The organism is Micromonospora sp. NPDC049374 (assembly GCF_040677165.1).
Taxonomy (GTDB): domain Bacteria; phylum Actinomycetota; class Actinomycetes; order Mycobacteriales; family Micromonosporaceae; genus Micromonospora.
Genome location: NZ_JBFAQH010000001.1, coordinates 455,390 through 511,870 on the forward strand (window position 1 = coordinate 455,390; position 56,481 = coordinate 511,870).

Genomic DNA, 56,481 nt, shown 5'->3' on the forward strand with positions numbered 1-56,481 from the left:
ACTCGGGGCGACCGCCGCCAAAGCGCTGCTCGGCCCGAATTTCCGGGTCACCCGTCAGCGCGGCGAACTGCTGCCCTGGCCGGCCGCCGCCCAACACCCGGCGGACTTTCAGCGGGTACCGGTGGACAACGCCGGCGGGACCACCGACGCGCCCCCGGCTCAACTGCTGGCCACCATCCACCCGTCCGCCGTGCTCCGTGCCGACAACCAGGACGTGGCGTACGACGGGCTGGTCGCCGACCTCACCGTCGCGGCCCGCGCCCTCGCCGGCTGACCTCCGCACCTCAAGCGCTGCCGCACTCGCCGCTCTCGCCGGCCCACCTGCGGCCCCCGGCCGCGGCACCGACCACCCGCCGGGGTCGCGGGCGGTGCCACACTTGCCGCCATGCAGCAGCACCTCTACGAGCCCGACCACGACGAATTCCGTGACCTGTGCCGGCGGTTCCTGGACCGCGAGGCCGTGCCGCACCACGATCGCTGGGAGGCCGACGGCATCGTCGACCGCGAGGTGTGGCGGAAGGCCGGCGCCGCCGGACTGCTCGGGCCGGACGTCGACGAGGCGTACGGCGGCGGCGGACAGCGGGACTTCCGGTACAACGCCGTCCTCGTCGAGGAGATCGTCAACTCGGGCTGCTCCGGGCTCGGCTTCGGCCTGCACAACGACGTGGTCGCGCCGTACCTCACCGAACTGACCACCGAGGAGCAGCGCCGGCGCTGGCTGCCCCGGTTCTGCTCCGGCGACCTCGTCACCGCCATCGCGATGAGCGAACCCGGTGCCGGCTCCGACCTGGCCGGCGTACGCACCACCGCCGTCCGTGACGGGGACAGCCTCGTGCTCAACGGGCAGAAGACGTTCATCACCAACGGCGAGCTGGCCGACCTGGTGATCGTGGTGGCCCGGACCGCCGACGAGGGTGCCCACGGGGTCAGCCTGATCGTCGTGGAGACCGGAACCGACGGCTTCACCCGGGGCCGTCGACTGGCCAAGGTCGGATTGAAGGCCAACGACACCGCCGAACTCTTCTTCGACGACTGCCGGGTGCCGGCCGCCAACCTCATCGGCACCGAGAACCACGGCTTCTACCACCTGATGGCCAACCTGCCCCGGGAACGGCTCAGCATCGCCGTCGCCGCGGTCGCCGCCGCGGAACGGCTGCTCGCCCTCACCCTCGACTACGCGCGTACCCGGGAGGCGTTCGGCCGGCCGATCGGGAAGTTCCAGCACAACCGGTTCCTCCTCGCCGAACTGGACACCGAGGTCACCATCGCGCGGACCTTCGTCAACCACTGCGTGGCCGAGTTCAACGCCGGCCGACTGTCGGTGACCGACGCGGCCAAGGCCAAGTGGTGGACCACGGAGCTGCAGAACCGGGTGGCCGACCGGTGCGTGCAGTTGCACGGCGGCTACGGCTTCATGGCGGAGTACCCGGTGGCGCGGGCCTGGTTGGACAGCCGGGTGCAGACCATCTACGGCGGCACCACCGAGATCATGAAGGAGATCATCGGTCGCGGCCTGGGGCTGTGACGAAAACCGGGCTGCCGGCTGTCGGTCGGGTGCGAAAGGATGGTCACCCCTTACCAAGGAGCCTCCCGTTGGCCACTGACCTGACCACACCGGCGTACCCGGATGTCGCGCCCATCCAGCGGCGCACCCTGCGGCTGCTCTTCACCACCCAGGTCGTCGGCGGCATCGGGGTGACCATCGGCATCGCCGTCGGCGCCCTGCTCGCCGCCGAGATCGCCGGCACCGCCGTGGCCGGCCTGGCGCAGAGCGCCGCCGTGATCGGTGCCGCCCTGCTCGCCGTACCGGTCACCCGGATCATCACCGGGTACGGTCGCCGCCCCGGCCTGGCCTTCGCGTACGTGATCGGGGCGCTGGGCGGGGCACTGGTCGTGCTCGCCGCGGCGACCAGGTCGGTCCCGCTGCTCTTCCTCGGCATGCTCCTCTTCGGCGGCGGCTCCGCCGCCAACCTCCAGGCCCGCTACGCCGCGGTCGACCTCGCCAAACCGGACCGGCGCGCCCGGCAACTGTCGCTGATCGTCTGGGCCACCACCATCGGCGCGGTGGCTGCCCCGAACTTCGCCGCCCTCGCCGACCGCACCACAAGCGGCTGGGGGCTGCCGGCGCTGTCCGGCCCGTTCGCGTTCAGCGCCGTCGCGTTCGTGCTCGCCGCCGGCGTACTGCTGCTGTGGTTGCGGCCCGACCCACTGCTCACCGCGCGCCGGCTCGCGGCGGCCCGCGCCGGCGAGTCCGAGCCGATCCCGTCTGGTCCACCACCGATCCCGCCCGAGGCGACCCCGGCCGCGTCCGCGCTCGCCCCGGCCGGCACGGTTCCGGCGGCGGCCGAGCCCGTCGCGGCACCGGCACCGCCGGCCCGGCCCGGCGGCGGCATGCGCGCCGCCTGGTCGGTGGTACGCGCCCGACCGGCCGCCCGACTCGGCGTGGCCGCCGTGGCCGTGGGCCACCTGGTGATGGTGGCGGTGATGGCGATGACCCCGGTGCACCTGCGGGAGTACTACGCCGTCGACGAGGTGCTGCCGGTGGTCGGGCTGGTGCTGAGCCTGCACATCGCCGGCATGTACGCGCTGGCACCGGTGGTCGGTTGGCTCGCCGACCGGTTCGGCCGGCGCCCGGTCATCCTCGGTGGCATCGGGACGCTGCTGGCCGCCTGCGCGGTCGCCGGTACCGCCGGGCACCACACGCCCCGGCTCACCGTCGGGCTCATCCTGCTCGGGCTCGGCTGGTCGGCGACCATGGTGGCCGGTTCCACCCTGCTGTCGGAGTCGGTACCGGACGAGGTGCGCCCCAGCGCCCAGGGGCTGTCCGACCTGCTCATGGGGCTCGCCGGAGCGTTGGCCGGAGCGCTGAGCGGGTTTGTCATGCAACTTGCGGGCTATCCGGTGCTGACCCTGCTCGCCGCAGTCGCGGTGGCGCCCCTGCTGGCGCTAGCGTTGCGTCCGGTGCCGGTGGGTGCACCGGACAGGAAGGACTGATCACGTGCGGCTGACCGACTTCTGGGCGCGCCTGGCCGAGGCGTTCGGGCCGGCGTACGCGGCCAGCATCGCCAGCGACCAGGTGTTGTCGGAACTCGGCGGGCGAACCATCGAGCAGGCCCTCAAGGCCGGCGTGGAGACGCACGTGGTGTGGCGCGCCGTGGTCGCCGCCTATCCGGACCGGGTACCCACCCGGCTACGCTGAGCAGTCGATTCGTTACTTCCGCGTGTCTCTTGCCGAGTCGTACACCTGTTCGGCTATTGTCCACAGCGGGGTGCTCGTCCACAGGCCACGGCCAGTCGGCTGGTTTTCTGTCGGACCCAGCGCCTAGCGTGTCCCGCGTGACGCGAAGCTCAGGAAAGACGCCGGCGAAGGCAGGGGTGGCAACGATGGCGGCAGGACCTGACCGGGAGAAGGCGCTCGACCTTGCTCTCGCTCAGATCGACAAGCAATTCGGCAAGGGCTCGGTGATGCGGCTGGGGGAGCGACCGGTCATCCAGACCTCGGTCATTCCGACCGGTTCCATCGCGCTCGACGTGGCGCTCGGCGTGGGTGGTCTGCCTCGCGGCCGGGTCGTCGAGGTGTACGGCCCGGAGAGCAGCGGTAAGACCACGGTCGCCCTGCACGCGGTGGCCAACGCCCAGCGGGCCGGCGGCATCGCCGCCTTCATCGACGCCGAGCACGCGCTCGATCCGGAGTACGCCAAGGCCCTCGGCGTCGACACCGACGCCCTGCTGGTCTCCCAGCCGGACACCGGCGAGCAGGCGCTGGAGATCGTGGACATGCTGGTCCGCTCCGGCGCGATCGACATCATCGTGATCGACTCGGTGGCCGCGCTGGTGCCGCGCGCCGAGATCGAGGGCGAGATGGGCGACAGTCACGTGGGTCTCCAGGCCCGGCTGATGAGCCAGGCGCTGCGGAAGATCACCGGCGTGCTCAACAACACCGGCACCACCGCGATCTTCATCAACCAGCTCCGCGAGAAGATCGGCGTCATGTTCGGATCACCCGAGACGACGACGGGTGGGCGGGCGTTGAAGTTCTACGCCTCGGTCCGGCTCGACGTGCGGCGCATCGAGAGCCTGAAGGACGGCACCGACGTGGTCGGTAACCGCACTCGGGTGAAGGTCGTGAAGAACAAGTGCCTCGCCGAGGGCACCATGGTGTTCGACCCGGTCACCGGCCGCGCCAACCGGATCGAGGACATCGTCGACGGGCGGATGCCTGTCTCCGTGGTGGCGGCGGCGAAGGACGGCATGCTGCACGCCCGCCCTGTCGTCTCCTGGTTCGACCAGGGAGAACAGGATGTCATCGGGGTACGTCTGCGTGGCGGTGCCACGGTCTGGGCCACCCCCGATCACAAGGTCTTGACCGATCGGGGCTGGAAGGTGGCCGGCGAGTTGGGTGCCGGAGACCGGGTTGCGCAGCCTCGACAGTTCCTGGGTTTCGGCGAGCATGAGCCCTACTCGCCCGAGCAGGCACGAATGCTCGGCTACCTGATTGGTGACGGATATGTCGGTGGGAAGACCCCGCTGCAGTTCATCAACATCCAGGAGTCGCTGAAGGCCGACGCGGCGCGCATCGCCGCAGGGCTCGGCTGCGACACACACGAGCATGACGGCAAGTTGGCCATCTCGTTCTCCCACCGTCGGGGTGAGCGCAACGAGTTGCTGGCGTTGTGCCGACAAGCGGGGATCTACGGCAAGCTGGCCTGGGAGAAGACCATCCCCGCCGAGTTCTTCGATCCGGGTCTTTCCCGCGAGGTGGCAGGCAACCTGCTTTTCGGTCTACTCGAAAGCGACGGCTGGGTGAGCATCGAGCAGACCGGTGCCATCCGGGTCGGCTACACGACTACCTCGGAGCAGTTGGCCCACCAACTCCACTGGTTGTTGCTGCGATACGGCATCACGAGTTCGGTTCGTCGCTACGACCCGACGGGTCAGCGCCCCAGTCTTATCAAGGGGCGTCGCATCCAGGCAAAGCGGTTGTGCTACGAGGTCCGGGTGGCCGGTAGCGACAACGTGGAGGCGTTCGCCGAAGCGGTTCCGCTGTGGGGACCGCGCGGGGTCATCCTTCGCGAGGCGCTCAACAGCCAGGAAGGGCGTCGGCGGGGCTCGCAGGCCGGCTACCTGTCGCCTGCGGTCACCGAGTCGGTGCTGGCACACCTGGCGGGTAAGGGCGTCACAGCTGTGCTCGCTGCTCAACTGATCGGCGCGACGGCCGGCAATTCGCGTGGTGGCATGAAACAGGTTCTAGGGCTGCACCAGATCCGGCGGGATCGGTTGCAACTGCTGGCGGACGCGCTTGACGACGCTTTTCTGCGTGAACTGCTCGCCGAGCAGGTGCGCTATTCGACCGTCAAGGAGATCCTGCCCGCGCGGCGTACGAGGACCTTTGATGTCGAGGTCGATGAGCTGCACACGCTGGTCGCTGACGACATCGTCGTACACAACTGCGCCGCCCCGTTCAAGCAGGCCGAGTTCGACATCATGTACGGCAAGGGCATTTCCCGCGAAGGCTCGCTGATCGACGTCGGCGTCGAGCAGTCGATCATTCGCAAGTCCGGTGCCTGGTACACCTACGAGGGCGACCAGCTGGGCCAGGGCAAGGAGAAGGCCCGCGAGTTCCTCCGGGAGAACCCCGACGTGGCCGCCGAGATCGAGAAGAAGATCCTGGAGAAGCTCGGCGTCGGGGTCGGCGCGGGCGACGCCGCCGGTGGCCCGGAGCTGCCGCCGGTCGACTTCTGATCCTGAGTCGTGGCAGGACGACGTGCCCGCTCGGGGCGGGGCTGGGATGCCAGTCCGCCCCGCGCGGGCGACGCCACACCGCGTCCCCGCCGGGGCCGCCGCGCCGGCGGGGACTCCTCCGACCCGGGTGACCCGTCGACCCCGGACGTGTCGGCTTCAAGTTCCCCAGCCTCGGCCCCGGGCCGGTTCGGTTCCACCCGACGGGCCGGCGGTTCGGCACCCGGGGACGTGGCATCCGCGCCTCGTGACGAGGCCGAGGTGGCCCGGGAGATCTGTCTGCGGCAGCTCGCGGTGCGCCCGCGTACCCGCGCCGAATTGGCCACCGCGTTGGCCCGGCGGGGCATCTCCGAGGAGACCGCCAACCAGGTGCTCGACCGGTACGACGAGGTCGGCATCATCGACGACGCCGCGTTCGCCCGGGCCTGGGTGAACAGCCGGCACGCCGGCCGAGGGCTGGCCCGCCGGGCACTCGCCAACGAGCTGCGCCAACGCGGCGTGGATGGCGACACGGCCAGTGAGGCGCTGGACGAGCTGGACGAGACCACCGAGGCGGAGACCGCCCGCGCCCTGGTGGAGCGGAAACTGCGTACCGCCCGAGGCGAGCCGGACGCGGTGTTCCGGCGGCTGGTCGGCATGCTGGCCCGCAAGGGCTACCCGGCCGGCGTCGCGATCCGGGCGGTGAAGGACGCGATCGCCGCGCAGAGCGCCGAGGCAGCCGAGTTCGCCGAGCAGATCGACGCCGACGCCCTCGCCGACGCAGAGGGCGAGATCGACCGCTGAACGCGCGCTCCCGCTGTCACGCCGTCCGCCAGACGTGACTTCGGCCAGCCCCCGGGGCTGGGGGCGATGCGTGTGGCGCGGCTGCGACGACCACCTCCGCAACGTGACCAGCCCGGATGAGTCAACCCGGCGTTGGTTGTTCGTCTTTTTTGCCCGCTGGCGTCCGAGTATTCATCGGCGGAGGGTGACGAGTTAACTTCTCTCCGTCCGGGTGGTTTGATCATCCGTTCTTGACCGGAGCCCGGTTGAGACCTAGCCTCGCCATAAAGGCTCACATTGCCCGACCAAGCGCAGGCTAAGCGCACAACATAGATCCCGTAACAGAACAGCATCACTTTGGCCGGCACGATCGGCCGCGTACGTCAGCTCCGGACAGGCCGGTCCGGGCTCACGTGACAGTGCACCCGGCCCGCCGACGGCCGTCACCGACGTCGGCGGAGGAAGCCAACCCACGGCCATGCGCTCCGGTCGGGCGTCCAGAGTCGCAGGAGCGTGCCCACCCGGCAGGCTGTTGCGGCGCGACGGTTCAGGGGAGGCGCGCCATGGCGAGGCGGCACAGGTTCACCGGAGTCCCGGCATGAGCGAGCGGAGCGGGTCGACCTTGAGGCTTCGTTCGGCGCTGCCCGCCAGGGGCACGCAGCGGAACGGAGTGCCGGCATGAGCGCGGGGGCGGGCGCTCCCGGTGCGGCGGAGTCCGGGGCCAGCGACGACGGTGAGCAGAGTTCCGGTCCACCTGCCGTCGCGTTGGTGGTCGGCGACGGGCCGGACGGAGCTGGCCGATGAGCGCCTTCGATGTCGTGATCCTGACTGCCGTGCTGGTGTTGACCCTCGTGGTGCTCGGCGCCGTCCTGTTCGGGGTGCGGCTGATGCGGGGTCTGCTGACGCGTCCGGCACCGGAGGATCCCGCGTACGTCGCGGAGAAGGACCGGCAGGAGCAGTCGCTGGCCGCGCTGCGCACCGCCGCTGACGAAGTCAACAGCACCATCGACGTGGCGAAGTCCGCGGCGGCGGCGGCGCGCGCCGAGGCGGCGGCGGCCAAGGCCGAGGCGAAGGCCGCTCGGGCGGAGGCGCGTCGAGTGCTCGACGGCGCCCGCGCCGAGGCGGACACGGTGCTGGAACGGGCGCACAAGCAGGCCGAGGCGGACGCCGAGCAGTTGCGCACGGCAGCCCGGCGCAGCGGTGAGCGGGAGGTGGCGGTGCTGGCCGCGACCACCCGGGAGCAGGCCGCCGAGGTGGAGCGGCGGGCGACCCGGATGGACGAGCGGGAGCGGCTGCACACCGAGGAGGTGGAGCGGCTCGCGGAGCGGGAGCGCCAGCTTACGGCGGCCAACGCCGCGCTGGCGGCCCGCGAGGCGGCGCTGGCCGAGCGGGAGGTCGAGCTCGCCGAGGTGGAGAACCAGCGGCGACGTGAGTTGGAGCGGGTCGCCGGTTTGACCGCCGACGCCGCGCGGGCCGAGTTGGTCGAGGCGATCGAGGGGCAGGCCAAGCGGGAGGCCGCGCTGCTGGTCCGGGACATCGAGTCCGACGCGAGGTCGACCGCCGAGCAGCGGGCCCGGCACATCGTGGTCGACGCCATCCAGCGGGTGGCCAGCGAGCAGACCGCCGAGAGTGTGGTCAGTGTGCTGCACCTGCCGGGCGACGAGATGAAGGGTCGGATCATCGGTCGGGAGGGCCGCAACATCCGGGCCTTCGAGTCGGTCACCGGGGTCAACCTGATCATCGACGACACTCCCGAGGCGGTGTTGCTGTCCTGCTTCGACCCGGTACGCCGGGAGGTCGGCCGGTTGACGCTGGAGAAGCTGGTGCTGGACGGCCGGATCCATCCGCACCGTATCGAGGAGGTGCACGAGCTGGCCCGGCAGGAGGTGGATCAGCTCTGCCACCGGGCCGCCGAGGACGCTCTGGTGGAGGTCGGCATCACCGAGATCCACCCGGAGCTGGTCACCCTGCTGGGCCGGTTGCGCTACCGCACGTCGTACGGGCAGAACGTGCTCAAGCACCTGGTGGAGACGGCGCACATCGCCGGCATGATGGCCGCCGAACTGCGTCTGGACGTTCCGTTGATCAAGCGGTCGGCGTTCCTGCACGACATCGGCAAGGCGCTCACCCACGAGGTGGAGGGGAGTCACGCGATCGTCGGCGCTGACGTTGCTCGTAAGTTCGGCGAGAGCGAGGACGTGGTGCACGCCATCGAGGCGCACCACAACGAGGTGCCGCCGCAGACCGTGGAGGCGGTGCTCACCCAGGCGTCCGACGCCTGTTCCGGTGGTCGGCCGGGGGCCCGGCGGGAGAGCCTGGAGGCCTACGTCAAGCGGCTGGAACGCATCGAGGAGATCGCCGCCGGCAAGGTCGGGGTGGAGAAGGTCTTCGCCATGCAGGCGGGCCGGGAGATCCGGGTGATGGTCAAGCCCGACGACGTCGACGACATCGGCGCGGCGGTGCTGGCCCGGGACGTGGCCAAGCAGGTCGAGGAGGAGCTGACCTATCCGGGTCAGATCCGGGTGACCGTGGTCCGCGAGTCCCGGGTCACCGAGATCGCCCGCTGAGGTGTGAGGAAGGGCCCCTCCTCGACGCCTCACGGCGAGCAGTAACCCTTTCTTGCCACCGCTCAGAGCGCGCTTGCAGCGGTGCGCCGACGGCCGCCGCTGTCGACGGCGATGCCGCCGGCAGCGGTGCGGCGCGCGGCGAGTTTCGCCCGCGCCGCACCGGAGCGGTGCCTGCTCAGCCCTGCGGCTCGGAGACGGTGGCGCCGCCCTCCGGGGTGGAGTCCGCCGCTCCGACCGGTGCGGTCTGCCTGGGTACCCGGAAGGCCCGGACACCGGTGCGTCGGTCCAACCAGCCGGCGAACCAGGTGAGCAGTGAGTTGATCACGATGTAGATGACGGCGGCGACGATCGCGCAGGCGATGATGTTGCCGTAGTTGGCGGCGAGGTCGTTGACGCCCCGCTGGAGCAGCTCCGGGTAGGCCACGATGTAGCCGAGCGCGGTGTCCTTGAGCAGCACCACCAGCTGACTGACGATGATCGGCAGCATGGCTCGGGCCGCCTGCGGGAGCAGGATCAGCCGCATCACCTGGTTTTTGCGCATGCCGACCGCGTAGGCCGCCTCGGACTGCCCGCCGGGTACGGCCCGGATACCGGCCCGGAACGCCTCGGCCAGTACCGAGCCGTTGTAGAGGGTCAGGCCGATCACCACGGCCCAGAAGGCGGTGACCGGCCCCTTGATGAGGAACGGCACACCGTAGAAGATGAAGAAGATCATCAGCAGCAGTGGTACGGCGCGGAAGAACTCCACCACCATGCCCGCCGGCACGCTGATCCACCAGCGGTCGGAGAGCCGGCCGAAGGCGAAGACGATACCGAAGGCGAGCGAGAGCAGCATGCCGACGCCGGCTGCCTTCAGGGTCGCCCACAGGCCCGGCAGGATGAACTGGGTCCAGGTGGCCGACCGGGTGAACGGCTCCCACAGTCGGGGCTCCCACTGGTTGGCCTGGTCGAACCGGGTGTAGATCCAGTACAGCAGGCCGAGCAGCGCGACGCCGAAGACGACGCTCAGTACCGCGTTGCGTACCTTGGCCCGGGGACCGGGGTGGTCGTAGAGGACGTTGCTGGTGCTCATCAGCGCTTCACCGCCAGGCGGTTGGCCAGCCAGCCGAAGAAGTAGCCGGTGGGGATGAGCAGTGCGGCGAACGTGCCGGCGAAGACCAGGAAGATCATGATGACGGCGTCACCGTTGAAGTTGATTAGGTCCTTCATGACGTTCGAGGACTCCAGCAGCCCGATGGTGCCGACGATTGTGGCGTTCTTGCAGAGCGCGATCAGGATGCTGCCGAAGGGCGCGATCACCGAGCGGGCCGCCTGCGGCAGCACCACGATCCGCAGGGTCTGGGCGAAGGAGAGCCCGATCGCCCGGGCGGCCTCGGCCTGCCCGGTGGGTACGGTGTTGATGCCCGAGCGCACCGCCTCGCAGACGAAGGCGGCGGTGTAGACCGACAGGCCGATCACCCCGAGCCAGTAGATGTTCAGGTCCAGATCCTGCGCGAGGCTCAGGCCGAGGGTGGCGTAGAGGCCGAAGTAGCAGAAGAAGATGACAAGCGTCAGCGGGGTATTGCGAAAGATGTTGACCCAGGCCGCGCCGAAGACGCGCAGCACCGGGACAGGGGAGACCCGCATCGCGGCCAGCAGCACGCCGATCACCAGCGCGCAGACCGCGGACGCGCCGGTCAGCTTGAGGATCCAGAGGAACCCCGACAGGTACGCGTCGAAGTTCTCCGGATCAGTGAATACGTGCATGCGTCGGCTCCCGGGGCACGTGGCGGCGGCCGGTGACAGGCCGGAGCCGGCACCCGCACGGGATGCCGGCTCCGGTACCGGTCAGACTGCGCCGCAGTGGGTCAGCTTGGTGGTGTCCAGCTCGGGCGCGGGGGTGCCGCTCTTGCCCAGGGTGGCATCCCAGGCGGCCTTGTAGCTGCCGTCCTCGGCGGCGGCCTTGAGGATCTCGTTGACCTTCTCGCAGCCGTCGGTGTCGTCCTTCTTCAGACCGATGCCGTAGGGCTCGTCGGAGAAGGTGCTGCCGACCACCTTGAACTTGCCGGCGTACTGGTCCTGCGCGGCGTAGCCGGCGAGGATGATGTCGTCGGTGGTCACCGCGTCGACCTGGCCGTTCTCCAGCAGCGGCAGGCACTTGGAGTACGCGTCGAACTGCTGCAGCCGGGCGTCCGGGTAGTTTTCGGTGATCCGCTTGGCCGGGGTCGAGCCGGTCGCCGAGCAGACCGTCTTACCGGCCAGCTGGTCCGGGCCGGTGATGGTGGAGTCCGACTTGACCAGCAGGTCCTGGCCGGCGATGTAGTACGGGCCGGCGAAGTTGACCTTCTGCTTGCGCTCGTCGTTGATGGTGTAGGTGGCGACCACCAGGTCGACGGTGCCCTGCTCGATGAAGGGCTCCCGGTTGTTCGACACGGTGGTCTTCCACTCGATGCCGCTCTCCTCGACACCGAGGCCCTTGGCGATGATCTTCCCGATCTCGATGTCGAAGCCCTCGTACTGGCTGCCGGTCTGCAGACCCAGGCCGGGCTGGTCGGCCTTGACGCCGATGACCAGCTTCTTCTGGCTCTCGGCCTTGCCGACGATGCCGCCGGCGCCGGTGCCGGAGCCGCCCTCGTCGCTGTCCCCGCCGCAGGCGGTCATCGCGACCGCGAGGCCGGCAACGGCGGCGAGCGCCGCCATCCGCTTCATTCGCATACCTGTTCTCCTTCTTCGACTGGAGCCGGCCGGGTCACGGCCCGCCCCACTACCGGACGCCTAGTGAGTGAGGATCTTGGAGAGGAAGTCCTTGGCGCGCTCGCTGCGCGGGTTCGCGAAGAACTCCGTCGGAGCGGCGTCCTCGACGAGCTTGCCGTCGGCCATGAAGATGACCCGGTTTGCCGCGTGCCGCGCGAAGCCCATCTCGTGGGTGACCACGACCATGGTCATGCCGTCGCGGGCCAGGGAGGTCATCACGTCCAGCACCTCGCCGACCATCTCCGGGTCCAGCGCGCTGGTGGGCTCGTCGAAGAGCATCGCCTTGGGCTGCATGGCCAGCGCGCGGGCGATCGCGGCGCGCTGCTGCTGGCCGCCGGAGAGCTGGGCCGGGTACTTGTCGGCCTGGTTGGCGATGCCGACCCGGTCGAGCAGGGCCAGCCCCCGCTCCCGGGCCGCCGCCGGCTTCTCCTTGCGGACCTTGACCGGGCCGAGGGTGACGTTCTCCAGGATCGTCTTGTGCGCGAAGAGGTTGAACGACTGGAACACCATGCCGACCTCGCTGCGCAGCTTGGCCAGGGCCTTGCCTTCGGCCGGCAGCGCCTGCCCGTCGAAGGTGATGGTGCCGGAGTTGATCGGCTCCAGCCGGTTGATGGTGCGGCACAGGGTCGACTTGCCGGAGCCGGACGGGCCGATTACCACGACCACCTGGCCCCGCCCCACCGACAGCGAGACGTCGTCCAGTACGTGCAACGGCCCGAACCATTTGTTGACCGAGTCCAGCACGATGAGCGGTTCGCCCGTCGCCACGTCGTCTGTCCTCCTCGTCGCTGTCGGGAGTCGGTCGACCCCCGGTAGCGGCCACTGTAGGCGGGGTGAAGTGGCGGAACACAACCCAGATGGTCACGGAGCGGTAACACCCTGGATGATCCGACTGCGGCGTCCGAATTTGACCCGCCCGGCTGGTGTCCCGCCCGGGTGACGGAGATCATGAGGGGATGACCGAGCCTGTGCGGCTGACCCGGTACGCCCGTGGCGGCGGGTGCGCTTGCAAGATCCCGCCCGGTGAGCTGGAGGCGATGGTCGCCGATCTCGGGCCCGCCGCCGGCACCGCCGAGCTGCTGGTCGGGCTCGACCATGGCGACGACGCCGCGGTGGTCCGGCTGGACGAGCGCACCGGCCTGGTCACCACTGCGGACTTCTTCACGCCGGTGGTCGACGACGCGTACGACTGGGGTCGGATCGCCGCCACGAACGCCCTGTCCGACGTGTACGCGATGGGCGGCACTCCGCTTGTCGCGCTCAACCTGCTCTGCTGGCCGCGCGAGGTGCTGCCGCTGGACCTGGCCCGGGAGGTGCTGCGGGGCGGCCTGAACGTGGCCCGGGCGGCCGGCTGCCACCTGGCCGGCGGGCACAGCGTCGACGACGACGGCCCGAAGTACGGTCTGGCCGTCACCGGGCTGGTCCGGCCGGAAGAGTTGATCACCTTGGACGCCGGGCGGGCCGGATTGCCGCTGTCGCTTACCAAACCGCTCGGCGTCGGGGTGCTCAACACGCGCCACAAGAGCACCGGCGAGAGTTTCCCGGCGGCGGTGGCGGCGATGACCACGCTGAACCGGGACGCCGCGCGGGCGGCGGTGGCGGCGGGCGTGCGTTGCGGCACCGACGTGACCGGGTTCGGTCTGCTCGGGCACGCCTCGAAGCTGGCCCGGGCGAGCCGGGTCACGGTGGCGATCGACACCTCCCGGGTGCCGTACCTGGCTGGTGCCCGCGAGGCGGTCCGCGACGGGTACGTCAGCGGTGGTTCCCGCCGCAACCTGGAGTGGGTGATCCCGTGGACGGACTTCGGCGCGGCGACCGAGGAGGACCGGCTGTTGCTGGCCGACGCGCAGACCTCCGGAGGGCTGCTGATCGCCGGGGAGATACCGGGCGCTCCGGTGATCGGTGAGCTGCTGCCCCCCGGCGAGCACCGGATCGTCCTGCGCTGAACGCGGGTTTTCGGTACGCGTGCCGCTGCGTGGGAACGCGCACCATACCCGATAAACTGTCATCTTCCCGCTACCTGGAGCGATGAAGCTCGGGGAAATTTGGGCCAGAATGGTCACAGACCGGTAACTTGCCCACGGCTGGGGGCAAATGCCCCCCACCATCGTCGGTAAGGCCCGATCCGGAGGCCGGTGGGGACGAGCACAGCGAGGAGACGGCATGACCGAGCTGTGGAACTGGAGAATCGACCAGGTACGACCGGTGGAGGTCTACCCGGCGCTGGCCGACGCGCTCGGTCGGGTGGTGATGCCACTGGCGGTGGCGGACCCGCTGCGGCTGCCGACGTACGCCGTGGTCTGCGACGTCTGGCAGGCACCGGGGGAGTTCGCCACGATCGTGGACTGCTACGGCGTGCCGGACGAGTTGCCCGAACTGCCCAGCATCGCGGCGCTGGCCCGGCTGCTGGGCCGCAACTGCCTACTGCGGGACGACACGCTCGACGACACCCGGCACCTGCTGGTGGCCCCGGACGGCAGCATCCGCCCGGTCCACTTCGACGTGCGGGAGACCGACGACGGCGAAGTGCTCAGCGACCGCCGCCTGTGCACCGAGGCGGACCCGCGGTGCCGGGGCTGGTCGCGCTGCCACCGCTCCCGCTGGGCGCCCGACTCGGTCAACCCGGCCCTGGCCGCCGCCTGACGACCGGCTGGCGACTGGCCGACACCGTCTGGCTGCCGCCGTCACCGACCGCAGCAGGCCCGGCAGTCGCGGCGACTCAGTTGCCGGCCGGGGTGGCCGGCCGGGTGCCGCCGCGTACCACCAGCTCGTCGAGCAGGGTGCGGGTGGCGGCGGCGATCGTGGCCACCGCCGCGTCGAACGCCTCGGCGTTGTGGGCCGCTGGCGCCCGGAAGCCCGAGATCTTTCGGACGTACTGCAACGCCGCGGCCCGCACGTCCGCGTCGGTGACCTCCGGGGTGTACGGCTCACGCAGGGTCTTGATGCTGCGGCACATGGCTTCTCCTCGTTTGCGTCCGATTCCTCGGACCCGGCTACGCTGTGCACGTCATGACTACCGCAGCGGCGGGCGGCCCGCGCACCTACCAGGTGCGCACCTACGGCTGCCAGATGAACGTGCACGACTCCGAGCGCATTTCCGGCCTGCTGGAGCAGGCGGGGTATGTCCGCGCGGGCGAGGCCGAGGACACCCCCGACGTGGTGGTGTTCAACACCTGCGCGGTCCGCGAGAACGCGGACAACCGACTGTACGGCAACCTCGGTCACCTGCGTCCGGTCAAGAACCGGCACCCGGGGATGCAGATCGCCGTCGGTGGCTGCCTCGCCCAGAAGGACCGTGGCGACATCGTCCGCCGGGCACCCTGGGTGGACGTGGTCTTCGGCACCCACAACATCGGCTCGTTGCCGGTGCTGCTGGAGCGCGCCCGGCACAACGCCGCCGCCGAGGTGGAGATCCTCGAAGCCCTAGACGTCTTCCCGTCGACGCTGCCGACCCGCCGCGAGTCGACGTACGCCGGCTGGGTGTCGATCTCGGTGGGCTGCAACAACACCTGCACCTTCTGCATCGTGCCGTCGCTGCGCGGCCGGGAGAAGGACCGCCGCCCCGGCGACATCCTCAGCGAGGTGCGGGCACTTGTCGACGAGGGCGTGCTGGAGGTGACGCTGCTCGGGCAGAACGTCAACTCCTACGGCGTCGAGTTCGGTGACCGGTACGCGTTCGGCAAGCTGCTGCGCGCCTGCGGCGAGATCGACGGTCTGGAGCGGGTGCGATTCACCAGCCCACACCCGAAGGACTTCACCGACGACGTGATCGCGGCGATGGCCGAGACGCCGAACGTCTGCCCGTCGCTGCACATGCCGTTGCAGTCCGGCTCCGACGACGTGCTGCGCGCGATGCGCCGGTCGTACCGGTCGGAGAAGTACCTGGGGATCATCGAGAAGGTCCGCGCCGCCATGCCGGACGCGGCGATCACCACGGACATCATCGTCGGCTTCCCCGGGGAGACCGAGGCGGACTTCGAGCGCACCCTGGACGTGGTCCGGGCGGCGAGGTTCTCCTCCGCCTTCACGTTCCAGTACTCCAAGCGCCCCGGCACCCCGGCCGCGAGCATGGACGGTCAGCTGCCCAAGCAGGTCGTGCAAGAGCGGTACGAGCGGCTGATTGCCTGCGTGGAGGAGATCACCTGGGCGGAGAACAAGAAGCTGGTCGGCGAGACGGTCGAGGTGCTGGTCGCCGTCGGCGAGGGCCGCAAGGACGAGCGGACCGGCCGGATGTCGGGCCGGGCCCGCGACGGCCGCCTGGTGCACTTCGCGACGGGCCCGGTCGAGGCGGGTGCGATCCGTCCCGGCGACATCGTGCAGACCACGGTCACCTACGCCGCGCCGCACCACCTCAACGCCGACGGTGCGCCGCTGTCGCACCGCCGCACCCGGGCCGGTGACGCGGCCGAGGCGGGGCGCTCACCGCGTACCCCCGGAGTGCTGTTGGGGCTGCCCACGCTCGGCGCTCCGGCTGCGGCGCCCGCGCCGACGACCGGCTGCGCCGTCTCGCCCTGAGCTAGGTCGGCCTTTCTCCAGGCGGAGTACATGAAGCGTCGGTCGTCGGATCGCAGCAATCCGGCGGGCGACCTCGTGTGTCAGGGCAAGTCGGTCACCTCTTCTGGCGACCAGGGGTCGATGGGTATCTCGTAGACGAGGCGGTATCGGTCGCCGGGGAAGACGATGTCGGCGGTCTCGACTGCGGTCGGCCCGGCGTAGTAGGTGCGTTCGATCGCGATGACCCATCGGCCGCCGCGCTGGTCGAGGTCGAGGGCGGTGATCTCCGCAGGCGTTGCCGGCCGGGTGGTGACCTCTTCGGTGAACCGGTCGATGGCCACGCCAATGAAGTCCATCCGGGCGACGACGCCGATGATCGGCCCCTGCTCGGGGTGCTCGACCTGGGTGCCGCCGGTGACGGCGATCGGCTCGTACGAGTCGGCAAGCTGGATGGGATCGTCGTTCGCCAGGTACCGATACCTGGTGTGCATCACCGTGTCGCCAGGCCGGATGCCGAGTCGTTCCGCGATGTGCGGCGTCGCGGGGATCTTCTCGCTCTCAGACTCCCAGGTCGGTTGCCTCCCAGCCGCTTCGCTGTCTCGCGCGAATGGCGATGTACTGCCGAGGCGCTTGCGCATGTCTCGAGAGTGGGCGCGACGCACGAGCTGACTCCGGTCGCGTACGTAATTGCCGGAGCCGCGTCGACCCTCGATGAGCCCTTCGCTGCGCAGCAGGGTGAGGGCGTGTTTGACGATCGTGGTGGAGTAGCCCCACCGCTGTTGTAGTTCCTTCTCGGTGGGGAGCTTCTCACCCGGAGCCAGTTCACCAGAGAGGATCCGCGAGCGCAGGTCGTCCACGACGCGCTGGTAGTTCGGCGGTTCCTTGTTGGTCATTGACAGCCTTTCCGGGTTGGTGCAGGTGTTCGCGTCAAGTCGACCATGCTCCCAGGGCCGTAGCAACGAGGGCGCCATCGCGACCCGAGCATAGTTCGTGCACTTAGATTCTTCACATCGTGAAGTTAGTGCGATAACTTTGGTTTGACGAAGACAGGAGAAAGCCCTCACCCGGTCATCCGACCAAGACGCTCCGGTGTGAGGGCCTGCCAGAACCCCGAAGGGATCTGCGGTGGTGATGATGGTGCTCAGTGGAGTGCTGCTGGGATTCCTGGCCGGGCTGTTCGCGTTTCGGGTGAAGTCGCGGTGGTGTCCGCGCTGCGGGACGTCCACTCACGCCATGCCGTCGGTGCAGGGGGACCAATGAATCGTCCCCACCGTCGCGACCACAACTCCGTACCCATCGGTCGGCGGGTGGCCGAACTGCGGGCCCACCGGGGAATGAGCCAGCAGGCGTTCGCCGACCGGCTCGGCAAGTCGAAAAGCTGGGTCGACAAGATCGAACGAGGCGTACGCCGACTCGACCGCTACTCGGTCATCCGGGAGGTCGCCGACGTGCTCCGCCTCGACCCGGACCTGCTCCTCGGTCCCCGCCAACCCCCACCCACCGCACCCAACCTGGACGGGGTCGACGGGGTTCGTGCCGCCCTCGCCCGCTACCACGACGGACCCCAGCGCACCGTCGCGGCGCAGCAGGCCAGCAGGCAGGTCTCGTACTCCTGGATGGCCTACCAGCACGCCCGCTACCCGCAACTCCTCGACGCCCTACCCGCCCTGCTCGACGCCACCCGCGGCACTCGGAGCCTGCTGGTATCCACCTACCGGATCACCGCCGGCGTCCTGATCAAACTCGACCACCCTCACCTCGCCTGGCTCGCCGCCGATCGGGCCGTCACCACCGCCACCGGTGGTCCCACCCTCGCCGCCACCGCCACGATCACCGTCGCGCAAGCCCTGCGTGCCCTCGGCCACCACCACCTCGCGCTGTCCACCGCCCTCACCGCGACGGACACCGCAGACGCCCCTGGAGTGCGCGGAACCCTGTACCTCCAGGCCGGGCTCGCCGCCGCCGGCAGCGGCGACCGGAGCGACACCGACGACCTGCTCGACCACGCCGCCGCCCTCGCCGACCGGCACACCAGTGACAGCGACCCGCACCACACCGGCTTCGGGCCCGCCGCTGTCCAGGTGGCCCGCTTCCTCGCCGCCCACCACCTCGGCGACACCACCGAGGCCCTCCACCGCCACATGCACGCGATCCGCAGCGACGGCTGGCGACGCCTACCCCTCGAACACCGCGCCGCCCACCTCATCGACGCGGCCCGCGCTTACCTCGACACCGGCGACCTCGCCCAAGCTGGGCAAGCCCTGCTGCACGCCGACCGCATCGCCCCCGCCGAGGTCCGCAGCCGCCCTGCCGCCCGTACCCTCCTCGCCCAGGTCATCCAACGTGGACCCGCAACGGCCGATGTCGCGCGCCTGGCCACCATCGTCGGTCTGACCCGTCAACCCTGACCCACAACACCGGCCGACATCAGAGACAGCGCGGAAGCGATCGACGTCGCGACCGTGATCACCCGTAGTGCGGTGGTCATCTTCGCCCAGAGCCGCCGGGAGCTGTTGTGCTCGAACAACACCAACGCGAGTACGAGTAGATCGCTACCCGTGTCAAACACCTTGTTGATCATGAGGTTAGCGGCAGTTTTCGATCTCTATCAAGCCGCTAACCTCATGATCAACACATCTCAGGCGGGCCCGGAAGGAGTGCAGGCCCTGAGCTTGCGGTCAGACCGAGATTCGACCGGCGCCCGCGCCGCCCGTCACGATCGACTTGACGTTGCTCGGGGTGTCCAGGGTGTACGAGTACGGGATGCCGGCGACGCTGCCGCCGGTCTGCCCGCTACCGGAGTTGACGAAGTGGTTGTTGCGGGCCACCAGGGAGCCCGGGCCGGAGCTGCCCTCACCCAGGTGGTACGGGTCGGGGGTGTTCTCGAAGTAGTTGCCCTCGACAAGCACGCCGGCGTTCATCGTGGACGCCACGCCGTAGCCGCGTACGTTGCTGTAGTAGTTGTTGTAGACGTGCACCGGGTTGCCGAAGCGGACCCGAGGGTGCCGCTGGTTGCTGCCGTCGAACCAGTTGTGGTGGTACGACACCCGCAGATGGCCGACGTCCTGGCTGGCGTTGCTGTCGCTGTGCCCGAGCAGCATCGACTTGTCGTGGCCGTAGACCCGGTTCCAGGACACGGTGATGAAGTCCGAGCCGCGCTTGATGTCGACCGCACCGTCGTACCCGGCGGTGAAGCTGTTGTGGTCGATCCAGATGTTGGTGGCGGACTCCTGGACGTTGATCGCGTCGTCGTCCCAGTTCCGGAAGGTCAGGTTCCGGATGATGACGTTACGGTCTCCGTTGATGTTGAAGCCGCAGCCGGCGATGGTGGCTCCGGAGTTGCCGAGGATGGTCTTGTTGGACCGGACCCGGAGCATTCCCGAGCAGTTGATGGTGCCGGAGACCCGGATCACCGCCGCGCTGCTGGAGTTGAGCGCGCTGGTCAACGCCGAGGCGCTGGTGACGGTGGTGGTGCCGGCGTTGCCGCCGCCGGTGGTGCCGCCGTTCTGGGTGGCCCAGCCGACCAGCCCGGTCTGCGGCGTGGTGGGCGGGTTGGTTGGTGGGGGAGTGGTGCCGCCGCTCAGCCGCACCAGCTGCCACCGCTGGTTGGCGCCGTCCAGGTCGGCGTACTGAGAGATCATCGCACCGTCGGCCGTGGACCATCCCCAGAGGTCGAGGGCCTTGTTGCTGTGCCGGTTGATGAACCGCACGTCGCCGTTGGCGGAGTCCGCGAGCCGCCAGTGCTGCTTGGTGTCGCTGCTCGCCGTGACCTGGGTGACCTGCACCCCGTCGTTGGAGTTGGGCACCGTGACGACCTTGCCGGAGTGCCGGTTGCGCAGCTGGTAGTAGCCGCTGCCCACATCGACGAACTGGAACTGCTGGTTGTTGCCGTCGAGGCGGCTGAACTGCCGGATCTCGCCGCCGTCGGCGGTGGACCAGTTCCAGAGGTCCATGGCCTTGCCGCTGTGGCGGTTGACGAACACGTAGTAGGCGCCGGTGTCGACGGTCGCCGCGGCGGCCGGGGTGATGGTCACCGCGACGGCGGCGGCGGGCAGCGCGACAGCTGTCGCGGCCAGCACCGCCAACCGTCGCGTCAGGCGAGGCTTGACGTCTGCAAGCACGGTCGTTCTCCTCATCCTCGATAAATGGGACGGTTCGGGTGACGCGTCGGCGCACCGGAAGACCGGCGGTCAGAACCGGCCCGGACCGGTCCGTGACGTGGGCGGCCACGGCGGCTGAGGGGTGGCGTGGGCCGTTGCGGACGCCCGGATGCGTCATCCGGTGTGGTCGGCAGGGGGTGCGCCCCGGCGGTGGAGGCTGCCGTGCCCGGCGGCAGCGATGCCGTGGCGGTCGCAGGATGCGCCCTGCCGTGGGATGAACTGGTCGGATTGGCTCCCGTGCCTCGCCCCTTGCCAGGGCAAGCGCTTTCCCAGGTAATCACAGATCGACGTCGATGTAAATGTCGTACGCTAACATCGCGGCGACCTGCGAAAAGAACGATGCCCCCGACTCCCGTGAAGGGGAGCCGAGGGCATCGACGGTTTCGTCAGCCGGCCTGCTCGGCCAACTGGAGGAACTGGCGCTTCGAGGCGAGCGCCTGCTCGGCCTCCTTGATCCGCCGGGGGTCGCCCGCAGCCTGCGCCCGGGCCAGCCGCTCCTCTGCCTCCGCGACCTGCGAACGCATCTGGGCCAGCAGCGGATTGTCCTCCCGGCTGGTGCGCCGCCAGGCCGAGTCCATCACCTCACGGACCTTCTCGTCGACCGCACGCAGCCGGCGCTCCAACCCGGCGGCCGCCTCGCGCGGCACCCGACCGGCCTCGTGCCACTGCGCCTGGATCTCCCGCAGTTTCGCCTGCGCGCCCTTCGGGTCGCCGTCGACGTCGAGCGCCTCGGCCTCGGCGAGCAGCGCCTGTTTGCGTTCCAGGTTCGCGCGCTGCTCGTTGTCCCGGGCGGAGAAGACCTCGCTACGCCGGCTGAAGAAGGAGTCCTGGGCGGCCCGGAACCGCTCCCAGAGCCGCTGCTCGGCCTCCTTCGACGCGCGCGGCGCGGCCTTCCACTGCGTCATCAGGTTCTTCAGATGGTTCGCCGTCGCCGCCCAGTCGGTCGATTCGGCGACCTTCTCAGCCTCGGCGACCAGTTCCTCCTTGACCGTCTGCGCCTGCTTGCGTTGCGCGTCCAGGGAGGCGAAGTGGGCGCCCCGGCGGCGGGTGAAACCGTCCCGCGCGGCCGCGAACCGCTTCCACAGCTCGCCGTCGGTCTTCTTGTCGACCCCCCGGATGGCCTTCCACTCGTCGAGGATCTCCTTGAGCCGGTCACCGGCGGTCTTCCAGCCGGTCGACTCGGCAGCCAGCTTCTCGGCCTCCTCCACCAGGGCGGTCTTGCGGGCGAGGGCCTCGACGCGAGCGGCCTCCTTCGCCGCCCGGGCCTCACCGGCCTTTTCCTCGGCCACGGTGGCGAGCTTGTCGAGCCGGGTCGCCAGGGCGTCGATGTCGCCGACGACGTGCGCCTCGGCGAGAGAGGCGCGGATCCGTCGGATGGTGGCGAGCGAGTGGTTGGCGTCCGCCGCACCGGAATTGAGCCGTGCCTCGGTCAGATCCACCTCGGTCACCAGGTCGGCGAAGCGGCGTGCGAAGTGTGCCAGCCCTTCCTCCGGTGCTCCCGCCTGCCAGGATCCGACCACCCGCTCGCCCTCGGCGGTCTTGACGTAAACGGTGCCGTCCGCGTCCACCCGTCCGAAGGCAGTCCAGTCGCTCATGTGCCCATCCTCGTTCTCCCGGCACCAGGGAGCAGCCTCCCGGGCGCCGCCACGGCGCAGCCAAGTTTCTCCGGGCATTGTCACAGGTGCGCCCCGGTCCGCGTCGAGCGCCTATCGCCGACCGTGACCATACGGTGTCCTAGGGCCTGTCTGGGCCATCCGACCGGCGTGCCGCTTTCGACCGTACGGCGTACGTGCGGCGCGATGGTCCTCTCCGGCGGCACGCGGCCACCCGGCCGAACCGGGCCGCTACGGTTGCCTGGTGCCACTGGTCGCCGCCGCCGTCTGCCCCCACCCGCCACTGCTCGTCCCCGAGATCGCCGGTGCCGCCGCGTCCGAGCTGGACGACCTGCGTACCGCCTGCGACACCGCCGTCGCCCGGCTGCTCGACTCGGGAGCGCGTACCGTCCTGGTGATCGGAGCCGGCGACCGCAGTGCCGACCTCGACCTCCCGTTCCGAGGCAGCTTCGCGCCGTGGGGAGTGCCGCTGGAAGTGCACCTCGGCAACCACCCCGACGGGCTGGTGGGCACCGACCGGCTCCCGCTCGGCCTGCTGGTCGGTGCCTGGCTGCTCGACCGGCAACCGACGGCCAGGACCCGCGGCATGGGCTGGCGGATGACGACGGTCGGGGTCGACGAATCGGTCGAGACCTGCGCCGACCTCGGTGCCCGGCTCGGCTCGACCCAGCCGTGGGCGCTGCTGGTGATGGGGGACGGTTCGGCCTGCCGGGGGGAGAAGGCGCCCGGCTACGCCGATCCGCGCGCGGAGGCGTACGACGAGACGGTCGCGCGGGCCCTGGCCGACGCGGACGGCGACGCCCTGCTCGGCCTGGACGCCGACCTGTCGGCGCAGCTCAAGGCCGCGGGACGGGCGCCGTGGCAGGTGCTCGCGGGTGCCGCGCGGGCAGCGGGCGGCCAGTGGCGCGGCGAGCTGCGCTACCACGCCGCGCCCTACGGGGTGGGCTACCTCGTGGCGAACTGGGAGCGGTCGTGACCGCCCCGGGTGTCGTGGTCGCGGTCGTCGGGCCGACGGCGGCCGGCAAGTCGGCTCTGAGCATCGCGCTGGCGCACGCGCTCGACGGCGAGGTGGTCAACGCCGACTCGATGCAGCTCTACCGGGGTATGGACATCGGTACGGCGAAGCTCACCGTCGCCGAACGCGACGACGTGCCGCATCACCTCCTCGACATCTGGGAGGTCACCGAGCCGGCCAGCGTGGCGGAGTACCAGCGGCTGGCCCGGGCCGCGGTCGACGACGTCCTCGCTCGGGGCCGGGTGCCGCTGCTGGTCGGTGGGTCCGGGCTCTACGTGCGGGCGGTGCTGGAACAGTTCGAGTTCCCCGGCACCGACCCGGCGCTGCGACAGCGCCTGGAAGGCGAACTGGCCGCGCTCGGGCCGGCGCCGCTGTACGCGCGGCTGCGCGAGGCCGACCCGGTCGCGGCGGCCGGCATCCTGCCCGGCAACGGCCGGCGCATCGTGCGCGCGCTGGAGGTGATCGAGCTGACCGGTGGGTCGTTCACCGCGGCGCTGCCGGAGCCGACGCCGTACTACCCGGCGGTGCAGATCGGCGTGGACCTGGACACCGCCCTGCTCGACGAGCGGATCGCGCTGCGGGTCGACCGGATGTGGACCGACGGGCTGGTCGCGGAGACCCGGAAGCTGGTCGAGCGCGGACTGCCGCAGGGGCGTACCGCCAGCCGGGCGCTCGGCTACCAGCAGGTGCTGCGTTTCCTGGGTGGGGAGCTGACCGAGACCGAGGCGCACGACGAGACCATCCGGGCCACCCGTCGTTTCGTCCGCCGCCAGCGCTCCTGGTTCCGGCGCGATCCTCGGGTGACCTGGCTCGACTCGGCCGACCCGGGGCTGGTCGGGGCCGCGATGCGGATCCTCGGCGAGACTGCGCGATGATGGGGGCGTGGAGTTCACCAAGGGACACGGCACCGGCAACGACTTCGTGATCCTGCCCGACCCGGACGGCGCGCTCGACCTGACGCCCGAGCTGGTGGCGGCGATCTGCGATCGGCGGCGTGGCCTCGGCGGGGACGGCGTGCTGCGGGTGGTCCGCGCCGCGAAGCACGCCGACGGCGCTGCCCTGGCCGGCGAGGCCGAGTGGTTCATGGACTACTGGAACTCCGACGGCTCCTTCGCCGAGATGTGCGGCAACGGTGCCCGCGTCTTCGTCCGGTACCTGCTGGCCAGCGGGCTCGCCGTACCGTCCGGCGACGCACTGCCGGTGGCCACCCGGGCCGGCGTGGTACGGGCACGGGTCGAGGGCGACGCCATCGCCGTCGAAATGCGACGACCCCGGCTGTACGGTGCCTCCGCCGCCGCCCTGGGCGGACTGACCCTGCCCGGCACGGCGGTGGACGTCGGCAATCCCCACCTGGTCTGCCCGGTACCCGCCGGACTGGACCTGGCCGGGCTGGACCTGACCCGCGCCCCCGACGTCGACCCGACGGTCTTTCCCAGCGGGGTCAACGTCGAGTTCACCACCACCGGTGGACCAGTCCCCGGCGTCGACGCACACGTGCTGATGCGCGTCCACGAGCGTGGCTCCGCCGAGACCCTGTCCTGCGGCACCGGTGCCTGCGCCGTCGCCGCGGTGGCCCTAAGAGACGCCGACCGGGAAACCGGAACTGTCGCCGTCGACGTCCCCGGCGGCCACCTGACCGTGACCGTCACCCCCGACTCCTGCTGGCTCTCCGGCCCCGCCCTCCTCGTCGCCGCCGGCCAACTCACCCTCCCCCCGGCCTGACCCGCGTTGACCCACCCCCCCACCCACCCACCCCCCACCCCCACTCGCGTTGATCATGAGGTTAGCGGCAGCTTGAAGATCGACAACTGCCGCTAACCTCATGATCAACACGGGTCGGGCGGGGGTGGGGGGTGGGGGTGGGGCGGGTGGGGGCCGTCAGGGGGTGGCGGAGGCGGTGGCGGCGATCTCGGGGAGATCGGCCGGGCCGGGGTCGGCGGCGGGGGGTGGGGTGACGGTGGGGTTCTGGGCGGCGGCGCGTACGGCCGCGGCGACCGCCGGAGCCACCCGGGAGTCGAAGACGCTGGGCACGATGACCGTCGGGTTGATCTTTTCCTCGCCCACCACGTCGGCGATGGCCCGGGCGGCGGCGATCGCCATCTCCTCGGTGAACTCCTCGGCGTGCGCGTCGAGCATGCCCCGGAAGACGCCGGGGAAAGCGAGCACGTTGTTGATCTGGTTCGGCTGGTCGGAGCGGCCGGTGGCGACGACCGCGGCGTGCTTGCGCGCCGCCCGTGGGTCGACCTCCGGGTCCGGGTTCGCCAGCGCGAACACGATCGCGTCCTTCGCCATGGTGGCGATGTCGTCGCCGGTGAGCAGGTTCGGGGCGCTCACCCCGATGAAGACGTCGGCACCGGCCAGCGCACCGGGCAGGTCACCCGAGTAACCGTCCCGGTTGGTGTTCTCGGCCAGCCACCGCCAGGCCGGGTTGAGGTCGGGCTGGCCACGGTGCAGGGCACCCTGCCGGTCGTACGCGATGATGTCACCGACGCCCTGACGCAGCAGCAGCTTCATGATCGCGGTGCCTGCGGCACCCGCACCGGAGACGACCACTCGCACGTCCGCGAGCTGCTTGCCCACGACGCGCAGCGCGTTTGTCAGTGCGGCCAGCACGCAGATGGCGGTGCCGTGCTGATCGTCGTGGAAGACCGGAATGTCCAGCGCCTCGCGCAACCGGGCCTCGATCTCGAAGCAACGCGGCGCGGCGATGTCCTCCAGGTTGATTCCGCCGTACGCGGGTGCGATCGCCTTGACGATGGCGACGATCTCGTCGGTGTCCTGCGTGTCGAGCACCACCGGCCAGGCGTCCACCCCGCCGAAGCGCTTGAACAGCGCCGCCTTGCCCTCCATCACCGGCAGCGACGCGGCGGGACCGAGGTTGCCCAGCCCCAGCACGGCGGAGCCGTCGCTGACCACCGCCACCGTGTTGCGCTTGATGGTCAGCCGGCGGGCGTCGGCAGGGTTGTCGGCGATCGCCTGACAGACCCGAGCCACCCCGGGGGTGTACGCCCGCGACAGCTCGTCCCGGTTCCGCAGGGCGACCTTCGGAGTCACCTCGATCTTGCCGCCGAGGTGCAGCAGGAAGGTGCGGTCGGAAACCTTGCGCACGTCCACGCCGTCGAGCGCGCTGAGCGCGTCGACCACCTGGTCGGCGTGACCGGAGTCGGCGGTGTCGCAGGTCAGGTCGACGATCACGCAGGTCGGGTCGGAGTCCACCACGTCCAGCGCGGTGACGACCGCCCCGGCCTCACCCACCGACGTGGTGAGTCGGCCGATCGAGGAGGCGTCGGCGGGCACGGCGATCCGGATCGTGATCGAGAATCCGGCACTGGGCAGTCGGGTCGTGGCCACGCAGGTCCCTCCGTCGGCGCTGAACGGCTCGTCCGCATTTCTACTCGCCCGCCCTGGGCAGTCGGCATCCGCCCCCGCTCTCGCCGCTCTGTTGGCGGGCATATACCAGGTGCAGCGGGCGTTGACACATGTCAGGATTACTCGGTACGTGCACAGAACGGACAGGAGAGATCGCTTGCGAGACCAGGAGACCTACGTTTCCATCCCCGACGACGAGCTCGACACCACCACCGGCGAATACGAGCTCTCCGAACGGCAGGCACTGCGACGGGTCCCCGGTCTCTCCACCGAGCTGACCGACGTCACCGAGGTCGAATACCGACAGCTCCGGCTGGAGCGGGTGGTGCTGGTCGGCGTCTGGACCGAGGGCACCCAGGTCGACGCGGAGAATTCCCTCACCGAGCTGGCCGCGTTGGCGGAGACCGCCGGCTCGCAGGTGCTCGAAGGGCTCATCCAGCGACGCAACCGCCCCGACCCGGCGACCTACGTCGGTCGCGGCAAGGTCGACGACCTCAGTTCGGTGGTGCTCTCCGCCGGCGCCGACACGGTGATCTGCGACGGCGAGCTGTCCCCGTCCCAACTGCGCAACCTGGAGCAGCGCACCAAGGTCAAGGTGGTCGACCGCACCGCGCTGATCCTCGACATCTTCGCCCAGCACGCCAAGAGCAAGGAGGGCCGGGCGCAGGTCGAGCTGGCCCAGCTGGAATACCTCCTGCCCCGGTTGCGCGGCTGGGGCGAGACGCTGTCCCGGCAGACCGGTGGGTCGGGCCGGGGCGGTGGTGCCGGCGGCGGCGTCGGTGTCCGTGGCCCCGGTGAGACCAAGCTGGAGACCGACCGGCGGCGCATCCGCCACCGCATCGCCCGGCTCCGCCGGGAGATCAAGGCCATGCGGACGGTACGCGAGACCAAGCGCGCCCGGCGCACCCGCAACGCGGTGCCCGCGGTGGCGATCGCCGGCTACACCAACGCCGGAAAGTCCAGCCTGCTGAACCGCCTGACCGGGGCGGGCGTGCTGGTGGAGGACGCGCTGTTCGCCACGCTCGACCCGACCACCCGCCGGTCCACCACGTCCGACGGGCGGGTCTACACCCTGAGCGACACCGTGGGCTTCGTTCGGCACCTGCCCCACCAGATCGTCGAGGCGTTCCGCTCGACGCTGGAGGAGGTCGCCGAGGCGGATCTGGTGGTGCACGTGGTCGACGGTGCCCACCCCGATCCGGAGGAGCAGGTCCGGGCCGTCCGCGAGGTGCTCGGCGAGGTCGGCGCCGATCGGCTGCCCGAGCTGCTGGTGGTCAACAAGACCGACGCGGCCGACGAGGAGACCCTGCTCCGGCTCAAGCGGCTCTGGCCCGAGGCGGTATTCGTCTCCGCACACCGCGGTCGCGGCATCGACGAGCTACGCGAAACGATCGAGCGGCGGCTGCCCCGCCCGGCGATCGAGGTGCGCGTGGTGCTGCCGTACGACCGGGGCGACCTGGTGGCCCGGCTGCACCGGCAGGGCGAGGTGCTCAGCACCGCCCACCTGCCGGAAGGGACGATGCTGCACGTACGGGTCAACGAGGCGCTCGCGGCCGAACTGGCCCCGTACCACGACACGGCGCAGGCGGCCCGTATCACGCGGTGATCGCCTGCGGTGACCGCACCGCCGCGTCACCCGATGGAAACCTGCGGCATGCGACACTTCTTTCATGCTCCGCACTGTTTCCTCCGTCACGGTTGCCCTCGGCCTGGTCGGGGCCACCGTGGCGGTCACCGGTGCCGCGCTCGCCGCGCCCGGCTCGACACCCGCCAAGGCAGCGTCTTCCGTGGCTGCGGCCTTCCCGGCCGCCGTTGTGGGGCCGCCGGTCACGGCGGCGGGCAAGAAGCAGTGCTCGGTCACCGACTCGCGGCTGCGTGAGCTGTCCGGCCTGGTGGCGACGAAGAACGGCTACATCGTCGTCAACGACAGCAGCGAGCAGAACGACCGCAAGCAGGTCTTCTACCTCAACAAGGACTGCCAGGTCGTCCGCGAGGTCCCCTACTCCGGGGCGGGGCCGTTCGACACCGAGGATCTCGCCGTCTCGCCGGACGGCAAGACGCTGTGGATCGCCGACACCGGCGACAACGTGACAAGCCGCGAGCGCCGCGAGCGGGTGGCGGTCTGGAGCATGCCGATCGGCGGCGGCAGTCAGCCGAAGCTGCACCGGCTGTCGTACCCGGACGGCAAGCCGCGCGATGCCGAGGCGCTGCTGATCGGCGACGACAAGCTGCCGGTGATCATCACCAAGGTCACCGCCGGCAAAGCCGAGATCTTCACGCCGGACGGGGCGCTCAAGACCGGTAACACCGAGCCCGTGCCGATGAAGAAGCTCGGCGACATCGAGCTGCCGAGGACGGACACCGAGAACCCGCTGAGCACCTTCGGCCGGGTCGCGATCACCGGTGCGGCCCGATCTCTGGACGGCTCACGGGTGGTCCTGCGCACCTACGCCGACGCCTTCGAGTACGACGTCCAGAACGGCGACATCGTCACCGCCCTCACCACTACCACCCCCCGGGTCACCGCCCTCGCCGACCCGTTCGGCGAGGCGATCGCCTACTCGACCGACGGCAAGACGTTCCTGACCGTCTCCGACGCCGGCCACCTGGAGGACGACGACCCCGTCAACATCCTCAGCTACACCCCCTCCACCGAAGGGCCGAAGGACCTGGCCGGTGATGCCGACGCGGCACAGAAGACCGGGCAGTCGTTCCTCGACGGGCTGACCCCGACCGACATCATGTACCTGATCGCCGCGGTCGGCGTGCTCGGAGCCCTGCTGGTCGGCGCGGGCATCTTCGGCATCCTGCGCGCCCGCAAGCGCCCGGCCTCGGCCGGCAGGAACCGCGACGGCGACGATGACGGCGCTGCCGCGAAGCGCAAGGGCGACGGATTCGGCTCGGCCCAGGACCGGGGCCGTGGCGGGGTGTACGGCGGGGCGGCGGCCGGTGGCGTCTACGGGGGCGCGCCGGCTGGCGAGCGGCCCGGCGGTGGCGCACGCCCGGGCGGCGGCGTGTACGGCGGCGGTGGCCGACCGGCCGCCGGCAACGGTGCTCGCCCGGGGCAGGGCGGCGGCGTCTACGGCGGTGGTGGCCGGCCCGGCGGTGAGGGTGCTCCCGTCTACGGCGGGAGGCCGGGCGGTGGCCGACAGTCCGGTGGCGGTGGACGCCCCGGCGGTGGGGTCTACGGCGGCAATGGCGCACGCGGCGGCGGGCAGCCCGGCGGGGGAGGGCGCGCGGAGCCACCCCGGCGTGGTGGTCCGGCCGAGCCGGACTACCGGGGGCGACGCTCCTCTCGGTACCGGGAGGACGACGGCGAGCCGTACGGTCAGGTGCGCGGTGGCAACTACGGCTACCGGGGCGACCGGTACTGATTTGACGACCGGTACTGACCTCGGGCCGGTACCGGTCGCCGCAGACCGCCGAGTCAGATGCGGCGCAGCACCGCGACCACCCGACCCATGATGGTGGCGTCATCGCCGGGGATCGGATCGAAGGCCGGATTTTGCGGCATCAGCCAGACGTGACCGTCGCGTCGGCGGTAGGTCTTCACGGTCGCCTCGCCGTCCAGCATGGCGGCGACGATCTCACCCGAGTCCGCGGTCGGCTGTTGCCGGACGACCACCCAGTCGCCGTCGCAGATCGCCGCGTCGAGCATCGAGTCACCCTTGACCTGGAGCATGAAGACCTCGCCCTCGCCGACCAGCTCGCGCGGCAGCGGGAAGACATCTTCCATCGACTGCTCGGCGAGGATCGGTCCACCGGCGGCGATGCGACCGAGCATCGGGACGTAGGCCGGGGTGGGTCGCTGGGAGCGGGTCAGCTCGTCGTCGACGTCGTTCGGGGAGCGGACGTCGACCGCCCGTGGGCGGTTCGGGTCGCGTCGGAGAAAGCCCTTCTTCTCCAGCTCCTTGAGCTGGTAGGCGACGCTGGACGGGGAGACCAGCCCGACCGCCTCACCGATCTCGCGCACGCTCGGCGGGTAGCCGTGACGCTCCACCCAGGTGCGGATGAAGTCCAGGATGCGTCGCTGCCGGGCGGTCAGGTCGACCGTCGCCGGGTCGGGGAAACTGCTGACCACCGGGGTCACCGGGCGCACGGTCGGCTGACCGGAGCGGGCACGGGTGACACTCCGGCGTCGGGCGGCCGGGGGGCCCGCCTCGACGCTCTGCTGCGGGCTCTGTGGCCGGTTGGCCCGGTCCTCGGTCACGTCCGTCCTCCCTGGTCGGCGCTGAGTGCCTCGGCGGCTCGTGGTGCGCACGGTGATCTGCTGGCCGGTGGGTCGACCATGGTCACCTCCGGCTGTTCATGACCGTATAGGTGAGATCGGTCTTTTTCAAACATCTGTACGACCTTCCACCGCGTGTCGATGCGGAAAATCAGCACGGCTTCCGCCCCGTACTGATAAATAGTACGGGTGTTCGAGTGGATGGGAATTGTCAATGCTCCCGCCCGACGGGGTGGTAACCGGTGCGGCCGGGTTCGCGTTGGGTTCTCCGGTTGCGGAGAACGGGTGGTGCGGGTGAGGTCTGAGGTGACGCGCCGGACACGCCGGCCAACTTGACCCCGGATCGCCGGCGACATACGGTCAACCCCTAGATGTAGTAGTCACATGGGCGTAAGTTGCCTACAGGTTGGGTTCGACTACCGACCGCACTCCCGTACCGCCAAGCTGGCGGCCATCCTGCGGGGATGGCTCCGGCTTACCGAGGCGTGCCCGGAGCGCGGGCGGGCGGACCTGTGGTCGATCAAGGAGGTCGGGCGATGCGGTGTCCGTACTGCCGGCACGCCGACTCCCGGGTGGTCGACTCGCGCGAGGCCGACGACGGCCAGCTGATCCGGCGGCGGCGGTCCTGCCCCGAGTGTGGCAAGCGGTTCACCACGGTCGAGGAGGCGGTGCTCGCCGTGGTCAAGCGCAGCGGCGTGACCGAGCCGTTCAGCCGGACGAAGATCATCGGCGGGGTGCGCAAGGCGTGCCAGGGTCGGCCGGTCGACGAGGATTCGATCGCGCTGCTGGCGCAGCGGGTCGAGGAGACCGTCCGGGCCAAGGGGGCGGCCGAGCTTCCCAGCCACGAGGTGGGGCTGGCCATCCTGGGTCCGCTGCGGGACCTGGACGAGGTCGCCTACCTGCGGTTCGCCAGCGTCTACCGGTCGTTCGACTCGCTCGCCGACTTCGAGCGGGAGATCGAGACGCTACGGGCTGCGGCGCGGGCCCGAGAGGCTGCCGGTGCCGAGCCGGCCAGCGCGCAGTGATTTTTCAGCAGTACCAGTGACAGTCGGATCGCGCGGCGGGCCCGCGCGGACGAGGGGGCGGATGAGATGCCGGGGGACGGTGTGACGACAAGTAGGTCACGAAGCAAGGCGGGCGCGGGGCTCAAGGTCGAGCGGGTCTGGACGACCGCGGGGGTGCACCCGTACGACGAGGTCAGCTGGGAGCGCCGCGACGTCGTGATGACGAACTGGCGGGACGGCTCGATCAACTTCGAGCAGCGGGGCGTGGAGTACCCGGAGAGTTGGAGCGTCAACGCGGCCAACATCGTGACCACCAAGTACTTCCGGGGCGCGGTGGGGACCCCGGAACGCGAGTGGTCGCTCAAGCAGTTGATCGACCGGGTGGTCACCACCTACCGCACCGCCGGCGAGGAGTACGGCTACTTCGCCTCCCCGGCCGACGCCGAGGTCTTCGCGCACGAGCTGACCTGGATGCTGCTGCACCAGGTGTTCAGCTTCAACTCCCCGGTCTGGTTCAACGTCGGCACGCCCTCACCCCAGCAGGTCAGCGCGTGTTTCATCCTCGCCGTCGACGACTCGATGGACTCCATCCTGGACTGGTACAAGGAGGAGGGGCTGATCTTCAAGGGTGGCTCCGGCTCCGGGGTCAACCTGTCCCGGATCCGTTCCTCCCGGGAGTTGCTCTCCTCCGGCGGCACCGCCTCCGGTCCGGTCAGCTTCATGCGCGGCGCCGACGCGTCCGCCGGCACCATCAAGTCCGGCGGTGCCACCCGTCGCGCGGCCAAGATGGTCATCCTCGACGTCGACCACCCGGACATCGAGGAGTTCGTGGTCACCAAGGCGCGCGAGGAAGACAAGATCCGCGCGTTGCGCGACGCCGGGTTCGACATGGACCTCGGCGGTTCCGACATCGTCAGCGTGCAGTACCAGAACGCCAACAACTCGGTCCGGGTCTCCGACGAGTTCATGTCGGCGGTGGAGAGCGGCGGCAGCTTCGACCTGCGCGGCCGACTCGACGGCGCGGTGATTGACACCGTCGACGCCAAGAACCTGTTCCGCACCATCTCCAAGGCCGCCTGGGAGTGCGCCGACCCCGGCCTCCAGTACGACGACACCATCAACGACTGGCACACCTGCCCGGAGACCGGCCGGATCACCGCGTCGAACCCGTGCTCGGAATACCTGCACCTGGACAACTCCTCGTGCAACCTGGCCTCGTTGAACCTGATGAAGTTCCTCCGCGCCGACGGTGGCTTCGAGGTGGAGAAGTTCGTCAGGTCGGTCGAGCTGGTCATCACCGCGATGGACATCTCGATCTGCTTCGCCGACTTCCCGACCGAGAAGATCGGCGAGACCACCCGGGCGTACCGGCAGCTCGGCATCGGCTACGCCAACCTGGGCGCCCTGCTGATGGCCTCCGGCCTGCCGTACGACTCGGACCAGGGCCGCTCGCTGTCGGCCGCGATCACCTCGCTGATGACCGGCACGGCGTACCGCCGCTCGGCCGAGCTGGCCGGCATCGTCGGCGCGTACGACGGTTACGCCCGCAACGCGGAGCCGCACAAGCGGGTGATGCGCAAGCACGCCGCCGCCAACGACGAGATCAAGCCGTCCGGCACGGTGGCCACCGCGGTGGTCCGCGAGGCCACGAAGCAGTGGACGCTCGGCAACAAGATCGGTGACAAGAACGGCTGGCGCAACTCCCAGGCCAGCGTGCTCGCGCCGACCGGCACCATCGGCCTGATGATGGACTGCGACACCACCGGCGTGGAGCCGGACCTGGCGCTTGTCAAGTTCAAGAAGCTGGTCGGCGGCGGCTCGATGCAGATCGTCAACCAGACCGTGCCGCGCGCCCTGCGCTCCCTCGGGTACCCGGAGGAGCAGGTCGAGGCGATCGTCGAGCACATCGCCGACCAGGGGCACGTGGTGGACGCCCCCGGCCTCAAGCCGGAGCACTACCCGGTCTTCGACTGCGCCATGGGCGAGCGTTCCATCGCGCCGATGGGTCACGTGCGGATGATGGCGGCGGTCCAGCCGTTCATCTCCGGCGCCATCTCCAAGACGGTCAACATGCCGGAGCAGGCCACCGTCGAGGACGTCGAGAAGATCTACTTCGAGGGCTGGAAGCTCGGCCTGAAGGCGCTGGCGATCTACCGGGACAACTGCAAGGTCGGCCAGCCGCTGTCGGCGGCGAAGAAGAAGGCCGCCGAGCCGGAGGCGACCACCACCGCCGTCGAGCCGGTGGTGGAGAAGGTCGTCGAGTACCGCCCGGTGCGCAAGCGGCTGCCGAAGAAGCGCCCGTCGGAGACGGTCAGCTTCTCCGTCGGCGGCGCCGAGGGTTACCTCACCGCCTCGTCGTACCCGGACGACGGTCTCGGCGAGGTCTTCCTCAAGATGTCGAAGCAGGGCTCCACTCTGGCCGGCGTGATGGACGCCTTCTCGGTGGCCATCTCCATCGGCCTGCAGTACGGCGTTCCGCTGGAGACGTACGTCAGCAAGTTCACGAACATGCGCTTCGAGCCGGCGGGCATGACCGACGACCCGGACGTGCGGATGGCCGCCTCGGTGATGGACTACATCTTCCGTCGCCTGGCACTGGACTTCCTGCCCTACGAGCGCCGCGCCGAACTGGGCATCTTCACCGCTCAGGAGCGGGCCGCCCAGTTGCGGGCCGAGGCCGAGGCGGAGGCGAACGGCACCGACCTCACGGCCATGGCCGCCTCCGCTCCGGTGGAGAGCAAGCCGGAGGAGCCGAAGGCCGGCCCGGTCGCCCAGCCGGCCCAGGAACTCGCCGACGTCGCCGCGGTCAAGCCGGCACCGTCGGTCGGTTCCAGCACCGAGCTGCTGGAGGCCGTGATCGGCAAGGCCGCCGACGCGCCGCTCTGCTTCACCTGCGGTACGAAGATGCGCCCCGCCGGTAGCTGCTACGTCTGCGAAGGCTGCGGCTCCACCAGCGGTTGTAGCTGACCCGAGTACGCGACGAGCCCCGGGCGGAGCACCGTCCGGGGCTCGTTCGGCTCCTGGCACCTTGGAGCGGAACCGCCCTCCCAGGGGTACTTTCGTACCAAGACTGGTCGAGCCGGCGCTTCATGGGATGGATTCGGTAGCGAGGTGTCCGCGCAGCTCGATGGCGAGGGTGTCCATGTCGGCCTCGGGGACACGCTCGTCGGGTGGCGCGTGGAGGTAGGCGAAGGCACGCGGGCCTCGGCGGTCGAGTGGGATGTCCGCCGGGCGCGGCACCACGTGGAAGTGGACGTGCGCGAAGCCGGCCTGTTCGGCGTACTGCATGACGTAGGTCTTCACGCAGCCGGTGACGGCGGTAAGCGCCCGGGAGAGCCGGACCTGCCAGGTGCCGAGGCTCGCCGCCTCGGCGTCGGTCAGTTCGGCTATCGAGGTGACGTGCCGGCGGGGCACGAGCACCAGCCAGCCGGGCAGCCGGCTGTCGAACGCGTGCACCACCCGCCAGTGCTCGTCGGCGTCGACGCGTTCCCGTGGCGGCAGCGTGTCGAACCGCTCCTCGCTACGACACACATGGCAGTCCACCCCCGCACCGTATCGAGCGACGACCACGGGATCTTGGCGCGAAACCGCCCTCGGAGGGGCAGCTTCGCACCAAGATCTCGTGACGAGCGGCGGCGATGAAGGTCACCGTTCTCTGGGAGCGGATTGTTGCGATGATCGGGTCATGACGATCGCTGAGCGCTACGTCAGGTTCGCCGAGCGCGAGGCGCGCGGGGTCTCTCCCTCGTACGAGCGGCTGGCCCGCTCGGTGTCCGGCGACGAGGAACTGCTCAGTCTGCTCGGCACCCTGCCGGAGGCTAAGCAGCAGCCGAACCTGTTGTTCGGGGTGGTACGCCTGCTCGGCGGCCCGGTCGACGAACCGGCCGCGTTCCGTGACTACACGCTGGCCAACTGGTCGACGGTCGAGGCGGAGATCCGCACCCGGGTCACCCAGACCAACGAGGCCGGCCGCTGCGCCGTACTGCTGCCGTTGCTCGCGGCGCTGCCGCAGCCGCTCGCGCTGCTGGAGGTCGGTGCCTCCGCCGGACTCTGTCTCTACCCGGACCGGTACGCCTACCGTTATGCCGGCAGGACACCCGGTGGTCACCTGATCGGCGCGGGGGAGCCGGTGCTCGATTGTGTGGTCACGAACCTGACGCCGCCGGACCACCGGCCGGAGGTGGTGTGGCGGGCCGGCCTGGACCTGAATCCCCTCGACGTGACCGATCCCGACGACGTGGCGTGGCTCGACGCCCTAATCTGGCCGGAGAACGAGCACCGCCGGGACCGACTGCGGGCGGCGGCGGCCGTCGCCGCCGCCGACCCGCCGCTGCTGGTGCGTGGCGACCTGGTCGACGACCTGCCGGCGCTGGCCGCGCAGGCACCGGCCGACGCCACCCTGGTCGTCTTCCACACCAGCGTGCTCTACCTGGTGCCGGCGCCGCGCCGGACGGCCTTCGCTGAGACGGTACGCGGGCTGCCCGGTCACTGGATCTCCAACGAGGGGCCGAGCGTGCTGCCGTATGCCGCGCTGCCGCAGCCACCGACCGATGCGCACCTCAACGTGCTCGCGCTCGACGGGCAGCCCCTGGCCTGGACCCGCGGGCACGGTCAGGAGATCACCTGGTTCGGTTAGCCGCCACGGCTGCGCTGGCCGTCGGCGGAGCAGGTGGTCCCGCAGCGACCAGCCACCGGTCAGGCACCAGAGCGCGATGACCGGGTCGCAGATCGCGCAGCCGACGAACCTCGCCCACCCCGCACGTAGCGCGTCGATCTTGCACTTTCTGTCGGGACGAAGTGGCTGAAGACGGCCATTTCGGCGACCACAAGTGCATGATCGACGGGCAGGGGTGGGGAGCTTCAGGGGGTGGGCTCGGATAGGCGGGTGGTGAGGAAGTCGCGTTCGGCGTCGTTGTCGACCAGTTCCAGGGCATCCCGGTAGGCCTGGGCCGCCTCGGCGTCGCGGCCCAGTCGGCGCAGCAGGTCGGCCCGGATCGCCGGCACGTAGTGGTAACCGGCCAGTCGCGGGTCGCGGGCGAGGGCGTCGACCTCGGCGAGCGCCACGCCGGCTCCGTCCACCATCGACACCGCCACCGCCCGGTTCAACGCGACCACCGGTGAGGGCCAGCGGTCCAGCAACGCGTCGTAGAGTCGAACGATCTGCGGCCAGTCGGTCGCCTCGTAGCTGGGCGCGAGGGCGTGCAGTGAGGCGATGGCGGCTTGGAGCGCGTACCGGCCGGTCCGTCCGGTGCGGAACGCGTCGAGCACCAGGCGGTGTCCTTCGTCGATGGCGTCCCGGTCCCAACCGGAACGGTCCTGGTCCTCCAGCCGCAGCAGCCGGCCCCTGGCGTCGGTACGGGTGGTCCGGCGGGCGTCGGTGAGCAGCAGCAGCGCGAGCAGCCCGCGTACCTCCGGTTCGTCGGGCAGGAGGGCCGCCAGCATCCGGCCCAGGTGCAGCGCCCGGTCGACCAGGTCGGCACGGACCAGGTCGCTGCCGGTGGGCGCGGTGTGTCCGGTGGTGTAGAGCAGGTGTACGACGGTGAGCACCGCGTCGAGCCGTTCGGGCAGTTCGGCGGCCTCCGGGACCCGGTAGGGGATCCGGGCGGCGGCGATCTTCTTCTTGGCGCGGGTGATGCGTGCCGCCATGGTGGGCTCGGGGACCAGGAAGACGCTGGCGATGTCGGCGGTGCTCACCCCGCAGACCAGGCGCAGGGTGAGCGCCACCTGCGCCTCCCGGGCGAGCGCCGGATGACAGCAGGTGAAGACCAGGCGCAGCCGGTCGTCCGGCACGGCCACCTCGTCCGGGACATCCGGTTCTGCCTGGTCCGGTTCCACGAGCAGGGGCAGTTTGGTACGCAGCACCTGCCGCCGGCGCAGCACGTCGAGAGCCTTGCGCCGGGCGGTGGCGGTGAGCCACGCACCGGGCCGGTCCGGTACGCCGTCGCGGGCCCAGGCGCCGAGCGCGGCCACGTACGCCTCCTGGACGCTCTCCTCGGCGAGGTCGAAGTCACCGGCGACGCGCGCCGTGGCGGCGAGTACGAAGGTCCACTCGCGGCGGTGCGCGTCCGCGACGGCCCGTTCGACCTCGGCGGTCGTGGCCGGCCCGACGGTGCGCTCGCCGTCGCTCACTCGGCGGGCGGCTGGAACAGCGGCCGGACCTCCACCCCGCCGTGGATGGTGGCCGGGTTCAGCTTGGCGATCTTCACAGCGGTGTCCGGGTCGGGTGCCTCCAGGACGAAGAACCCGGCGACGACCTCCTTGGCCTCGATGAACGGGCCGTCGGTGACGAGGTCGCCGCGTACCGCGGTGGCGGTGGTGCTCGGTTGCAGCGCGAAGCCCGTCACGATCTGCCCGCCCAGTTCGGCCACCTGCGCGGGATACCGCTCCAGCAGGGCGACGTAGTCGGGGGTGAGGTCCATCGGGTCGGCCGGTGCCGGCGAGTAGATCAGGACTGCGTACTGGGCCATGAGGTCTCCTTCATCGACTTCATCCTCTGTCCCGCCAGTGGACGGGGCCAGCGCGGATCGACGCCGCCGGGGAAAACCTAGACTGCCGGTGATGAGCGAAGAACGACGGCCCCTGGCGGCCCGGCCACTGACCGAGCCGCACCCGTCGCGGTTGCCGCTCGATCACCCAGGCCGGCAGCGCATCCTCAGCGTGCACGCCGCCGCCCTCGCCGCCGGTGACGCCGGCTACCTCGACCCGGACACCGGGCTGTTCGTCCTCACGGCCGGGTTCCTGGCCCGCCGCGGCACCTGCTGCGGCCGGGGCTGTCGACACTGCCCGTACGTCAGCTGAGCGACGGGGTCAGGCGGCGGCGACGAAGACCCGGGAGGCGATCTCACGGGGCAACCGGACGCTCTCGCCGGAGCGGTCGATCGACACGGCATCGCGCTCCTGCGCCACCGTCACCGTGGCACCCGGGTCGACGCCGGCTGCGTGCAGTTGTCGGAGCACCTCGGCGTCGGTCTGTACGCTCTCGCAGATCCGCCGTACGACGACCGTGCCGGTCAGGCCGGGGAAGGCCAGGTTGCGCTCGCCGTCAATCGGCTCGGGCTCGGCCAGGCCGGGCGAGCCCAGCTCGTCCAGGCCCGGGATCGGGTTGCCGTACGGCGACCGGGTCGGCCGGTTGAGCAGGTCGTAGACCCGCTTCTCGACCGCGTCGCTCATCACGTGCTCCCAGCGGCAGGCCTCTTCGTGGGCCTCCTCGTAGGGCATCCCGATCACGTTGACCAGCAGCAACTCGGCGAGCCGGTGTTTGCGCATCACCGATACGGCGGTGCTGCGCCCCTGCTCGGTGAGGCTGAGGTGCCGGTCACCTTCGACGGTGAGCAGACCGTCGCGCTCCATCCGGGCGACGGTCTGACTGACCGTGGGGCCGCTCTGGCGCAAGCGTTCGGCGATCCGGGCGCGCAACGGAGGCACACCCTCCTCCTCGAGTTCGAGGATCGTACGCAAGTACATTTCGGTCGTATCGACCAGGTCGTGGGACTTCATGGTGTCAGCGGCCCTCCAGCCTTGATGGTACCCTCCCGCGCCCCGGACGTCTGTCGCCGAACCGTCGGGCATGTCACTCATGGTGTTGACTGTCGGCCATGTCTGCTACAGAGGATCTCCTGGTCGAGCCCGAGCGGCTCGCCGCCGAACTCGACGGTGCCGACCCGCCCACCCTGCTCGATGTCCGCTGGCGCCTGGCCGGGCCGCCCGGGCGGGACGACTATCTGGCGGGGCACCTGCCGGGCGCCGTCTTCGTCGACCTGGACACCGCGCTGTGCGGCGCACCCGGCCCGGCCGGGCGGCATCCGCTGCCCGAGCCGGACGATCTGGAGGCGGCGTTGCGGGCGGCCGGTGTGCGGGCGGGTCATCCCGTGGTGGTGTACGACGGCGGCGACGGCATGTCGGCGGCCCGCGCCTGGTGGACGCTGCGCTGGGCGGGGCACCGACCGGTCCGGTTGCTGCACGGCGGCTACCCGGCCTGGACGGCGGCCGGCCTGCCGGTCAGCACCGATCAACCTGCTCCGGCGCCGGGCGACGTGACCGTCCGTCCGGGAGCCCTGCCGGTGCTGGACGCCGCGGCTGCCGCGCGCCTGGCGGCCGGCGACGGTGTCCTGATCGATGTGCGGGCCGCGCCCCGATACCGGGGCGAGCACGAGCCGATCGACCCGGTCGCCGGCCACATCCCCGGCGCGGTGAATCTGCCCGCACCCGAGTACGTCGCCGAGGGACGCTTCCCGGCTGCGGAGGCGCTGCGGAGCCGCTTCGCCGTTGTCGGCGTGGCCGCCGAGGCTCCGGTCGGGGCGTACTGCGGTTCCGGGGTGACCGCGGCCCAGGCCGTGCTCGCGCTGCATCTGGCCGGCCGCACGGACGCCGCGCTCTACGTCGGCTCGTGGAGCAACTGGGTAGCCGACCCGGACCGACCGGTGGCCACCGACGCCTGACCGGTCCGACGCCTGATCGGCCGCGTCGGTGGTGCGGCGGGTGTCGACCCGGGGCGGCCCGACCGTCGGCAGCCCGGCGACGCGCCGCCGGCCGGCCATCGTGCGACCATGGGTAGATGTCCGACGACACGGTGGTGGTGTGGGACGAGTCGCTGCTCGCCTACGACCTCGGTGACCACCCACTCGATCCGGTGCGGGTGGAGTTGACCATCGCCCTCGCCCGGGAACTGGGCATCCTCGAACGGGCCGGGGTGCGGCTGGTGCCGCCGGTGCCCGCCGACGCCGCCCTGCTCACCCGGGTGCACGACCCGCGCTACCTCGACGCGGTCCGGATCGCGCCCCGCGACCCGCTCTTCGCCGGGTTCGGTCTGGGCACCTCGGACAATCCCGTCTTCGACCGGATGCACGAGTCCAGTGCGCTGGTCGCCGGGGCGAGCGTGATCGCGGCCGAGGCGGTGTGGCGGGGTACGGCCCGCCGGGCGGTCAACGTCGCCGGTGGCCTGCACCACGCGATGCCCGCCCGAGCCGCCGGGTTCTGTGTCTACAACGACCCGGCGGTGGCCATCGCCCGGCTGCTCGACCTGGGCGCGGAGCGCATCGCGTACGTCGACGTCGACGTGCACCACGGCGACGGGGTGCAGCAGATCTTCTGGGACGACCCACGGGTGCTGACGGTCAGCCTGCACGAGACCCCGCTCGCCCTGTTCCCCGGCACCGGTTTCCCGGACGAGACCGGCGGCCCGAACGCCGCCGGCACCGCGGTCAACATTCCGTTGCCACCCGGGGTCGAGGACGCCGGTTGGCAGCGTGCCTTCCACGCGGTCGTGCCATCGGTGCTGCGGGCGTTCCGCCCACAACTTCTGTTCACCCAGTGCGGGGCGGACGCCCACCGCGTCGACCCCCTCGCCGACCTGCACCTGTCCGTCGACGGTCAGCGTGCCACCTACCTGGCGTTGCGGGCGCTCGCCGACGAGTTGTGCGACGGGCGCTGGGTGGCCACCGGCGGTGGCGGGTACGCCCTGGTCGAGGTGGTGCCCCGGGCCTGGACGCACCTGCTGGCGGTGGCCACCGGCACGCCGCTGGACCCGGCGACGCTGACCCCGCCGGCCTGGCGGGAAATGGCCACGGCCCGTCGGCCCGGCTTCGACGTGCCGCTGCGGATGACCGACGACGTCGACCCGGGCTACGAGCCGTGGCAGCCCACCGGGGAGCCGAGCGCGGTGGACCGGGCGATCGCGGCGACCCGGAAAGCGGTCTTCCCGCTGCTCGGCCTCGATCCCCACGATCCGCGTGACTGACTGAGCCGGCCGGGGAGGGCCGACCGAGGTGACCACAGCCGAACACGCCGTGGACGTGCTGCTCAGCGACGGCAGCACGGTCCAGTTGCGACCGATCGAGCCGTCCGACGCGCCCGAGATCGTGGCGATGCACTCCCGGTTCTCCGAACGCACCCGCTACCTGCGCTACTTCTCGCCGTACCCACGGATCCCGGAGCGGGATCTGCACCGCTTCGTCAACGTCGACCACCGCGACCGGGAGGCGTTCGTGGTGCTGGCCGGCGACCGGATCGTCGCGGTGGGCCGCTACGAGCGGCTCGGCCCGCAGTCGCCGGACGCCGAGGTGGCCTTCGTCGTCGAGGACGCCTACCAGGGGCGGGGTATCGGCTCGGTGCTGATGGAGCATCTCGCCGACGCCGCCCGCCGGGCCGGGATCGTCAACTTCGTGGCCGAGGTGCTCCCGGCCAACGGGCAGATGCTGCGGGTCTTCGCCGACTTCGGGTACCAGATCCAGCGTCAGTTCGCCGACGGGGTGGTGCACCTCAGTTTCCCGATCGCGCCCACCGAGGCGACCCTGGAGGTGCAGCGCGGACGTGAGCACCGCACCGAGGCGCGCTCCATCGCCCGGCTGCTCGCCCCGCGTGGCGTCGCCGTCTACGGTGCCAGCGCCACCGGCCAGGGTGTCGGCGCGGCGGTGCTCGGGCATCTGCGTGACGGCGGGTTCACCGGGTCGGTGGTGCCGGTGCACCCGAGTGCCGCGCGGGTGGCCGGGCTTCCCGCGTACCCGTCGGCGGCCGATGCCGGGCTGCCGGTCGACCTGGCGGTGGTGGCGGTGCCCCCGGAGGCCGCCGCCGCGGTCGTCGCCGACGCCGCGGCGGCCGGGGTGCACGGCCTGGTCGTGATCTCCGCCGGCTTCGCCGAGGCCGGCGTCGAGGGTGCCGCCGCGCAGCGTGCCCTGGTCCGCGCGGCCCACGCTGCGGGCATGCGGGTGATCGGCCCGAACTGCCTGGGGGTGGCCAACACCGACCCGGGCGTACGCCTCAACGCCACCCTCGCCCCGCGCCTGCCGGTGCCGGGCCGGGTCGGCATCTTCAGCCAGTCCGGCGCGTTCGGCGTGGCACTGCTGGCGGAGGCGGACCGGCGGGGGCTCGGTCTGTCCAGCTTCGTCTCGGCCGGCAACCGGGCCGATGTCTCCGGTAACGACCTGTTGCAGTACTGGCAGGACGATCCCGGCACCGACGTGATCATGTTGTACCTGGAGACCTTCGGCAACCCGCGCAAGTTCGCCCGGCTGGCCCGGCGCATCGGCCGGGACAAGCCCGTGGTGGCGTTGGCCTCACCGGCCCGCCCGCCGGGAATGGGTGACGTCGCCGGCCCGGACTCCACGGCGGTCAGCGCACTGTTCGCCCAGTCCGGGGTGATCCGGGTGGACACCGTCGGCGAGCTGCTCGACGTCGGGGTGCTGCTGGCCAATCAGCCGCTGCCCGCCGGTGACCGGGTCGGCGTGGTCGGTAACTCCTCCGCGTTGACCGGGCTCGCGGCCACCGCCTGCGCAGCCCAGGGGCTCTCCGTCGCCGACGGCTACCCGCGTGACGTCGGGCCGAGGGCCAGCGCGGCGGAGTTCGCCGAGGCGCTGGCCGGGGCCGCCGCCGACGACTCGGTCGACGCGCTTGTGGCGCTCTTCGCCCCGCCGCTGCCCGGCCAGTTCACCGGCACCGAGGCCGACCTCACCGCCGCCCTGCCCGCGGCTCTCTCCGGTGGCAAGCCGGCGGTGGCCACCTTCCTCGTCGGTCGTGCCCCGGCCGGGATGCCCTCGTACCCGAGCGTGGAGGAGGCGGTTCGGGCGCTGGGCCGGGTCACCGCGTACGCGCGATGGCTGCGCCGGCCGACCGGAACCCTGCCGGAGCTGTCCGGCGTCGACCCGGGGGCGGCGCAGGCGGCGCTGCGGGCGGACGACACCGACGTGGCGGCGTTGCTGGCCGCGTACGGTATCGACGTGGTCGAGTCGGTGCCGGCCGCCTCGGTCGACGAGGCCGTCGAGGCCGCCGCTCGGCTCGGGTTTCCGGTGGCGCTCAAGGCCGCGTCCCCGGGGCTGCGGCACCGCCTCGACCTCGGTGCGGTCCGCCTCGATCTGCCGGACGCCGCTGCCGTGCGTCGCGCCTGTTCGGAGCTGGCTGTCGCCTTCGGTGCGGACGTCCTGGTGCAGCCGATGGTGCCGCCCGGGGTGGCCTGTGTGGTGGAGTTGGTCGAGGACCCGGCGTTCGGGCCGGTGGTCGGGTTCGGGCTCGGTGGGGTCGCCACGGAACTGCTCGGCGATCGGGCGTGGCGAGCAGTGCCGCTGACCGACCGGGACGCCGCCGAGCTGGTCGACGCGCCGCGGGCGGCGCCGTTGCTCCGTGGCCATCGGGGTGCCGCGCCGGTCGATCGCGCCGCTCTGGCCGACCTGCTGTTGCGGGTCGGTCGCCTCGCCGACGACCAGCCGCGGGTCCGGGCGCTGACGCTGAACCCGGTGCTCGCCCGACCCGATGGTTTGTCGGTGCTGCACGCGAACGTCCGGATCGGCTCCGCCGCCGTGCCGCGCCCCGACACCGGCCCCCGCCGGTTGTGAGTGGGCTGGCCGGTCAGGCTCGACTGGAGATCTGCTGCACCGCCCAGGCGTTGCCGTCGGGGTCGGCGAAGAAGACGAAGCCGACATTGTCCAGCGGGTCCGGCACCGGGCGCGGGTTCTCGCCGAGCACCTGGATCTCGCTGACCTCGACGCCGCGTTCGAGCAGCTCGGCGCGCGCCTTGGCCAGGTCCGGTACGACGAGTTGCAGGCCCTTCAGCGACCCCGGTGGCATCTGCGGCACGGCGCCCTTGCCGATGACGATCGAGCAGCCCGACCCGGGTGGGGTCAACTGCACGATGCGTACGTCGTCGCCGATCACGGTGTCGTGGTCGACGGCGAAGCCGAGCTGGTCGGCGTAGAACGCCTTGGCCCGGTCCACGTCGGAGACCGGTACGACCACCACTTCCAGCGTCCAGTTCATTGCTGTCCTCCTGTTCTCGTCGCCAGCAGTTCGGCGAGTCGGGTGAAGCTTTCGGTGACTCCACGGACCATCGGGTACCGCAGGGCGATGTCGCGTCCTTCGGGGGTGGCGTAGCGCAGCGTCGTGGTGACGGTCGTCCGCCCGGCGAGCTCGGTGAACGTGTGACTGACAAGCGTGTCGCCCGGGTACGACTGGTCGTCGAAGCGTTCGGTGCAGACGAGTTCGTGCGGCGCGGTGATCGTCCGGTAGACCCCTCGCTGGACCATCCGCTGCCCGCCGGGGCCCTGCGACTCGAATTGCCAGCGCCCGCCCACCCGTAGGTCGACCTCGCAGCCGACCAGTTGCCAGCCGCGTGCGCCGTACCACCGGACGAGCAGGTCAGGACGGGTGAAGGCGGCGAACACGAGCCGCGCCGGCGCGTCGAAGACCCGGCTCAGCACGATCTCCCGATCGCCCGGTGTGTCGACCACCAGATGGTCGTCGATCACGGTGCCGCACCGCCGTCCGGCGTGCCGGCGTCACGTTGCCCGTCCTCGGCCGAACGCAGCTCGTCGAGCAGGGCGTCGAGCCGCTGGTAGCGCTCGGCCCAGTGGTCGCGGTAGGCGGCGAGCCAGGCGGTGGCCTCCCGCAGCGGCGCGGCTTCGAGGCGGCAGGGGCGGCGCTGGGCGTCTCGTCCCCGGCTGACCAGTCCGGCACGTTCCAGCACGCGCAGGTGTTTGGAGACGGCCGGCTGACTCATCGCGAAGGGCGCGGCGAGTTCGGTGACGGTGGCCTCGCCGGCCGCCAGTCGGGCGAGGATGGCGCGCCGGGTGGGATCGGCGAGAGCGGCGAAGGTGGCGTCCAGGTCGGTGAGCACGTTGTATAACCTTCCGGTTTGATAACCAAAAGGTTTCTACCGGGTTGGACGCCCGCGCGTCAAGCGGCACACACGCAACGGCCCCGGCGGTACCGCCGGGGCCGATGGCCGAACGCTCAACTCAGCAGGCGTACGCCTCCAAGCGCTGCGCCCGCTCCGGGGCACGCAGCTTGAGCAGGGTCACCTTCTCGATCTGTCGGATCCGTTCCCGGGAGAGGCCGAATTCCCGGCCCACCTCGTCCAGGGTGCGTTGCCGACCGTCGTCGAGGCCGAACCGCAACCGGATCACGGCCTGCTCGCGCTGCGAGAGGGTGGCCAGCACGATGCTCACCTCGTTGCGTAGTTCACCGTGGGTGGCGGCGTCGCCGGGCCCGGCGGCCGGGTCGACGGCGGCGACGAAGTCACCGAGGGCGCTCTCGCCGTCCTCGCCGACAGCCTGGTCCAGACTCACCGGCTCCCGGTCGTACGAGATCAGCTCGATCACCTGGAACTCCGGCACGTCGAGCGCGCGGGCCACCTCGGCGACCGTGGGCTCCCGACCCAGCGACACCGCCAGCTCACGCCGGGCGCGGACCATCCGGTTCACCTGCTCGACCATGTGGACGGGGATGCGGATGGTGCGGGCCTGGTCGGCCATGGCGCGGGTGATGGCCTGTCGGATCCACCAGGTGGCGTAGGTGGAGAACTTGTAGCCCTTGGTGTAGTCGAACTTCTCGACGGCGCGGATGAGGCCGAGGTTGCCTTCCTGGATGAGGTCGAGGAAGGCCATGCCCCGGCCGGTGTACCGCTTGGCGATGCTCACCACCAGCCGCAGGTTTGCCTCCAGCAGGTGGTTCTTGGCGGCCCGGCCCTGCCGCGCGACCAGTTCCAGATCTGCGCGCAGCTCTTCGGAGACCGGTATGCAGGTGCTGAGCTTCTCCTCGGCGAACAGGCCGGCCTCGATCCGCTTCGCCAGGTCCACCTCCTGTACGGCGGTGAGTAGCTTCGTCCGACCGATTCCGTTGAGGTATGCCCGGACCAGGTCGGTGGAGACGCCGCGCTCATCGGTGGCGTCCAGGTCGGTCAGGGTGTCGACGCCGTACTCCGCCTCGGTGCCGGCGTGCGTCCGGTGCTCCGTCATCTGCTGGGCCATCTCAGTCTCTCCCCGTGTCCACGTCCGTGCCGTGTCCGCCGGCCAGTTGCGCCGGTGACAAACAGCTTGGCCGTCGGGGCGTAAAACGGGAGTGAGGCGATCGGGGAACCGACAGTCGCTGAGTCGGCACTCGGCGACGTGCCGGCCCGGCGGTTCGGCCGGCTCGGCTTGTCGACGCCGGTTACCGTGCCAGCGGTCGGCCGTCGGGCCGGCGTACCCGCCCGGATGCGGGCGATCGAGCGACGGAGGCAATCGTGGTGTTCAAACGGCTCATGCAGGCGATGGGAGTCGGTGGTCCGTCGGTGGAGACGGTGCTGTCGAATCCGAACTGCCGGCCGGGCGGCCACCTGGAGGGCAGCATCGCGGTCACCGGCGGTGACCACGGCGTCGACGTGTCCTACGTGGCCCTGGGGCTGCTCACCCGGGTGGAGGTGGAGAGCGGCGACAACGAGTACGCCACCAACCAGGAGTTCCAGCGGCAGCAGGTCACCGGCCCGTTCCGGCTGGAGGCGGGGCAGCGCTACGACGTCCCGTTCCGGTTCGAGGTGCCGTGGGAGACCCCGCTCACCGAGCTGTACGGGCAGCACCTGCACGGGATGACCATGGGTCTGCGTACCGAACTGGAGGTGGCCCGCGCCGTCGACAAGGGCGACCTGGACGCGGTGGCGGTGCACCCGGTGCCAGCCCAGGAGCGCCTGCTGGATGCGCTGCTGCGGCTCGGTTTCCGGTTCGCGCGAGCGGACGTGGAGCGCGGGCACATCTACGGTGTCCACCAGACGTTGCCGTTCTACCAGGAGATCGAGTTCTACCCGCCGCCGCAGTACGCGGGCGCGATGAAGCAGTTGGAGGTCACCTTCGTCACCGACCCCCGGCAAGTGCAGGTGGTGTTGGAGCTGGACAAGCGGGGTGGGTTGTTCACCGAGGGCCGCGACGTCTTCGGTCGCTTCGCCGTCGAGCACGCCTCGGCGGCCAACACCGACTTTGCCGCCCAGCTCGACGGCTGGCTGCGTCAGTCCCTCCAGCGGCGGGGCATGTTCTTCTGACCGGACCGCCGCCCGGTCGGGTCAGGCCCAGCCGTTCCGGGCGGCGTACCAGCCGAGCTGCATCCGGGTCTCCACCCCGGCGATGTCCATCAGGTGGCGCAGTCGCCGTTGCAGGGTCCGCAGCGACAGGTCGAGCCGGGTGGCCACGACGTGGTCGGTGAGCCCGGCCAGCAGCAACGCCAGGATCTGGCGGTCCAGGTCGGTCGGGCCGTCGGCGCCGTCGAGGCCGGCGGCGTCCCCCAGCACGCCGGCGGCGGACACGGTCAGCGGGTGGGCGTGCCGCCACACGATCTCGAACAGCGCGTCCATCGCCGCCAGCAGCCCGGTGCGGTGCAGCAGCACCGCGCCGGGCTCGCCGCCGGGGGTGGTGGTCAACGGCACCAGGGCGAGCTCCGAGTCGGCCAGGATGAGCTTGATCGGCAACGACTCGGCCACCCGTACCTGCACGCCGGTGCGCAGTGACTCGAGGGTCTCCGCGACCACCCCTGGTTCGGCGAGGGTCGGCCGGTCCACGACGACCCGGAACTGCACTCCCTGGCCCACCGCCACCGACTCGACCGCGTTGGTGCCCGGCGGCACGGCGATGAAGGGCATGGTGACGAAGCTCCGGACCTCCGTGCGCGCGGCGTGCTGCACCTGCGCGAACCGGTGCCGCACAGCGTCGACGCCGGTGACCACCTCGATCAGCTCGTCGATCGTGCGCCCCGCCACCGCGCCGCGGTACTCCTCGGCGAGGGTGACGAGCGCCAGCTCCGCGCTGCGCAGCGCGTTGCGTTGCTCGCTGATCAGCGCCCCCAGGGCGACCGCCGGCGGTGCCACCGAGAACTCGGTGTCCGGCCCGGACGTCGCCAGGCCGCAGTCGACCAGTCGCTCCAGTGCCGCGGCCACCACCGCCGCGGGCAGCCGAAGGGCGCCTGCGAGGGCAGCGACGTCGGCCCGCGCCCGCCGCACCAACAGGCCGTAGACCACTTCGTCCTCGGGGCTCAACCCCAGCACGCCCAGCATCGGTGGCTTCCTCCCTGCGCCCATCGCGGCACGGGAAGTATGTGACATGCCCATGAGTCCTGACCAGGTCTTCGACGGAGCGGACACGCCGGTGGGGCCCCCGGACATTGCCGGCCCCGGGGCCCCCAACGGCGCGATCATCGCAGGCCGTACGCCCGGATGAGCTCCTGCCGGATGCCGAAGCCGGAGTCGGTACGAGCCTCGGCCCGCACCGACACGAAGCCGCCCGGCTTCTTCGGCAGCTTCAGCGCGCCGTCCCACCAGCCGCCGGAGTCACGGCTCAGCGCCACCTTCTGCCAGCTGGCGCCGTCGTCGTACGAGACCTCCAGCTGCACCCAGGTGACCGTGCCGGTACCGCTGCCGCCCGGCTGCGGTCCCGCCTTGACGCCGATCCGCCGGCTGGTCCCGGCCTTGACGTCACCCCGCAGATCGGTCTCCAGCGCGTAGTCGAGCTGTAGCAGCGCGAACGGGACGAAGGTGTCCGCCTCGTTGGAGCTGGAGACGAAGTCCCACTCGGTGTGCGTACGGGTGGACAGCCGCCACTGGTCGGCTGGCCGCGACGCGTCCAGCACCAGGCGGTACGGCAGCGTGCCGGCCGGCACCTCCGTCCACTGCAGGTCGGAGTTGAGCCGGTTCTCGTTCAGCAGGGTGTCGCCCTGGTACAGCTTGAGGTTCGTCGGCACCGAGCCCCACTCCAGGTTGCCCCCGTGCTCGAGCACGTCGTCGGACGGGCTCCAGGCCTGCACGTTGACCGTCATGTAGTCGCGGTAGCGGCTGTTCTTCACCCCGAAGGCCCGGCTGAAGGCCGGCCGGACGGCAGGGGCGAACCAGTCCAGCCGGGTGGTGGTGCCCTTGGCGTACGTGTTCAGGTACGCGGTGTCGGTCCAGGTGCCCTGGCTGTGCACCTCGTGCCAGACCACGTCCGGGGTGACCCATTCGATGCGGGTGCCCGGGTGCTGCTCGGACTCCGGGAAGCCGAACGACGGGCTGAACGTCATGTCGTACCGGTAGCCGGAGCCCGGCGTGTCCTTGACGGCGTGGTAGCGGGCGTCGATCCGGGCCAGGTCGTTCCGGGTCGGGTGGTACGTGAGCGCCCGGTCGGGCACCTGGTCGGGCCAGACCTTGGTCAGGTCGTAGAGGTAGCTGGCGAACGGCACCCGGGTGGCGGTCAGCTTCGGCGCCTTGGTTCGGACCGCCTCGATCAGCTGCTCGCCGGCGTCGCGGTGCAGGGTGCCGACGGAGATCGGGGACTCGCCGACGTACTCGTTGAGGATCCCGGGGCCGTCGTTGACGACCAGGAGCAGCTTCGCTCCGGCGGCCGCCGCGGCGGCGGCGCGATCCGGTGCGGGGACCGCGTCGCTGCGGGTCACGATGGCGACCTTGCCCTCGACGTCGAGGCCGGCGTACTCGTCCGGGCTGCCGGTGCCGACGTAGACCGGCCGCAGCGTCTCGGTGCCGGCGGTGAGCGCGGCGCCCGGCTGCACGGTGGCGTTGACCGGCGGCAGGCCGGGGACGGCCACGCTCAGCATGGGCTCGCCCTTGCGCCATCGGGCCGCAATGGTGAACGACCCCTGCTCGACCCGCTCGGTCGGCAGGATGTAGAGGTCGTCGTACCTGATCGGCAGCTGGTAGATCGAACGGTAGCTGTCGCCGCCGGCGTACTCGACGGTGTAGTCGATCTTGCGCTGCCGGTCCTCGGTGCGTTGCGGTGCGGTGGTGTCGAGCAGGCGGGCCCGGCTGGCGTCCAGCACCACCTCGGACGGGCGGTCCAGCACCGTCTCCGGGTCGACCAGCACGGCGCGGCCCAGGGCGTCGGCCTGCTCACCCGGCACGTCCAGCGCCGTCTCCACGGTGTACGTGCCCGGCGGCAGCCGCAGGGTCTGCTCGCCGTCGACGGCGAACGACCAGGTGAACCACTCGCCGGCCCGCTTCACGGCGATGGTCGAGCTGGCCGGCTTGCCGTCCCGGCCGCGCAGCTTCACGGTCAGGTCGTACCGCTCCTCCTCCTTGAGCAGGGCGAGCGCGGTGCGGGTGACCGGGGCACCGGTGGCCGCATCGGTGCCGACGAGGTAGCCGGTGACCTGGCCGTGGGGGGCCGACCGGGGGTCGCCGGACACCGCGATCTCAGCGCTGCCGCCGGCCGGCACGGTCACCGAGGAGCCGCTGAGCGAGAACGGGCCGGTGCCGGTGACGGCGAGGTTCAGGGTGACCGCGGCGGTGCCGGAGTTGGTGAACGTCACCGGCTTGGCAACCGGGGCGTCCGTGGTCTCGTGTGGCCAGTCGAAGTTGCCGAAGAACACCGATCCGGTGGCCCGGACGGTGCCGCGCACCGCCGCCGCCACGTCGAGCCGCCCGGTGCCCACCTCGTACGGGCCGTAGCCGCCGGGGAGAGCCTCGGCGCTGCTCATCAGCGCCTCCTTGAGCTGCGGGCCGGTCCATTCCGGGTGGCGCTGGGCGAGGACCGCCGCCGCACCCGCGACGTGCGGGGCGGCCATCGAGGTGCCGTCCATGCTCTGGTACATGCCCTCGCCGGCGGACTGCTGCGAGCGGGCCGCGGAGATGCCGACTCCCGGCGCGGCGATGTCCGGCTTCAGTGCCCCGGTGCGCGCCAGCGGCCCGGTGCTCGAGAACCAGGCGAGCTGGTCCTGCTTGTCCACCGCGCCGACGGTGAGGGCGCTCGCGGCGGTCCCCGGCGAGCCGATGCTCTGCGGTCCGGAGTTGCCGGCGGCGACCACGAAGAGTGTGCCGTGCTGCGCGGAGAGGGTGTCCACCGCCAGGGTCATCGGGTCGGTGCCGTCGGTGCGCGACGCGTCGCCGAGGCTCATGTTGACGACGTCGGCACCGGACTCGGCCGCCCACTGCATGCCGGCGATGATCCAGGAGTCCTGGCCGTACCCGTCGTTGCCCAGGACCTTGCCGACGATCAGGTCCGCACCCGGCGCAACGCCCTTGTGGTCGCCGCCGGAGGCCGCGCCGGTGCCGGCGATGGTCGAGGCGACGTGGGTGCCGTGGCCGTGCACGTCCGACGTGTCCTCGCCCGGTACGAAGCTGACCTTCTCGTCGATCTGGCTGGCCAGGTCGGGGTGGGTCGCGTCGACCCCGCTGTCCAGCACCGCGACCGTCACGCCGGCGCCGTCGTAGCCGGCGGCCCACGCCTCGGGCGCGCCGACCTGCGGCACGCTCTCGGTCAGGTTGACCTTCACCTGGCCGTCCAGCCAGAGCTTGGTCACGCCGGCGCCGAGAGCCATGCCGGACGGGGCGGCGGGCGCGACGGCCGACCAGAGCGCCCGGGCCTGCTTCTTGTCAGCGGCGAGCGCCCGGCCGCTGATGCTGGGCAGGTCCCGGACGAGCTTCGTGCCGCGCGGCGCGGCCGGTCGGGCGGCGCGGGCGGCGGCCTTCGGGTACGTGGCGATCAGCGGCAGTTCGGCCGCCCGGGCGTCGTCGTAGCCCATCTCGATGAGGTCGGTGACGTTGAACAGGCGCCGGTCGAGCCGCTCGGCGGTCAGCAGCGGCACCGCCTCGTCGGGCAGGACGTACAGGTCGCCGCCGCTCTGCTGGATGCGGACACCGCCGGTGGCGTCGTCCGGGCGGTCGACGTCGGCGGTGGATTTGCCGTCGGCGAAGGTCGTCACGGTGACCACGTCACCGGTGACCAGGGTAACGGTGTGGGTGTCCCGTGCGGTGGCGGTGGCGGGGGGTGGGGTCGGTCCGGCCGCCGCGGCGGGCGGACGGATCGCGGCGGCGCCGGCGGCCACCAGGCCGGCGGCCGCTGCGGCGGCGATCAGTCGCCGTCGCGTCCGACCCGAGGTGAAGGGCGTTCTGGGGGAAGGCATGGCACGGTTCTACCGCCGCCGTCGTGCCCGGTGAACAAAGTTGGATGGCGGGGTCACGCCACGGCACGATCCCGCCATCCGGTCGATGGACGGCGGCGACCACCCCGCTGATCTGGGGTGCCGCGTTCGCGAGGGCACATCTACGGCGTGCACCAGACGCTGCCGTTCTACCAGGAGATCGAGTTCTACCCGCCGCCGCAGTACGCGGGCGCGATGAAGCAGTTGGAGGTCACCTTCGTCACCGACCCCCGGCAGGTGCAGGTGGTGTTGGAGCTGGACAAGCGGGGTGGGTTGTTCACCGAGGGCCGCGACGTCTTCGGTCGCTTCGCCGTCGAGCACGCCTCGGCGGCCAACACCGACTTTGCCGCCCAGCTCGATGGCTGGTTGCGTCAGTCGCTGCAACGCCGCGGCCTCTTCGGCTGAACTCCGCGATCCCGCGCTGTACCTCAGTGCCAGTTGCTGATCTGCACGTCGTGCGGCGCGGGCTCGCCCTTACCAGTTTCGACCAGCCGCTTGAGACTCATCAGGTAGATCGCCCACTTGGTGCTGCAGTGGTACATGAACTCCACCGGCTCCCGCCAACCCTCGTGGCGGAACAACACGATCGTGAAGTCGTCCTCCCGCTTCAGCTCGAAGCGGACCCGGGTGCCGATCCACTCCTCGGGGCCGTCGACGACCTCCCAGAGCACCAGTTCGGCCGGCCGAGTCTCCAGGACCTTCATGTCGAAGCCGCCGGGTATGAAGCGGAACCGGAGCACTCCGCCGACGTCGCCGTCGCCGTCCGTCTCCTCGGTCCACCAGTTCGCCAGCCCGTCGACAGTGGTCAGGGCGGCGTAGACGTCCTCGGGAGCCGACGTGACGCCGACCCGGTGCAGGATGTTCAGCATCGTGATTCCTCGTCTCTGTTGAGATGCCCGAAGGCGGGCAGGATGGATCACGCCGCCACGGGACGTGGCGACGAACGTTCTGGTGGGTTCAGCTCTGCTGGCCGCGCTGGATCGCCTCGGCGATCCGCTTGATCCGCCGCAACCGGGCGTCCCAGGTGGCACCGACCGACGACAGCTGCGCGACGGCACGGGCGAGTTGCGCCTCGTCCACCTCGTAGCGACGTTCGCGGCCGGACGGCGTGCCGTGGACCAGCCCGACCCGGTCGAGTACGCCGAGGTGTTTGGCGACCGCCTGCCGGGTGACCGGCAGTTGCTCGCTCAGCGTGGTCGCCGTGCCGCCTCCGTCACTGAGCAGCAGGTCGAGCATCCGCCGCCGGGTCGGGTCCCCGACGGCGGACCAGAGGTCGTCGTCGACGGTGACGCTCATCGGGTCGAGACCAGCCGCGCGACGTACTCGACGAGGCGGGGCAGGAAGTAGTCCCAGCCGCTGACGTGGTCGCGGTAGTGCGCTTCGAGCACCGCCGCCTCCCAGCCCTTCTCCCGGAATCCCGTCTCGGTGAGTCGCAGCAGCGTTCCGGTGCCCGACGGGACCAGTTCGAAGGTCACCAGGAGCGAGTTGGTCGGCGTCGCGACGGCGAGATCCTCGTACACCCACCGGAACGAGAACCGCCGGGGCGGGTCGGCCTCCACGACGGTGAGCGGCACGACCTGCGCGTTCGGCGTCGAGCTGTCGCCGAAGGAGACCGTCCCGGTGGCGCCGGGGACCGGCTCGAGATCCGCGTCGTCCGGCCACCACTCCCGCAGATGTTCGGGGGTCGTGACGACCTCGTAGACCACCTCGGGGGTGGCGTCGACGTGGATCTCCCGCTCGATGCTGCCGTACTCCATGCGCTCCTCCAGACATGCAACCAGTGGTTGCGTCTGACTGTAGGGGTTGGCGTCGGGATGTGCAACCACTGGTTGCGCTATAGGTCGAGGAGGATGGTGCGGGGACCGACGTTGACGCTCTCCACAAGCATGTGGGCGCGGAACCGACCGGTCGCGACTGTGGCACCGCGTTGGCGCAGCGCCCGGACCGTCTCCTCGACGAGCGGTTCCGCCACCTCGGCCGGGGCGGCGGCGGTCCAGCTCGGGCGGCGGCCCTTGCGGGCGTCGCCGTAGAGGGTGAACTGGCTGACCACGAGGATCGGCGCGCCGATCTCCGCCGCCGACCGCTCGTCATCCAGGATGCGCAGCTCGTGCACCTTGCGGGCCATCGTCCGGGCGGTCTCCGGGGTGTCGGTGTGGGTCACCCCGAGCAGCACCAGCAGCCCGTCGTCGATCGCGCCGACCACCTCGCCGTCGACGGTCACGCTGGCCCGACCGACCGTCTGCACCACCGCCCGCATCAGGCGACCACCGGCGCGATGAAGCCGCGCTCCACCAGGTGCGCCACGATCGGCCCGGCCGCCTCGGCCAGCTCCTCGGCGGCAACGTCGTGGGCGACGGCGAGCAGCGCCAGCTGGTCCCGCAGCGGCAACCGCCCGTCGGCCCCGCCCACCAGGGCCAGCACCAGCGGATCGATCTCCTCGGTCCAGCGCAGCCCGTCGGGCAGGGCGAGGACCTGCCGGTCCACCGCCCAACCGTCGGAGCCCATCGTCGCCTCCTGGCGCAGTTGGAGTCCGTCTGCGGCGCGGTAGCGCGCGGCCAGCAGACCGTCGGTGTCGCGTACGCGCAGCCAGTCCTGCCGGTCGAACCAGTCGGCGATCCGATCACCCATCGGTGGCTGCACCCGCTGGCGCAGATCCTCCACCCGCAGCACCGGGTCGTCGTGGTCGCTGCGGCGCAGCGAGACGATGCCGAAGCCGATCGCCTCCACCTTGTGCGCGTCGAACCAGTCGAGCCAGTCGGCCATCCGCTGCGGGTCGGTGGCCTCCCCGACATCGGTCAGCCACAGGTTGACGTATGCCATCGGGTCGGCGACCTCGCGCTGGATGACCCAGGCGTCCAGGCCGGTGCCGGCGAACCAGCCGGCGACCCGTTCCCCCCAGTCCTCGCCGACCACGTGCACCCAGTTGGCGAGGTACTGCATGGTGCCGCCCTCGGTGAGCAGGCCCTGGGCGGCGGCGGCCAGTTCGGCGCCGATCGCATCGCCGACCCGACCGGAGTCGCGGTAGACGTGAGTGGTGGTGCCGGGCCCGACCACGAAGGGCGGGTTGCTCACCACGAGGTCGAACCGCCGGCCGGCGACCGGGGCCACCAGGTCGCCGTGCAACAGCTCCCAGTCCTGGCCGTTGAGGGCGGCGGTGGTGGCGGCGAAGCGCAGCGCCCGCCAGGACACGTCGGTGGCGGTGACCCGCCGGGCGTGGGTGCCCAGGTGCAGCGCCTGCACGCCCGAGCCGGTGCCCAGGTCCAGCGCGCTGTCCACCGGCCGGCGCACCGCCGCGCCGATCATCGTCTGCGTCGCCCCGCCGATGCCGAGCACGTGTTCGGCGTGCAGCGGGCGACCGGGGCGGGCGCTGGCCGGTACGTCCGCGAGGACCCACCATTCGTCGCCGTACGGCTCCAGGTCTATTCCCATCCGCAGCCCGTCGCCGTGCCGTTCGACGAGTCCCGCGTCGAGGGCGTCGGTGAGCGGCAGCGGAGCCAGCGCGGCGGCGACCGCGGCTTCCGGCTCGGTCTGCTCGCAGATGAACACCCGGATCAGGGTGGCGAGGGGATCCCGGTCGGCGGTGGCGCGCAGCGCGGCCCGGAAGTCGTTGCGGGCGACCCCGCCGGTCGCCTGTGGGCCGAGCCGCGCGGCGATGCCGTTGGCGGTGAAGGCGGCCCGGGTCAACGCGGTCCGCAGCGCTTCGACGCCGGCGGGGGAGAGCAGCATGTCGTTTCCGTCCACACCGTCATCCTGCCTGGTGGCGTCGGGTCCGGAGACCACCGCCCGTGACATTGCGAATCAATCGATGAACATCCCTGTCATATCTGTCGATCTAACGCTAGCATCTCTCCAACTCAGTCCAGGGTGCGGACCGCCCGGCCAGAAGCCCGGCCGGCCGCCCAGGTAAGGGAGGCACGATGTCCTCAGGGTCCACCGCGCGACGGCAGCTCATCCGGGCGCTCGCCGTCGTCGCCACCGCGGCGGCCGTTTCGGCGGCCGGCACCACCGCGGCGGTCGCCGCACCCACCGGCGAGATCCGTGGCGCCGGCGCGTCGAACGCGGTCAGCGGCAGCTACCTGGTCGTCCTGCGCACCGACGCCGTCGGTGCCGCCGGTTCGTCGACGGCTCGTGCCGCCGTTCCGGACCGGGCCAGCGCCCTGGTCAAG

Annotated in this window: 52 protein-coding genes and 1 pseudogene (2 of these 53 only partly in view); 27 read left to right on the forward strand and 26 right to left on the reverse strand. The window is 71.0% G+C overall.

The window, feature by feature from the left end:
* The 8 genes from AB0J93_RS02125 to rny form a co-directional block, all read left to right on the forward strand.
* On the forward strand, positions 1–274 hold the 3' end of the coding sequence (locus tag AB0J93_RS02125; protein ID WP_363917206.1) for a UdgX family uracil-DNA binding protein. 428 nt of this gene lie to the left of the window's left edge; the window shows 274 of its 702 coding nt (coding positions 429–702); the start codon falls outside the window, past its left edge; the stop codon is at positions 272–274.
* 111 nt (positions 275–385) lie between these two features.
* A complete protein-coding gene (locus AB0J93_RS02130; protein ID WP_363917208.1) occupies positions 386–1,525 on the forward strand; it encodes an acyl-CoA dehydrogenase family protein in 1,140 nt (379 codons plus the stop codon).
* A gap of 68 nt (positions 1,526–1,593) precedes the next feature.
* Positions 1,594–2,994: an MFS transporter gene (locus AB0J93_RS02135; RefSeq protein WP_363917210.1), complete on the forward strand. Its 1,401-nt coding sequence runs from the start codon at positions 1,594–1,596 to the stop codon at positions 2,992–2,994.
* Positions 2,995–2,998: 4 nt separating this feature from the next.
* Positions 2,999–3,199 carry a DUF3046 domain-containing protein gene (locus AB0J93_RS02140; protein WP_269739281.1) on the forward strand — a complete coding sequence of 67 codons (201 nt, stop codon included), beginning with the start codon at positions 2,999–3,001 and terminating at the stop codon, positions 3,197–3,199.
* Positions 3,200–3,384: 185 nt separating this feature from the next.
* Positions 3,385–5,742 (forward strand): intein-containing recombinase RecA, encoded by a 2,358-nt coding sequence (gene recA, locus AB0J93_RS02145; protein WP_363917212.1) that lies wholly within the window; start codon positions 3,385–3,387, stop codon positions 5,740–5,742.
* A 9-nt stretch (positions 5,743–5,751) separates the two neighbouring features.
* Positions 5,752–6,522, forward strand: coding sequence for a regulatory protein RecX (locus AB0J93_RS02150; protein WP_363917214.1), 771 nt, complete (start codon positions 5,752–5,754; stop codon positions 6,520–6,522).
* A gap of 657 nt (positions 6,523–7,179) precedes the next feature.
* Positions 7,180–7,305: a hypothetical protein gene (locus AB0J93_RS02155; RefSeq protein ID WP_363917216.1), complete on the forward strand. Its 126-nt coding sequence runs from the start codon at positions 7,180–7,182 to the stop codon at positions 7,303–7,305.
* Positions 7,302–9,068: a ribonuclease Y gene (gene rny / locus AB0J93_RS02160; RefSeq protein WP_363917218.1), complete on the forward strand. Its 1,767-nt coding sequence runs from the start codon at positions 7,302–7,304 to the stop codon at positions 9,066–9,068. The genes AB0J93_RS02155 and rny overlap by 4 nt, the downstream gene beginning before the upstream one ends.
* Before the next feature lie 175 nt (positions 9,069–9,243).
* On the opposite strand, the gene AB0J93_RS02165 is transcribed toward rny, so the two are convergent.
* From AB0J93_RS02165 to AB0J93_RS02180, 4 genes are all read right to left on the reverse strand, one after another.
* Positions 9,244–10,140 (reverse strand): amino acid ABC transporter permease, encoded by an 897-nt coding sequence (locus AB0J93_RS02165; RefSeq protein WP_363917220.1) that lies wholly within the window; start codon positions 10,138–10,140, stop codon positions 9,244–9,246.
* Positions 10,140–10,814: an amino acid ABC transporter permease gene (locus AB0J93_RS02170; RefSeq protein WP_363917222.1), complete on the reverse strand. Its 675-nt coding sequence runs from the start codon at positions 10,812–10,814 to the stop codon at positions 10,140–10,142. The genes AB0J93_RS02165 and AB0J93_RS02170 overlap by 1 nt, the downstream gene beginning before the upstream one ends.
* A gap of 81 nt (positions 10,815–10,895) precedes the next feature.
* Positions 10,896–11,762, reverse strand: a complete 867-nt coding sequence (locus tag AB0J93_RS02175; RefSeq protein ID WP_363917224.1) for a glutamate ABC transporter substrate-binding protein — start codon at positions 11,760–11,762, stop codon at positions 10,896–10,898.
* A 60-nt stretch (positions 11,763–11,822) separates the two neighbouring features.
* Positions 11,823–12,569 carry an amino acid ABC transporter ATP-binding protein gene (locus AB0J93_RS02180; protein WP_363917226.1) on the reverse strand — a complete coding sequence of 249 codons (747 nt, stop codon included), beginning with the start codon at positions 12,567–12,569 and terminating at the stop codon, positions 11,823–11,825.
* A 188-nt stretch (positions 12,570–12,757) separates the two neighbouring features.
* Between AB0J93_RS02180 and selD the strand changes: the two genes are divergently transcribed.
* Positions 12,758–13,747 (forward strand): selenide, water dikinase SelD, encoded by a 990-nt coding sequence (selD, locus tag AB0J93_RS02185; protein ID WP_363917228.1) that lies wholly within the window; start codon positions 12,758–12,760, stop codon positions 13,745–13,747.
* Between the two features lie 217 nt (positions 13,748–13,964).
* Positions 13,965–14,444, forward strand: coding sequence for a hypothetical protein (locus AB0J93_RS02190; protein WP_093410236.1), 480 nt, complete (start codon positions 13,965–13,967; stop codon positions 14,442–14,444).
* Positions 14,445–14,520: 76 nt separating this feature from the next.
* Here AB0J93_RS02190 and AB0J93_RS02195 read toward each other — a convergent pair whose 3' ends face one another.
* A complete protein-coding gene (locus AB0J93_RS02195) occupies positions 14,521–14,757 on the reverse strand; it encodes a DUF2277 domain-containing protein (protein ID WP_363917230.1) in 237 nt (78 codons plus the stop codon).
* 53 nt (positions 14,758–14,810) lie between these two features.
* On the opposite strand from AB0J93_RS02195, the gene miaB reads away from it, so the two are divergent.
* Complete coding sequence (gene miaB / locus AB0J93_RS02200) at positions 14,811–16,316, forward strand: tRNA (N6-isopentenyl adenosine(37)-C2)-methylthiotransferase MiaB (protein WP_363917232.1); 1,506 nt, start codon at positions 14,811–14,813, stop codon at positions 16,314–16,316.
* Positions 16,317–16,396: 80 nt separating this feature from the next.
* On the opposite strand, the gene AB0J93_RS02205 is transcribed toward miaB, so the two are convergent.
* Entirely contained in the window at positions 16,397–17,521 is a 1,125-nt protein-coding gene (locus tag AB0J93_RS02205) for a GntR family transcriptional regulator (RefSeq protein ID WP_363917234.1), read from the reverse strand.
* Positions 17,522–17,551: 30 nt separating this feature from the next.
* On the opposite strand from AB0J93_RS02205, the gene AB0J93_RS02210 reads away from it, so the two are divergent.
* Entirely contained in the window at positions 17,552–18,703 is a 1,152-nt protein-coding gene (locus AB0J93_RS02210) for a helix-turn-helix domain-containing protein (protein WP_363917236.1), read from the forward strand.
* Here AB0J93_RS02210 and AB0J93_RS02215 read toward each other — a convergent pair.
* From AB0J93_RS02215 to AB0J93_RS02225, 3 genes are all read right to left on the reverse strand, one after another.
* On the reverse strand, positions 18,694–18,876 hold the full coding sequence (locus tag AB0J93_RS02215) for a hypothetical protein (RefSeq protein ID WP_363917238.1): 183 nt from the start codon (positions 18,874–18,876) through the stop codon (positions 18,694–18,696). The two genes, AB0J93_RS02210 and AB0J93_RS02215, sit on opposite strands and share 10 nt — an antisense overlap.
* 97 nt (positions 18,877–18,973) lie before the next feature.
* The gene (locus tag AB0J93_RS02220) at positions 18,974–20,416 is read right to left on the reverse strand and encodes an RICIN domain-containing protein (protein ID WP_363917240.1); all 1,443 of its coding nucleotides are present in this window, start codon (positions 20,414–20,416) and stop codon (positions 18,974–18,976) included.
* A 425-nt stretch (positions 20,417–20,841) separates the two neighbouring features.
* The gene (locus tag AB0J93_RS02225) at positions 20,842–22,050 is read right to left on the reverse strand and encodes a DUF349 domain-containing protein (protein ID WP_363917242.1); all 1,209 of its coding nucleotides are present in this window, start codon (positions 22,048–22,050) and stop codon (positions 20,842–20,844) included.
* Positions 22,051–22,312: 262 nt separating this feature from the next.
* Here AB0J93_RS02225 and AB0J93_RS02230 point away from each other — a divergent pair, with 262 nt between their 5' ends.
* Genes AB0J93_RS02230 through dapF form a run of 3 tightly spaced genes read left to right on the forward strand, consistent with a single transcriptional unit; the run spans position 22,313 to position 24,805 of the window.
* The gene (locus AB0J93_RS02230) at positions 22,313–23,044 is read left to right on the forward strand and encodes a class III extradiol dioxygenase subunit B-like domain-containing protein (protein WP_363917244.1); all 732 of its coding nucleotides are present in this window, start codon (positions 22,313–22,315) and stop codon (positions 23,042–23,044) included.
* Positions 23,041–23,958, forward strand: a complete 918-nt coding sequence (gene miaA / locus AB0J93_RS02235) for a tRNA (adenosine(37)-N6)-dimethylallyltransferase MiaA (protein ID WP_363917246.1) — start codon at positions 23,041–23,043, stop codon at positions 23,956–23,958. Before AB0J93_RS02230 ends, miaA begins: the two co-directional genes overlap by 4 nt.
* Before the next feature lie 7 nt (positions 23,959–23,965).
* On the forward strand, positions 23,966–24,805 hold the full coding sequence (gene dapF, locus AB0J93_RS02240; RefSeq protein ID WP_363917248.1) for a diaminopimelate epimerase: 840 nt from the start codon (positions 23,966–23,968) through the stop codon (positions 24,803–24,805).
* Positions 24,806–24,961: 156 nt separating this feature from the next.
* Here dapF and AB0J93_RS02245 read toward each other — a convergent pair whose 3' ends face one another.
* Positions 24,962–26,434: an NAD-dependent malic enzyme gene (locus AB0J93_RS02245; protein ID WP_363917250.1), complete on the reverse strand. Its 1,473-nt coding sequence runs from the start codon at positions 26,432–26,434 to the stop codon at positions 24,962–24,964.
* Between the two features lie 175 nt (positions 26,435–26,609).
* On the opposite strand from AB0J93_RS02245, the gene hflX reads away from it, so the two are divergent.
* The gene (hflX, locus tag AB0J93_RS02250) at positions 26,610–28,058 is read left to right on the forward strand and encodes a GTPase HflX (RefSeq protein WP_363917252.1); all 1,449 of its coding nucleotides are present in this window, start codon (positions 26,610–26,612) and stop codon (positions 28,056–28,058) included.
* A 64-nt stretch (positions 28,059–28,122) separates the two neighbouring features.
* Positions 28,123–29,826 (forward strand): hypothetical protein, encoded by a 1,704-nt coding sequence (locus tag AB0J93_RS02255; RefSeq protein WP_363917254.1) that lies wholly within the window; start codon positions 28,123–28,125, stop codon positions 29,824–29,826.
* A 53-nt stretch (positions 29,827–29,879) separates the two neighbouring features.
* On the opposite strand, the gene lexA is transcribed toward AB0J93_RS02255, so the two are convergent.
* The gene (gene lexA, locus AB0J93_RS02260; protein ID WP_363917256.1) at positions 29,880–30,662 is read right to left on the reverse strand and encodes a transcriptional repressor LexA; all 783 of its coding nucleotides are present in this window, start codon (positions 30,660–30,662) and stop codon (positions 29,880–29,882) included.
* Between the two features lie 554 nt (positions 30,663–31,216).
* Between lexA and nrdR the strand changes: the two genes are divergently transcribed.
* Together nrdR and AB0J93_RS02270 are read left to right on the forward strand one after the other, a co-directional pair.
* On the forward strand, positions 31,217–31,705 hold the full coding sequence (gene nrdR / locus AB0J93_RS02265; RefSeq protein WP_363917258.1) for a transcriptional regulator NrdR: 489 nt from the start codon (positions 31,217–31,219) through the stop codon (positions 31,703–31,705).
* Positions 31,706–31,771: 66 nt separating this feature from the next.
* On the forward strand, positions 31,772–34,651 hold the full coding sequence (locus tag AB0J93_RS02270) for a vitamin B12-dependent ribonucleotide reductase (protein WP_363917260.1): 2,880 nt from the start codon (positions 31,772–31,774) through the stop codon (positions 34,649–34,651).
* A 120-nt stretch (positions 34,652–34,771) separates the two neighbouring features.
* On the opposite strand, the gene AB0J93_RS02275 is transcribed toward AB0J93_RS02270, so the two are convergent.
* Complete coding sequence (locus AB0J93_RS02275) at positions 34,772–35,227, reverse strand: HIT family protein (RefSeq protein WP_363917262.1); 456 nt, start codon at positions 35,225–35,227, stop codon at positions 34,772–34,774.
* A gap of 142 nt (positions 35,228–35,369) precedes the next feature.
* On the opposite strand from AB0J93_RS02275, the gene AB0J93_RS02280 reads away from it, so the two are divergent.
* A complete protein-coding gene (locus tag AB0J93_RS02280; protein WP_363917264.1) occupies positions 35,370–36,320 on the forward strand; it encodes a DUF2332 domain-containing protein in 951 nt (316 codons plus the stop codon).
* A 224-nt stretch (positions 36,321–36,544) separates the two neighbouring features.
* Here the strand turns inward: AB0J93_RS02280 and AB0J93_RS02285 are convergent, their stop codons facing one another.
* Entirely contained in the window at positions 36,545–37,813 is a 1,269-nt protein-coding gene (locus AB0J93_RS02285; RefSeq protein ID WP_363917266.1) for an RNA polymerase sigma factor, read from the reverse strand.
* Entirely contained in the window at positions 37,810–38,151 is a 342-nt protein-coding gene (locus AB0J93_RS02290; protein WP_363917268.1) for a YciI family protein, read from the reverse strand. The genes AB0J93_RS02285 and AB0J93_RS02290 overlap by 4 nt, the downstream gene beginning before the upstream one ends.
* 91 nt (positions 38,152–38,242) lie before the next feature.
* Here AB0J93_RS02290 and AB0J93_RS02295 point away from each other — a divergent pair, with 91 nt between their 5' ends.
* The gene (locus AB0J93_RS02295) at positions 38,243–38,482 is read left to right on the forward strand and encodes a DUF5522 domain-containing protein (protein ID WP_363917270.1); all 240 of its coding nucleotides are present in this window, start codon (positions 38,243–38,245) and stop codon (positions 38,480–38,482) included.
* Positions 38,483–38,491: 9 nt separating this feature from the next.
* On the opposite strand, the gene AB0J93_RS02300 is transcribed toward AB0J93_RS02295, so the two are convergent.
* Positions 38,492–39,181, reverse strand: a complete 690-nt coding sequence (locus tag AB0J93_RS02300; protein ID WP_363917272.1) for a metal-dependent transcriptional regulator — start codon at positions 39,179–39,181, stop codon at positions 38,492–38,494.
* A gap of 98 nt (positions 39,182–39,279) precedes the next feature.
* Here AB0J93_RS02300 and AB0J93_RS02305 point away from each other — a divergent pair, with 98 nt between their 5' ends.
* From AB0J93_RS02305 to AB0J93_RS02315, 3 genes are all read left to right on the forward strand, one after another.
* Complete coding sequence (locus AB0J93_RS02305) at positions 39,280–40,122, forward strand: sulfurtransferase (RefSeq protein WP_363917274.1); 843 nt, start codon at positions 39,280–39,282, stop codon at positions 40,120–40,122.
* 116 nt (positions 40,123–40,238) lie between these two features.
* Positions 40,239–41,420: an acetoin utilization protein AcuC gene (locus AB0J93_RS02310; protein ID WP_363917276.1), complete on the forward strand. Its 1,182-nt coding sequence runs from the start codon at positions 40,239–40,241 to the stop codon at positions 41,418–41,420.
* A 28-nt stretch (positions 41,421–41,448) separates the two neighbouring features.
* Positions 41,449–44,007: a GNAT family N-acetyltransferase gene (locus AB0J93_RS02315; protein ID WP_363917278.1), complete on the forward strand. Its 2,559-nt coding sequence runs from the start codon at positions 41,449–41,451 to the stop codon at positions 44,005–44,007.
* 13 nt (positions 44,008–44,020) lie between these two features.
* Here the strand turns inward: AB0J93_RS02315 and AB0J93_RS02320 are convergent, their stop codons facing one another.
* The 4 genes from AB0J93_RS02320 to sigB form a co-directional block, all read right to left on the reverse strand.
* Positions 44,021–44,428: a VOC family protein gene (locus tag AB0J93_RS02320; protein ID WP_363917280.1), complete on the reverse strand. Its 408-nt coding sequence runs from the start codon at positions 44,426–44,428 to the stop codon at positions 44,021–44,023.
* Complete coding sequence (locus AB0J93_RS02325) at positions 44,425–44,916, reverse strand: SRPBCC family protein (RefSeq protein WP_363917282.1); 492 nt, start codon at positions 44,914–44,916, stop codon at positions 44,425–44,427. The genes AB0J93_RS02320 and AB0J93_RS02325 overlap by 4 nt, the downstream gene beginning before the upstream one ends.
* A complete protein-coding gene (locus AB0J93_RS02330; protein WP_363917284.1) occupies positions 44,913–45,284 on the reverse strand; it encodes a metalloregulator ArsR/SmtB family transcription factor in 372 nt (123 codons plus the stop codon). Before AB0J93_RS02330 ends, AB0J93_RS02325 begins: the two co-directional genes overlap by 4 nt.
* A gap of 121 nt (positions 45,285–45,405) precedes the next feature.
* A complete protein-coding gene (gene sigB / locus AB0J93_RS02335; protein WP_363917286.1) occupies positions 45,406–46,416 on the reverse strand; it encodes an RNA polymerase sigma factor SigB in 1,011 nt (336 codons plus the stop codon).
* Positions 46,417–46,670: 254 nt separating this feature from the next.
* Here sigB and AB0J93_RS02340 point away from each other — a divergent pair, with 254 nt between their 5' ends.
* Entirely contained in the window at positions 46,671–47,459 is a 789-nt protein-coding gene (locus AB0J93_RS02340) for a sporulation protein (protein ID WP_363917288.1), read from the forward strand.
* Positions 47,460–47,480: 21 nt separating this feature from the next.
* Here the strand turns inward: AB0J93_RS02340 and AB0J93_RS02345 are convergent, their stop codons facing one another.
* Together AB0J93_RS02345 and AB0J93_RS02350 are read right to left on the reverse strand one after the other, a co-directional pair.
* Complete coding sequence (locus tag AB0J93_RS02345; RefSeq protein ID WP_363917290.1) at positions 47,481–48,464, reverse strand: transcriptional regulator TrmB; 984 nt, start codon at positions 48,462–48,464, stop codon at positions 47,481–47,483.
* Between the two features lie 137 nt (positions 48,465–48,601).
* Complete coding sequence (locus tag AB0J93_RS02350) at positions 48,602–52,297, reverse strand: S8 family serine peptidase (RefSeq protein ID WP_363917292.1); 3,696 nt, start codon at positions 52,295–52,297, stop codon at positions 48,602–48,604.
* A gap of 129 nt (positions 52,298–52,426) precedes the next feature.
* On the opposite strand from AB0J93_RS02350, the pseudogene AB0J93_RS02355 reads away from it, so the two are divergent.
* Positions 52,427–52,720, forward strand: a pseudogene (locus AB0J93_RS02355) (sporulation protein); the annotation flags it as partial.
* 23 nt (positions 52,721–52,743) lie between these two features.
* On the opposite strand, the gene AB0J93_RS02360 reads toward AB0J93_RS02355, so the two are convergent.
* The 5 genes from AB0J93_RS02360 to AB0J93_RS02380 all read right to left on the reverse strand — a co-directional run bounded on the left by AB0J93_RS02360 (position 52,744) and on the right by AB0J93_RS02380 (position 56,056).
* Entirely contained in the window at positions 52,744–53,184 is a 441-nt protein-coding gene (locus AB0J93_RS02360) for an SRPBCC domain-containing protein (RefSeq protein ID WP_363917294.1), read from the reverse strand.
* An 88-nt stretch (positions 53,185–53,272) separates the two neighbouring features.
* Positions 53,273–53,611, reverse strand: a complete 339-nt coding sequence (locus AB0J93_RS02365; RefSeq protein ID WP_204029140.1) for a metalloregulator ArsR/SmtB family transcription factor — start codon at positions 53,609–53,611, stop codon at positions 53,273–53,275.
* Complete coding sequence (locus AB0J93_RS02370) at positions 53,608–54,072, reverse strand: SRPBCC family protein (protein ID WP_363917296.1); 465 nt, start codon at positions 54,070–54,072, stop codon at positions 53,608–53,610. Before AB0J93_RS02370 ends, AB0J93_RS02365 begins: the two co-directional genes overlap by 4 nt.
* A gap of 77 nt (positions 54,073–54,149) precedes the next feature.
* Complete coding sequence (gene dtd, locus AB0J93_RS02375) at positions 54,150–54,572, reverse strand: D-aminoacyl-tRNA deacylase (RefSeq protein WP_363917298.1); 423 nt, start codon at positions 54,570–54,572, stop codon at positions 54,150–54,152.
* On the reverse strand, positions 54,572–56,056 hold the full coding sequence (locus AB0J93_RS02380; protein WP_363917300.1) for a methyltransferase: 1,485 nt from the start codon (positions 56,054–56,056) through the stop codon (positions 54,572–54,574). The genes dtd and AB0J93_RS02380 overlap by 1 nt, the downstream gene beginning before the upstream one ends.
* Positions 56,057–56,232: 176 nt before the next feature.
* Here AB0J93_RS02380 and AB0J93_RS02385 point away from each other — a divergent pair, with 176 nt between their 5' ends.
* Positions 56,233–56,481, forward strand: partial view of a S8 family peptidase gene (locus tag AB0J93_RS02385; RefSeq protein ID WP_363917302.1) — the start only. Its footprint extends 972 nt past the window's final position; only the first 249 of its 1,221 coding nucleotides appear in the window; it begins with the start codon at positions 56,233–56,235; its stop codon lies beyond the right edge, outside the window.

What these genes read in the sequence shown, in the direction of transcription:
- AB0J93_RS02130 (WP_363917208.1), top strand. Translation starts at nt 386, where the DNA reads ATGCAGCAGCACCTCTACGAGCCCGACCACGACGAATTCCGTGACCTG.
- recA (WP_363917212.1), top strand. Translation starts at nt 3,385, where the DNA reads ATGGCGGCAGGACCTGACCGGGAGAAGGCGCTCGACCTTGCTCTCGCT.
- AB0J93_RS02155 (WP_363917216.1), top strand. Translation starts at nt 7,180, where the DNA reads ATGAGCGCGGGGGCGGGCGCTCCCGGTGCGGCGGAGTCCGGGGCCAGC.
- rny (WP_363917218.1), top strand. Translation starts at nt 7,302, where the DNA reads ATGAGCGCCTTCGATGTCGTGATCCTGACTGCCGTGCTGGTGTTGACC.
- AB0J93_RS02165 (WP_363917220.1), bottom strand. Translation starts at nt 10,140, where the DNA reads ATGAGCACCAGCAACGTCCTCTACGACCACCCCGGTCCCCGGGCCAAG.
- AB0J93_RS02170 (WP_363917222.1), bottom strand. Translation starts at nt 10,814, where the DNA reads ATGCACGTATTCACTGATCCGGAGAACTTCGACGCGTACCTGTCGGGG.
- AB0J93_RS02175 (WP_363917224.1), bottom strand. Translation starts at nt 11,762, where the DNA reads ATGCGAATGAAGCGGATGGCGGCGCTCGCCGCCGTTGCCGGCCTCGCG.
- selD (WP_363917228.1), top strand. Translation starts at nt 12,758, where the DNA reads ATGACCGAGCCTGTGCGGCTGACCCGGTACGCCCGTGGCGGCGGGTGC.
- AB0J93_RS02190 (WP_093410236.1), top strand. Translation starts at nt 13,965, where the DNA reads ATGACCGAGCTGTGGAACTGGAGAATCGACCAGGTACGACCGGTGGAG.
- AB0J93_RS02195 (WP_363917230.1), bottom strand. Translation starts at nt 14,757, where the DNA reads ATGTGCCGCAGCATCAAGACCCTGCGTGAGCCGTACACCCCGGAGGTC.
- miaB (WP_363917232.1), top strand. Translation starts at nt 14,811, where the DNA reads ATGACTACCGCAGCGGCGGGCGGCCCGCGCACCTACCAGGTGCGCACC.
- AB0J93_RS02210 (WP_363917236.1), top strand. Translation starts at nt 17,552, where the DNA reads ATGAATCGTCCCCACCGTCGCGACCACAACTCCGTACCCATCGGTCGG.
- AB0J93_RS02215 (WP_363917238.1), bottom strand. Translation starts at nt 18,876, where the DNA reads ATGATCAACAAGGTGTTTGACACGGGTAGCGATCTACTCGTACTCGCG.
- AB0J93_RS02225 (WP_363917242.1), bottom strand. Translation starts at nt 22,050, where the DNA reads ATGAGCGACTGGACTGCCTTCGGACGGGTGGACGCGGACGGCACCGTT.
- AB0J93_RS02255 (WP_363917254.1), top strand. Translation starts at nt 28,123, where the DNA reads ATGCTCCGCACTGTTTCCTCCGTCACGGTTGCCCTCGGCCTGGTCGGG.
- nrdR (WP_363917258.1), top strand. Translation starts at nt 31,217, where the DNA reads ATGCGGTGTCCGTACTGCCGGCACGCCGACTCCCGGGTGGTCGACTCG.
- AB0J93_RS02270 (WP_363917260.1), top strand. Translation starts at nt 31,772, where the DNA reads ATGCCGGGGGACGGTGTGACGACAAGTAGGTCACGAAGCAAGGCGGGC.
- AB0J93_RS02280 (WP_363917264.1), top strand. Translation starts at nt 35,370, where the DNA reads ATGACGATCGCTGAGCGCTACGTCAGGTTCGCCGAGCGCGAGGCGCGC.
- AB0J93_RS02290 (WP_363917268.1), bottom strand. Translation starts at nt 38,151, where the DNA reads ATGGCCCAGTACGCAGTCCTGATCTACTCGCCGGCACCGGCCGACCCG.
- AB0J93_RS02295 (WP_363917270.1), top strand. Translation starts at nt 38,243, where the DNA reads ATGAGCGAAGAACGACGGCCCCTGGCGGCCCGGCCACTGACCGAGCCG.
- AB0J93_RS02300 (WP_363917272.1), bottom strand. Translation starts at nt 39,181, where the DNA reads ATGAAGTCCCACGACCTGGTCGATACGACCGAAATGTACTTGCGTACG.
- AB0J93_RS02305 (WP_363917274.1), top strand. Translation starts at nt 39,280, where the DNA reads ATGTCTGCTACAGAGGATCTCCTGGTCGAGCCCGAGCGGCTCGCCGCC.
- AB0J93_RS02310 (WP_363917276.1), top strand. Translation starts at nt 40,239, where the DNA reads ATGTCCGACGACACGGTGGTGGTGTGGGACGAGTCGCTGCTCGCCTAC.
- AB0J93_RS02320 (WP_363917280.1), bottom strand. Translation starts at nt 44,428, where the DNA reads ATGAACTGGACGCTGGAAGTGGTGGTCGTACCGGTCTCCGACGTGGAC.
- sigB (WP_363917286.1), bottom strand. Translation starts at nt 46,416, where the DNA reads ATGGCCCAGCAGATGACGGAGCACCGGACGCACGCCGGCACCGAGGCG.
- AB0J93_RS02345 (WP_363917290.1), bottom strand. Translation starts at nt 48,464, where the DNA reads ATGCTGGGCGTGCTGGGGTTGAGCCCCGAGGACGAAGTGGTCTACGGC.
- AB0J93_RS02350 (WP_363917292.1), bottom strand. Translation starts at nt 52,297, where the DNA reads ATGCCTTCCCCCAGAACGCCCTTCACCTCGGGTCGGACGCGACGGCGA.
- AB0J93_RS02360 (WP_363917294.1), bottom strand. Translation starts at nt 53,184, where the DNA reads ATGCTGAACATCCTGCACCGGGTCGGCGTCACGTCGGCTCCCGAGGAC.
- AB0J93_RS02365 (WP_204029140.1), bottom strand. Translation starts at nt 53,611, where the DNA reads ATGAGCGTCACCGTCGACGACGACCTCTGGTCCGCCGTCGGGGACCCG.
- AB0J93_RS02370 (WP_363917296.1), bottom strand. Translation starts at nt 54,072, where the DNA reads ATGGAGTACGGCAGCATCGAGCGGGAGATCCACGTCGACGCCACCCCC.
- dtd (WP_363917298.1), bottom strand. Translation starts at nt 54,572, where the DNA reads ATGCGGGCGGTGGTGCAGACGGTCGGTCGGGCCAGCGTGACCGTCGAC.